The following is a 55,262-nucleotide window of genomic DNA, read 5'->3' as shown; positions in this document are numbered from 1 at the left end:
GCAAGTCCACCCTGGTCAAGGTCATGGCCGGCAACTTCCCGCCGACCTCCGGCGAGATGCTGCTGGACGGCAAGCCGGTTCATTTCCACAAGCCGGTCGATGCCCGCGAGGCCGGGATCGAGGTGGTCTACCAGGACCTGGCCCTGGCCGACAACCTGACCGCTGCCGCCAATGTCTTCCTCGGCCGCGAGCTGAAGACCGGCGTCTGGCCGGTGCGGCGCCTCGACCACGGCGCCATGAACCGCAAGGCCCAGGCCCTGTTTGCCGAGCTGAAGTCGGAGACCCGCGCCGGCGACCTGGTGCGGCTGATGTCGGGCGGCCAGCGCCAGGCCGTGGCCATCGCCCGCACCCGCCTGTCCAACGCCAAGCTGATCCTGATGGACGAGCCGACCGCGGCGATCAGCGTGCGCCAGGTGCATGAGGTGCTGGAGCTGATCCGCCGCCTGCGCGACAGCGGCATCGCCGTGATCCTGATCAGCCACCGCATGCCCGACGTGTTCGAGGTGTGCGACCGGGTGATCGTGATGCGCCGCGGCCGCAAGGTCGCCGACAAGCGCATCGCCCAGAGCTCGCCCGAGGAGGTGACGGGCCTCATCACCGGCGCGCTGGAGGCGGCGTGATGGCGACCCAGGCGACCGATACGATGACCTTCGACAATGTCCGCCGGCAGGGCGCGCTGCACCGGGTCCTGTCGTCCCAGATCACCTATGTCCTGGCGGCGCTGGTGATCCTGATGGTGATCATGACCATCGCCTCGGACAAGTTCCTGACCGAGCGCAACCTGCAGAATGTCGCCCAGAACTTCTCCTACATCGCCATCGCGGCCTTGGGGCAGACGCTGGTGATCATCCTGGCCGGCATCGACCTGTCGGTCGGCTCGGTCATGGCGCTCGGCGCCGTCGCCACCAGCCTGGCGATGGACGCGACCGCCGATTGGGGCCTGTTCATCGACTGGCCGGGCCTGGCCCTGCTGGTCGCCGTGCTGGCCGGCGTGGCCGCGGGCGGCGTGGTCGGGCTGATCAACGGCGTGCTGATCGCCCGGCTGGGCCTGTCGCCCTTCGTCACCACGCTGGGCATGCTCAGCGTCTGCCGCAGCCTGGTCTATGTCGTGACGCAAGGCCGCGGCTCGCCCACCGCCGGGCCGGCCAAGGACCTGTTCCGGTCGCTGGGCAACGACCCGCTCTTCGGCCTGCTGCCGCCGTCGCTGATCTACATGGCGGTGCTGGCGGTGATGATCTGGTACCTGCTGCGGCACATGCAGTGGGGCCGGCACGTCTTCGCCATCGGCGGCAACGAGAAGGCGGCGGCGCTGACCGGCGTGCCGGTCGAGCGGGTCAAGATCTCGGTCTATGTCTTCTGCAGCGCGCTGGCCGGCTTCACCGGCGTGCTGCTGCTGGCCTGGCTCGGCTCCGCCCCCGCCAACACCGCGGTCGGCTACGAGCTGCGGGTGATCGCCGCCTCGGTGATCGGCGGCGCCAACCTGACCGGCGGCCTGGGCGGCCCGCTCGGCGCCGTCACCGGCGCGGCGCTGATCGAGGTCATCCGCAACGGGCTGATCCTGGGCGGGGTGCAGCCCTACTGGCAGGATTTCTTCGTCGGCGTGTTCATCATCCTGGCCGTGCTGCTGGACCGCATCCGGTCCAAGCGCGCGGCCTGAGCCGCCGGACGGCAACGAGTTCAACAAGGGGAGGACTGATTATGAGGAAGCTTCTTCTGGCCGCGGTGGCGCTGGGCGCCGTCATGACCATGGCGAGCGGCGCGAACGCGCAGGACAAGCTGCGCTTCGCCCTGGTGCCGAAGGCCATGAACAACCCATATTTCGACCTGTCGCGCGACGGCTGCATGGACGCCGCCAAGAAGCTGGGCGTCGAATGCGTCTATATCGGCCCGGTGGAGCATGAGCCGGCCAGCGAGGCGCAGATCGTCCAGGACCTGATCACCCAGGGCATCGACGGGCTGGCGATCTCGGTCGCCGATGTCGACGCGCTGACCAACGTGATCGACCAGGCGGTGGCCGCCGGCATCCCGACCATCACCTTCGACGCCGACGCGCCGGGGTCGAAGCGCCAGGCCTTCGTCGGCACCGACAACTACGCCATGGGCAAGGCCATCGGCGAGATGGCGGCCAAGCTGCACCCGAAGGGCGGCACCTTCGCGCTCGTCTCCGGCGGCCCGGCCGCGGCCAACCTGAACGACCGGGTGCGCGGCACCATCGACGGGCTGGGCGCCGGCTGGACCCAGGTCGCCGGCTCGCCGCTGTACTGCAACGACGACGCCGCCCTGGCGGTGCAGCAGCTGCAGGACACGCTGACCGCGCATCCCGACATCGACGCGCTGCTGCCGGTCGGCGGCTGGCCGCTGTTCGTGCCCGACGCCTTCCGCAACTTCGCCGAGCCGATCAAGGCCAAGCTGGCCTCGAAGGAGGTCGTGCTGGTCTCGGCCGACACGCTGAAGTCGGAGCTGGAGCTGCTGCGCGACGGCTATGCCAACGGCCTGATCGGCCAGCAACCCTATGAGATGGGCGCGCTGGCGATGGAGATGCTGCAGAAGCTGAAGAAGGGCGAGAAGGTGCAGGAGATCACCTATGTCGGCCTCGACACGGTGACGCCGGACAACGTCAAGGAGTTCCTGGCCAAGGCGAAGTAAGCGCTTCACAATGGGCCAGGCCGGGGGGAAATCGCCACCCAGGCCTGGCCTGTCGGCGCCGCGGTTGCGTCACGGTTGTGACGCGGCCGGTCCCTTGTTATGAGGACGGTCATGGTCAATCCGGTCCTGATCGCCCCCTCCATCCTGTCCGCCGATTTCGCCCGCCTGGGCGAGGAGGCCCGCGCCATGACCGAGGCGGGGGCCGACTGGCTCCATCTCGACATCATGGACGGGCACTTCGTGCCCAACATCACCTTCGGCCCGACGGTGGTGAAGGCGCTGCGGCCCTGGTCCACCCTGCCCTTCGACACCCATCTGATGATCGGCCCGGCCGACCCGTACATCCCGGCCTTCGCCGAGGCGGGGGCCGACCGCATCAGCTTCCACCCGGAGGCCGGGCCGCACCCGCACCGCACCGTCCAGCTGATCCGCTCGCTCGGCAAGGCGCCGGGCGTGGTGCTGAGCCCCGGCACGCCGATCGCCATGGTCGAGGAGCTCTTGGGCGACGTCGACCTGGTGCTGGTGATGACGGTCAACCCCGGCTTCGGCGGGCAGAGCTTCATCGAGAGCCAGCTCGACAAGATCGCCCGGCTGCGCGCCCTGATCGACAAGAGCGGCCGCGACGTGCGGCTGGAGATCGATGGCGGCGTGACGTCGGAGACGGCGCCGCGCGTGATCGCCGCCGGCGCCGACACGCTGGTGGCCGGCACCGCGGCCTTCCGCGGCGGCCCCGGCGCCTATGCCGGCAACATCGCCGCGATTCGCGGCAAACGCTGAGACATGCGGACCCCGCGCAGCCTCACCCGCAACGTCCACGACCAGATCGCGCGGTTCGCCTATTCGAACCCGCTCTACTCCGTGGCGCTGGGGCGCAAGGGGCCGCGCGACCTGTTGATGGTGCCGCCCGACCCCTGGCCGGGCGACGCCGAGCGCGGCACGGCGCTGATCGCCGGCACCTACCGGCTGGGCGGCCAGACCTATGAGGCGGCGGCGGCCGCGCCCTGGGAGCCGTTCGGCGCCGCGCCCGAGTTCATCGAGGCGCTGCACGGCTTCGAATGGCTGCGCGACCTGCGCGCGGCCGGCGGCGACCAGGCCCGGCGCGCGGCGCGGCGGCTGATCGACCACTGGATCGAGCGCTACGACCGCTGGCATCCGCTGACCTGGCGGCCGGACATCCTGGGCCAGCGCGTCGCCAGCTGGCTCGGCGCCCACGACTTCTTCTGCGCCAGCGCCGACGACGATTTCCGCACCCGCGTCTTCGCCAGCCTGTCGCGGCAGCTGCGCCATTTGGCCCGCGTCGCCGATGGCGACCCGGTCGACCCGCGCCAGATCCAGACCGTGCGCGGCCTGGTCTACGGCGCCGTGGCCCTGCCCCAGGGCCGGCCGCGGCTGGACCAGGCCCAGCGCATCCTCGGCAAGTGCCTGCCGCGCCAGATCCTGCCCGATGGCGGCCACATCCAGCGCAACCCGGCGGTGCACCTGACCGTGCTGCGCCAGCTGATCGACATCCGCGCCGCCTTCCGCGCCGCCCAGTCGCATGTGCCGGACGCGCTGCACCTGGCGATCGACCGGATGGCCCCGGCGCTGCGCCTGCTGCGCCACGGCGACGGCGGCTTCGCCCTGTTCAACGACGCGCAGGAGGGCGAGCCGGTGCTGATCGACGCCGTCCTGTCCCAGGCCGATTCCAAGGCCCGGGCGCCGAAGAGCGCGCGGCACAGCGGCTTCGAGCGGGCGATGGCCGGCCGCACCCTGCTGCTGCTCGATGTCGGCGCGCCGCCGCCGGCCGGCGCCGATGACGGCGCCCATGCCGGCCTCCTCAGCTTCGAGCTGTCGGTCGGGCGCGAGCGCATGATCGTCAATTGCGGCGCCTGGCCCGGCCGCGGCAGCGCCGAGGACAGCGCCTGGCACACTGCCCTGCGCGGCACCCCGGCCCATTCCACCCTCAGCGTCGCCGGCCGCGATTCGGCCGAGGTGCTGCGCGATGCCGGCATCGGCAAGCGGCCGCACGGCATCGAGGTCGACCGGCAGGAGACGCCGCAATCGGTGCTGATCGACGCCTGGCACGACGGCTATCGCGAGGCGCTGGGCCTGATCCACCGGCGGCGGCTGGAGCTGTCGGCCAATGGCGACGAGCTGCGCGGCGAGGACATCCTGTTCGCCGAGACCGACACGGCGCGCGGCCTGCCCTTCGCCATCCGCTTCCATCTGCACCCGGCCTTGCAGCTGTCGCCGGTGCAGGGCGGCAGCTCGGTGATCATCCGCCTGCCCGGCGGCGACGGCTGGCGCCTGCGCGGCTATGGCGGCCAGGTGGCGCTGGAGGAAGGCATCTATGCCGGCCGCGGCGCCGACCGCCGCAAGACCACGCAGGTCGTGATCTGGGGCGAGGTCGGGGCCGAGAGCACCGGCGTGCAGTGGATCCTGCGCCGGGAACGGCGGCTGGCCTGAGTTAACTTGGGCTCTTGGAGCCTATATCGACATCTTCTATGCTACATAAATTCACAATTTTACTAAAAGAGGATTAACATGAATAAAGATTTTGACGAACTCAAAAAAGATATCGAAATTGAATTGAATAGACAATACCTCAAAGACGAAGAGCGCGTTCGAAAACTACGCGCATCCAGATATGAACTTATGATCTATATGATTTTGTTCGTTTTTTCCACTTTTTCAAAAGCACTGTTTTCTCTTGGATATTTGCGCGATCTGGTATTGGAACAGTTCAGCCTCCCGGTCGCCGTCATAGCCGGGGGTCTGATGTTCATCTCATATTTCACATTTATATTAAATGGAGAGACCTTGTTGGTCTCTATTATATCTAACAATAAATTTAAGTTTTCATTTAGTACACCCTTGGGTAGCATAAAGATCGAAGATAAGGATGACTCATGGTCTCAAAATAGCGCTATCAATCGATTAAAACCCGATCAGGATGAAGCATTCGAGGATTATTTCTTATCGTACGTTTCAAGATCTCAGGAGACAGCAAAAATTGCCCAAAGGAGGCCCAACGCCCTCCTGTTTGCCGGAGCGACAATTGCTGCTCTTGGCTTGATATTCTTTATAGTAACCCTTCCGGGTAGCAGATTTGGCATATTAATTTCCGAAAACAATCCGGAAATAACTACAGCAGATTATTGGAAATCTCTAATTCTTCTATTCCCGAGATTGTTGATGCTTATATTTATTCAAGTATTAGCGGGATTTTTCCTTCGGCAATATCGAGTTTCTATGGAAGAATTTCGATACTATGAAGCACTTTTGCGCATACGAGAAGCTCAATTCATGAGCTACAAAATTATAGCACGCTCCCAAGATAAAAGGGCACTCACAGCGTTCACAGCAGAGTTGCTTCGCTACAAGGACATCGCGGAGATACGAAACGGAAAGAAAACTACAATTGCAGATGCCCAGGAAAGAGAAGGCAACGAAATTTTGACCGCCATACAAAGTTTGACATCGACAGTCGAGGCCGTACTTAAGCCAAAGCCAAAAGTGCCCGAAGCACCCTAGTCGGCGCCGCGCGGCGCTTGATGGTCGACAACCCGCCCGTCCGGGTCTAAAGACGGGCCGATTCCTGGCCCCCGGAGCCCCGCCGATGATGACCGAAGCCGCCCTGCCGATCCGCCGCGCGTTGATCTCCGTCTCCGACAAGACCGGCATCGTCGACTTCGCCCGGTTCCTGACCGAGCGCGGGGTCGAGATCCTGTCGACCGGCGGCTCCTTCAAGGCCCTGGCCGATGCCGGCATCCCGGTCAAGGAGGTGTCGGCCCATACCGGCTTCCCGGAGATCATGGACGGCCGGGTCAAGACCCTGCATCCGAAGATCCATGGCGGCCTCTTGGCCCGGCGCGACAGCGACGAGCATGTCGAGGCGATGACCGATTACGGCATCGCCCCGATCGACCTGCTGGTCTCGAACCTGTACCCGTTCGAGGCGACGATCGCGCGCGGCGCCAGCTTCGACGACGCGATCGAGAACATCGATATCGGCGGCCCGGCCATGACCCGCGCCGCGGCCAAGAACCATGCCTTCGTCGCCGTCGTCACCTCGCCGGTCGACTACGAGCCGCTGCGGCTGGAGATCGCGGCCAATGGCGGCACGCTGGGCGCCACCCGCCGCCGCCTGGCCGCCGCCGCCTTCGCCCGCACCGCCGCCTATGACGCCGCCATCGCCGGCTGGTTCGCCGAGGTCGGGGGCGAGACCTTCCCGCCGCGCCTGTCGCTGTCCGGCAAGCTGGCGGAGACGCTGCGCTACGGCGAGAACCCGCACCAGGCCGCCGCCCTCTATCTGAGCGGCCCCACCGTGCCGGGCCCGGCCACGGCCGACCAGGTGCAGGGCAAGGAGCTGAGCTACAACAACATCCTCGACGCCGACGCGGCGTTCGAGGCGGTGTCGGAGTTCACCGAGCCGGCGGTGGTCATCGTCAAGCATGCCAATCCCTGCGGCGTCGCCGTCGCCGCCACGCTGGGCGAGGCCTATGCCAGGGCGCTGGCCTGCGACCCGATCAGCGCCTTCGGCGGCATCATCGCCGCCAACCGGCCGATCGACGCCGCCACGGCCCAGGCGATCACCGCGCTGTTCGCCGAGGTGGTGATCGCGCCGGACGTCGAGCCGGCGGCCGCCGCCGTGTTCGCCGCCAAGGCCAACCTCCGCGTCCTGAAGACCGGCGGGGTGCAGGACCCGACGCAGCGCCGCCGCGTGCTGCGCAGCGTCGCCGGCGGCTTCCTGACCCAGACCCGCGACGATGCGGCGCCGGAGGCGTCGGAGCTGAAGCTGGTGACCCGCAAGGCGCCGACCCCGGCGCAGGTCGAGGACCTGCTGTTCGCCACCCAGGTGGCCAAGCATGTCCGCTCCAACGCCATCGTCTTCGCCAAGGGCCGCGCCACGGTCGGCATCGGCGCCGGGCAGATGAGCCGGGTGGACAGCGCCAAGATCGCCGTGGCCAAGGCGGCGGAGGCGGCCGCGGCCGCGGGCGAGACCGGCTCGCGCATCGCCGGGTCGGTGGCGGCGTCGGAGGCCTTCTTCCCCTTCGCCGACGGCCTGCTGGCGCTGGTCGAGGCCGGCGCCACCGCGGTGATCCAGCCCGGCGGCTCGATGCGCGACCGCGAGGTGATCGAGGCCGCCGACCAGGCCGGCATCGCCATGGTGTTCACCGGCCGCCGGCACTTCAGGCACTGAGGGTCGGGCTCAGCCCTTCGCCGGCTCCCGCACCGTCGCGACGATCAGCCCGCCGAGGGCGAAGAGCGCGATCACCGTCGCCATGCCGGCGCGCTGGCTGGCGAAGGCGGCGGTGACGGCGGCGAACAGCCAGGGACCGAGGAAGCCGGTGGCCCGGCCGGTCAGGCCGTAGAGGCCATAGGCCTCGCCCTCACCGCCCACCGGCGCCAGGCGGCCCATCAGGGTGCGGCTGGCGGCCTGGGCCGGCCCGAGGAACAGGCCCAGCGCCAGCGCCAGGCCGATGAACCAGACCGGGTCGGTGACCAGGATGATCGGGATGCCGATGGCGACCAGCGCCACGATCGAGACCAGGATCGTCGGCTTCGACCCGAGCGCGTCATCCGCCCAGGCGGCCAGGATGGCGCCGATGCCGGAGGTGACGTTGAGGCCGATCGCGAACAGCACGAGCTGGCCGAAATCGAGCCCCAGCGTGCCCGCGGCATAGATGCCGCCGAAGGCGAACAGCAGGTTGAAGCCCTCGCGGTAGACCGCGCTGCCGACCAGGAACCGCACCAGGTTGCCCCGGCCCGGCAGCGATCTGAGCGTGCGCCACAGGTCGGCCAGGCCGCGGCGGATCGCGGCGCCGATCGGGGCGCCGCCCGGCGCCTCGCGGACGAACAGGAGCAGCGGCAGCGCGAACACGGCCCACCACAGCGCCACCAGGGGGCCGGTGGCGCGCGGCCCGGCGGAGTCCACCCCCGGCAGCGGCAGCAGCGGCGCGGCGCCGCCGAAGCCGATCAGCCCGAACAGGGCGATCACCAGGCACGCCAGCCCGCCGAAATAGCCCAGGCCCCAGCCCCAGCCGGAGACCCGGCCCAGCATGCCCGGCGGCGCCACGTCGATCAGCAGCGCATTGTAGAAGACGTAGGACAGCTCGAAGGCGACGGTGGCGACGCCGACCAGCAGCAGCGCCGGGACGATCCAGGACGGGTCGGGCGCCATGAACCAGAGCAGCGCGGTCGGCACCACCGCCACCGCGACGCAGCCGGCCAGCCAGGCCTTGCGCCGCCCGCCATGGTCGGCCACGGCGCCCAGCACCGGGCTGAGCAGGGCGATGGCGATGCCCGCCACGCCGATGGAAACGCCCCACAGCGCCGCGCCCCGGTCGGGGTCGCCGACGATGCCCTTGGTGAAATAGACCGAGAAGACGAAGGTGCCGATGACCGTGTTGAAGGCGCTCATCGCCCAGTCGTAGAGGCACCAGCCGAAGATCGCGGCCCGCCCGTTCGCGCGGGGGGCGGGGGCGGCCTCGGCGGTCATCGGACACCTGCTCCGGCGGTGATAGCCCCCTCACCCTCCCGGCCTTCGGCCGGGCCCCTCCCTCTCCCCGAGGAGAGGGGAATAATCACCTCTCCCCCGGGGAGAGGTCGAAATCGCGCAGCGATTTCGGGTGAGGGGGCGGCTCCGGCCCAGCCGGCGTTCAGCCCCGCCTCACCCCCACGGCCCGCGCGCCTGGGCCGGGGCCATGCCGGCCAGGCGCTGCAGCGCGGCGACGCGGTTCGCGGTCTTCGGGTGAGTCGAGAACAGGCTGTCGACCGCATGGGCGTGCAGGGGATTGATGATGAACATGTGGGCGGTGGCGGGGTTCCGCTCCGCCGCACCGTAGTCGATCCGCTGCGAGAACGCCTCGATCTTTTCCAGGGCCGAGGCCAGCCACAGCGGCCGGCCGCAGATCTCGGCGCCGACCCGGTCGGCCTCGTATTCGCGGCTCCGGCTGATCGCCATCTGCACCAGCATGGCGGCCAGCGGCGCCAGGATCACGGTCAGGATCACGCCGATGAAGCCGAGCGGGTTGTTGCGGTTGTCGCCGCCGCCGAAGAACAGGCCGAAATTCGCCAGCATCGACAGCGCGCCGGCGATGGTCGCCGTGATCGTCATGATCAGCGTGTCGCGGTTGCGGACATGCGCCAGCTCATGCGCCATCACGCCCGCCACCTCCTCCGCCGACAGCCGGCGCAACAGGCCGGTGGTGGCGGCCACCGCGGCGTTCTGCGGGTTGCGGCCGGTGGCGAAGGCGTTCGGCTGGTCGGTGTCGATGATGTAGACCCGCGGCATCGGCAGCTGCGCCTGCTCGGCCAGCCGGGCCACGAGGTTGTAGAAGTCGGGCGCGGTGCGGGCATCGACCTCGCGCGCATTGTGCATGCGCAGCACCATCTTGTCCGCGTTCCAGTAGGCGAACAGGTTCATGCCCACCGCCACCAGCAGCGCGATCATCATTCCGCCCTGCCCGCCCAGCAGCCAGCCCGCCGCCATGAACAGCGCGGTGAGGGCCGCCAGCAGCATCGCCGTGCGGATATAGCCCGACATCAATTCCTCCGTCCGTCTCGTCCCGGATCAGATGGCCCCGGCCCGCTTCCGATCAAGCCTGGACACGGTGGCGAGGCAGGGCCATATCCAGGAAATGAGCGAGACCGAGACCCCCAAGCCGCTGTCGCCCCAGGACCTGGCCGAGCGCATCGATCCGCGCACCGGCGCACCGGTCGAGATCGTGCCGCAGATGCCCGGCGAGATCGGCGGCCCCAAGGGCCCCGAGCCGACCCGCTACGGCGACTGGGATGTGAACGGCCGCTGCTCGGATTTCTGAGCGCCCAGGCCGCCGGCAGCGTCCGCGCCGGGGTCAAACCCGGTCGTCCGGACCCGCGACCTCCCGCACCGCCTCGACCACCTGCCGGCGCAGCCAGGCATGGGCCGGGTCGTCCTGCCGCCGCTCGTGCCAGATCATCGACATCGGCAGCGGGTCGAGGTCCAGCGGCAGTTCCAGCACCGTCAGCGGCACCATCGTTGCGGCCTGCCGGGCCAGGCGGCGCGGCAGCGACAGGATCATGTCGCTGCGCGCCACCAGCATCGGCGCCACCAGGAAATGCGGCAGCCGCATCGCCACCCGCCGGGCCAGGCCGAGCCGCGCCAGGGCGACGTCGACCGGCGCCTCGCCGCGGCCGGTGACGATGATGGTGACGTGCGACAGCGCCACGAAGCGTTCCAGCGTCAGTCCCTGCCCGGCCACCGGATGGCCCTGCCGCACCACGCAGACCATGTCCTCGTCGTAGAGCCGCCGGCGGAAGAACCCGGCCGGCAGGTCGTCATAGACGCCGAGCGCGAGGTCGGCGGCATCCCGCGCGATCAGCTCGACATGGCTCCCGACCAGGGGCGGCACCTCCACATCCAGCCCGGGCGCCAGCCGCGACAGCCGCGACGCCAGCGCCGGCATCAGCAGCAGGGTCGTGTAGTCGACGCTGCCGATCACGACCTTGCCGCGCGCGGTGGCCGGGTCGAACGCCGCCGGCGCGACGATCGCCCGCGCCCCGTCCAGCAGCCGGGCCACCGGCTCGGCCAGGGCGGCGGCGCGCGGCGTCGGCTCCAGCCCGTGCGGTGTCCGCACCACCAGCCGGTCGGCCAGCAGCCGCCGCAGCCGGCCCAAGCCGCGGCTGGCCGCCGGCTGGCTGAGGCCGAGCCGCTGCCCGGCGCGGGTGACGCTGCGGTCGCGCAGCAGCGCGTCGAGCAGCTTCAGCAGATTCAGGTCGACGGATCTCAGATCCACTTCACGCATGTGGATGATCATAACCATGCATTTGAGATATGGCGATGCCGGCCGCATCTCTTGGGCACCGGCCCCCGATGCGGGGGCCGCATCCAGCCAGGAGAGAAGCGATGTATGTCGTCACCGGCGTGACCGGGCGGACGGGCGCTGTCGCCGCCCGGACCCTGATCGAGGCGGGCGAGCGTGTGCGCGTGGTCGTCCGCGACGCGGCGAAGGGCGAGGCCTGGGCCCGGCAGGGCGCGGAGGTGGCGGTCGCCGACCTGGCCGATGTCCCGGCCCTGAGCGATGCCCTGTCCGGCGCGACGGGCGCCTATCTGCTGGTCCCGCCCTCCTACACCGAGCCGGCGCCGATCGCCCGCGGCCAGGCGATGGCCGCCGCGATCGCCGAGGCCGTGGCGGCCGCCAGGCTGCCGAAACTGGTGGCCCTGTCCTCGGTCGGCGCCGACCGGCCGGACGGCACCGGGCTGATCCTGGTCAACCGCGCGGTCGAGCAGCGCCTGGCCGCGACCGGCGCGCCGGCGACCTTCCTGCGCGCCGCCTATTTCATGGAGAACTGGGCCGGGGTGGCCGGCGTCGCCGCAGCGCAGGGCGTGCTGCCCAGCTTCCTGGCGCCGCTCGACCGCGCGATCCCGATGGTGGCGACCGCCGATATCGGCCGCGCCGCCGCCAGGGCCTTGCGAGAGGATTGGACCGGGACCCGGACGATCGGGCTGGAGGGGCCGGCCGCGGTTTCGCCCAACGACGTCGCCGCCGCCTTCGCCCAGGCGCTCGGCCGGCCGGTGCAGTCCGTCGCCGTGCCCGAGGCGGGCTGGGCCGGGGCGCTGTCGCAGGCCGGCTTCTCACCCGGCGCCGTCGACGGCTTCGTCGAGCTGAACCGCGCCATCAACAGCGGCCATGTCGACTTCGCCACCGATCCGGCCGCCGGGCACCGCCGCGGGACGACGCCGATCGACGCTGTGATCGCCGGACTGATCAAGACCGCAGTCTGAGAGACCGTTTGGAAATGCGCTGGCGTGAGTCGGCTGGCGGCGGTTTCGAGAACCGGAGCGCAGCGCACGTCTGGTGCGTGAGCACCGGAAGCGGAGAAACCGCCGTCAGACGGCCGCGCCGGCGCATTTACAGGCGGTCTCTCGGGCGAGGGGCCGAAGCCCCTCGCCCGCCGCTCACTTCAGCTTCGCCAGGTCGACGGCTTCGGCATATTTCTGCTTCGCCTCCGCCGGCGCGTCGCCGGTGACGGTGACCAGGACGCGGCTGTCGACCAGCATCTGGATCTCGCCCTGCTCGTTCACCACGGCCTGCTGGCCGCCGATCTTGACCAGCTTGCCCATCATCGCCGCCATCGCCGGGTTGGCGTAGAGCCCGGCCATCTGCGCCACCAGCGGCGAATCCACCATCACCTGGATGCGGACCTGCTGGCCGTCGGCATTGGTGTAGCCGCGCTCGGTCTGGACGCCGCCGCCGAACATCGCCGCGGCGGACGAATCGCCCGATGCCTCCTCCGCCGTCCAGCCGTCGAGCGGCGTCGGCAGGGCCTTGGCCAGCTGCTCCGCCGCCAGCTGGCCCAGCAGCGTCGCCGCCAGGTCGGCCGCCTTCTTGGCCCGGCCGTAATCGCCGCTGCTATAGGCCGATTCCGCCTGGCCGAGCGCGTCGTGGATGTCGTCGGCCAAAGCCGGCCGGATGGCCCAGCCGGCGAGCGCCACCAGGACCGGCACGATGATGTACTTCATGTCTTACCCCTCGGATGCCGCCGCCGGACGATCCGGCCGCGCCCCTGCATCCAGGCCGAGATCCTAGCGTCCCGCGCGGGCCCGCCAGTGACCGCGCGCACAGACGGAAATGTCGCGAGCCCCGCGCCGGACGAATTCCTGTGTCCAATTGTCCGGTCTTTTCGTGGCGACGTTGCCGGCGCAGGCTGAAATCCTGCCGCCCAAAGAAGAACGCCCGCCGGAAGCCCGACCCATGTTCCGCTTTTTCGAAGCCCGCGTGCTGCCGACCGCCACGGGCATGCCTGGCCAGCCGCCGGGCAGTCTGCTGCGGTTCTACTGGTTCTTCCTGAGGCAGGTGCGCGGCTACTACGTCGCCCTGCTCGGCGCCGGGCTGACCGTCGCGCTGCTGGACGCGCTGATCCCGGTCTTCATCGGCCGGGTCGTCACGCTGCTGAGCACCGTGACGCCCGAGGCCCTGTTCGCCGACCACTGGCACCTGCTGGCCGGCATGGCCGCGGTGCTGCTGATCTGCCGCCCCGCCGCGCTGTTCCTGCAGGCGCTGATCACCAACCAGATCATCGCCTCGGGCTTCACCAACCTGATCCGGTGGCAGAGCCACTGGCATGTGGTGCGGCAGAGCTGGACCTTCTTCCAGAACGATTTCGCCGGCCGCATCGCCAACCGGGTGATGCAGACCGGGGTGGCCCTGCGCGACAGCACGGTGATGTCGATCCAGGCGGTCTGGTACCTGACCGTCTACGGCACCAGCGCCCTGGTGCTGCTGGCCAGCGCCGATCTGTGGCTGGCGCTGCCGACCGTGGGCTGGTTCGCCGTCTACATCGTCCTCCTCACCTATTTCGTGCCGCGGCTGAAGCAGCGCTCGGTCGAGATGTCGGAGGCGCGGTCGCTGCTGACCGGCCGGATCGTCGACAGCTACACCAACATCCTGACCGTGAAGCTGTTCGCCCGGGCGAAGGAGGAGGACGACTACGTCCGCGAGGCGGTGGACGGCCACACCGTGATCTTCCGCAGCCAGCTGCGGCTGATCACCCTGTTCAACCTGTGCCTGTCGACCACCAACGCCCTGCTGGTGGTGTCGACCGCGACCATCGCCATCCTGCTGTGGCGCCAGGGGCTGGTGGCGCTGGGCGCCGTCGCCATGGTGCTGCCGCTGACCTGGCAGATCGTCAACATGGCCGGCTGGGTGGCGCAGCAGGTGACCACGATCTTCGAGAATATCGGCGTGGTGCAGGAGGGCATGATCTCGATCGCCAACCCGCTGCGCCTGGTCGACAAGCCGGGCGCCAAGCGGCTGAAGGTGACCGAGGGCGGCATCCGCTTCGACCAGGTCAGCTTCAACTACGGCCGGCCGGGCGGGGTGATCGAGGCCCTGACCCTCGACATCCGGCCGGGCGAGAAGATCGGCCTGGTCGGCCGCTCCGGCGCCGGCAAGTCGACCCTGGTCAACCTGCTGCTGCGCTTCTTCGACGTCGAGCGCGGCCGCATCCTGATCGACGGCCAGGACATCGCCGGGGTGACGCAGGAGAGCCTGCGCGAGCAGATCTCGGTGGTCACCCAGGACACCTCGCTGCTGCACCGCTCGATCTTCGAGAACCTGAACTACGGCCGCCCGAGCGCCAGCGAGGCCGAGGTGGTGGCCGCCGCCAAGCAGGCCCATGCCCATGACTTCATCCTGGATGTCGAGGATTGGCGCGGCCGGCGCGGCTACGAGGCCCATGTCGGCGAGCGCGGCGTGAAGCTGTCCGGCGGCCAGCGCCAGCGCGTGGCGATCGCCCGGGTGGTGCTGAAGAACGCGCCGATCCTGATCCTGGACGAGGCGACCTCGGCGCTCGATTCCGAGGTCGAGGCGGCGATCCAGGAGCAGCTCGAGGATCTGATGGAGGGCAAGACGGTGATCGCCATCGCCCACCGCCTGTCGACCATCGCCCGGATGGACCGACTGGTGATCCTGGAGCGCGGCCGCATCGTCGAGATCGGCAGCCATGAGGAGCTGCTGCAGGCCAACGGCCACTACGCCTCGCTGTGGCGCCGCCAGTCCGGCGGCTTCCTCGGCGAGGAGGAGCAGGCGGCGGAGTAGGAGACCGTCTGTAAATGCTACTGGCGCGGCCGTCTGGCGGTGGTTTCTCCGCTTCCGGTGCTCACGCACCAAATGTGCGCTGCGCTCCGGTTCTCGAAACCACCGCCAGCCGACTCACGCCAGCGCATTTCCAAACGGTCTCTAAGAGTGCCGCTGATCAGGCCGCCTCGGTGATGTCGAGGCGGACCGTCAGCCCGGCCCGGCCCGCCAGATTGATCAGCGCGTCGAGGCTGAAGTTGCCGATCCGGCCGCGCAGCAGGTCGTTCAAGCGGGGCTGTGTGATCTGGAGTCGCCGAGCGGCTTCGGCCTGGGTGACGTCCCAGCCCTGCACCTGCTGGCGGAGCGCGATCAACAGATCCGACCGCATCGTCATGTTCGCAGCCTCGGCCGGCGTGTCCTCCAGCGCATCCCAGACATTGTCGAAGCTCTGGCGTTCCATGGCAGCCTCTCAGATCTGCCGCAATCGCGCGGCAGCCAGGTCCAAATCCTTCTTCGCGGTCTGCTGCGTCTTCTTCTGAAACGCGTGAAGCACGTAGACCGCGTCGCCACGCCTGACGACATAGATCACCCGGAATGCTCCGGCCTTGTCGCGAATGCGGATCTCGCGAACGCCGGGCCCGATTGTCTTCATCGGCTTCCAGTCCGACGGATCCAGCCCAAGCTGCACCTGACGCAACTCGATACCGGCCTCGCGCCGCGCCGTGTCCGGAAACTCCCGAAGGCGATCGAGCGAATCCCCCAGGAAGACAATCGGCGCCGTCATGCTTCGTCCGCTTATATCAAAATCAGTATAGATATAACAGGGACAACTTGCCGCCCTACTTCGCCGCTCCCTCCGCCTTCGGCAACACCTCGACCGTCGCGGTCATGCCCGAGGCCAGCAGCACGCCGTCGGGCACCTTGTCGAGCGCGATCCGCACCGGGATGCGCTGGGCCAGCCGGACCCAGCTGAAGGTCGGGTTCACGTCGACGATCTGGTAGTAGGAGTTCAGCGACACCTCGCGGTCCGAGATCGCCCGGTCGATGCTGGCGACATGGCCCTGCAGCGGCGTCGACACGCCCATCAGCCGGATCTCGACCTTGTCGTCCGGGTGGATGCGCGGGATCTTCGTCTCCTCGAAATATCCCCGGACATGGAAGCTGTCGGCGTCGACGATCGCCATCACCTGCTTGCCCGCCGTGGCATAGGCCCCCTGGCGCAGGATCAGGGTCGAGACATAGCCGTTGACCGGCGAGCGGATCGTCGTCCGCTCCAGGTCCAGCTTCGCCGTGTCCAGCGCCGCCTGGTCCTGCTCCACCGCCGCGCGGGCCGCGCGGGCCGCCGATTCCGCCTGCTGCTGGGCCTCGATCGAGATGGCGTTGCTGCCGAGCTTGGCGCGGCGGGCGGCATCCGCCTCCAGCTGCTCGGTCTGCGCCTGCTGGCTGTCGAGCGCCGCCTGCGCCCGCTGCACCGCCAGGGTGTAGCGGTCGGGGTCGATCACCAGCAGCACGTCGCCCTTCTTCACCGCCTGGTTGTTGACCACCGGCAGGCTGACGATGATGCCGGAGACGTCGGGTGCCACCTGCACGATCTCCGCCGCCACCCGGGCGTCCCGGGTCCAGGGGCTGTCGATGTAGTACTGCCACAGCAGGATGCCGGCGACGACGGCGCCGGCCGCCATGACCAGGGTGATGATGACGCGGAGGGCGAGGGCTGCGTATTTCATGGTCTTCTCTCCCTCACATCGTCAGCGCGACGAGGGCGGTCAGGATGATCAGGAGCAGGGACAGGTCGAACAGCGCCGGATGCCAGATCCAGCGATAGGCGCCGACGCGGCCGAGCACGAAGCGCAGCACGCCGGTGAGGAGCAGCGCCACCACCAGGTAGCCGAGCATCGGCGACAGGTAGACGCCGGCGAGGTCGATTTCCTTGATCAGCGGGTTCATGGCGTCGGCACGATCAGGTCGCGGATGAGGGCCGGGCCATCGGCCTGCGGCATGGCGAAGAACTCCGACTGGTAGGACAGCGTCACCCAGATCGCGGTGACCGAGACCAGGGCGGCGACCGTGTTGCGGTCGGTGTCGAGGCCCTGCAGCACCTCGCCGGCGCGGGCCAAGGCGGCCATCGCGTCGGGCCCGCTGCCGCCGCGGTGGCGCCAGGCCAGGCCGAAATGGCGCTCCAGCGCCGCCAGCGCCGTCTCCACCGCCCGCGTCCCGGGCGGCGGCAGCCGGCCGGACAGCCGGCGCAGGATCATGATGTTGTGGCCGACGCGCAGGCTGGCCAGGGCGCCGTGCAGGATCGGCCGGTCGCCGGGCGAGGCGTGGTCGAGCCGCGAGAACAGGCCGTTGATGCGGTCGAACATCCGGCTCTCGAACTCGGCCTGCGACAGGCCGCCGCCCGACGCCATGCGCGCCAGGTCGGCCATGATGCCGGTGACGAAGCGCTGCGCCATCCAGCGCACGCCGAGCGGCCGGATCAGCCGGAACAGCAGCACGGCGAGCGCGATGCCGGCCAGGGTGGCGAGGGCGTTGTTGACCGCCCCGGCAAAGTCGAGCGAGGCGCGGTCGGACAGCCCCAGCAGGGTCAGGAAGTTGATGCAGAGCAGCAGCCCGGACGGCCCGATCCGCGGCGCCGGCATCAGCATGCCGGCCGGCACCAGCACCGCGCCCAGCACCAGGGCCAGCATCGGGAAGCCGTCGACCCGGGGCAGCACCAGCGCAAAGTAGAGCAGGTAGATGACGGACGCGACCGCCGCCATGCGCAGGAATTCCTTGGCCGGCATCGCCGGCTCGTCCGCGCCGGAGAAGAAGCCGAAGACGACGACCAGGATGGTGGCGGCCGCGGCGCCGTTGGGCCAGGCGGTCAGGATCCAGAAGCCGCAGGCGACCACCAGCGCGGTGAAGGCGGTGATCCCGGCCATGATGGCGGCGGCCTGGTCGCGATGCCGGCTGATCGACGGCGCCGACCGCATGGTGCGCGGCCGGGTGCCGGCGGCGACATGGTCGCGCAGCCGCCGGCAGTCGTCGCGCAGGGTCAGCAGGTCCTGCAGCCGGTCCAGCAGGATGCGCACGATCATGGCCGTCTGGCTCTGCCGCAGCTCCTCCAGCGACGGCTGCATCGTGTCGATCAGGCGCCGGGCGGCGCCGACGCTGTCGTCATCGTCCGGCTGGTCCGGGCCCAGCGAGCGGTCCATGATCCGCGCCACCGCCTCGAAGGCCGGGCGGATCGCCTGCCACCGCGCCGGGTCGCGGAAGCGCAGCAGCCGCCCGCGCTCCTGCATCGAGACCAGCACGGCCAGGAAGGTGAACAGCCGCCCCTGCAGCTGGCGGATGACGTCGTTGGCCAGGCGGATGGCCCGCGTGTCGAACACGGCATGGGCGCGCAGCGTCTCCAGCGCCACCGCGTCGCCGATCAGCCGGGCACGGTCCGTCTGCGGCGCCTCCTCCGTGCCTTCGGTGCGCAGGATGCCGACCGCCCATTGGGCCGTGGCCGCCAGCAGCGCCTCGATCCGGCCCAGCAGGACCGGGCCGACCGGGCGCGGCAGGATGATGGCGCTGAGCACGCCGGCGCAGGAGATCGCCAGCAGGATCTCGACGCAGCGGTTGGTGGCGATGTCGAACACCGTGTCCGGCGCGGTGATCGCCGGAAAGCCGATGATCGCGGCGGTGTAGCCCGCCAGCAGCGGCGCATAGGCGCCGGGCGCGTCGCGCAGCATGACCGAGACGTAGATGCAGCAGCCGAACCACAGCGCGCTGGCCAGCACGAACAGCTCGCGCTCCTGCGCGAACAGGGCGATGAAGGTGACGCTGGCCAGCACGCCCACGGCGGTGCCGAGCACGCGGTAGACGCTCTTCGACAGCATCATGCCGGTCAGTGGCTGCGACACGATGTAGACCGTCAGCATCGCCGTGCCGGGCGAGGACAGGTTGATGCGCAGCGAGATCCAGGCGGCCAGGATCGCGGCGCAGAAGGTGCGCAGCGAGAACACGCCGTCACGCCAGGTCGGCCAGTCCATTCGTTCCCCCGACGAGCCTAGCGGCCACCCTCAGCTGCGGGCCGGCCGGCGGCGATGTTGCGCTCGATCCGGTCCAGCACGCCGAGACAGAGCACCATATCCTCGTCGGAGACGCCAGCGAGCAGGCGCTCGCGCACCTCGGCTGCGACACCGCGGATGCCCTCGACCAGGGTGCGGCCGTCCTCGGTCAGATGCACCGCCTTGGCCCGGCGGTCGCCCTCGTCCTCGCGCCGCTCGATCAGCCCCTGGCTTTCGAGCGTATCGAGCAGGCGGACCAGCGACGGCCCTTCGATGCCGAGCGAATCGGCGAGGTCGCGCTGCCGCAGCCCCTCGCCGATCCGGAACAGGTGGAGCAGCGGCTGCCAGGTCGCGTCGCTGAGGCCGTAGCGGCCCAGCATCTCGTCGACCTCGCGCCGCCACAGCCGCCCGATCAGGTAGATGCGGAAGCCGAAATCGTCGCGGGTGGGGGAGACATTCGACATGCGCTATTTATTAGGATGCTAATTATTAGCTCCGAAACGCGATTGCCGCATGGCAGGTCCCGCCGAAAATCGCGGCGACTCAGTGGCTGCGGCCGTCGATCGGGATCGCGGTCACGGTGGTGAGGTCGAGGCCGTCGAGGCAGCGGACATTGATCGCGACCATCTCGGTGCCGTCCGGCTTGCGGCCGCGGGCGAAGGATTCGATGCCGCAGCCCGGGCAGAACAGGTGGTGGATCACCTTCCTGTTGAACTGGTAGTCGGCCAGCCCGTCGCCGCCCGACAGGAGGGTGAAGTGGTCGGGCGTGACGAAGGTCAGCATCAGGCCGCGCTTCTGGCAGTGCGAGCAGTTGCAGCTCATCACCCGCGCCAGGTCGGTCTCGGCCCGGTAGCGCACGGCGCCGCAATGGCAGCCGCCCTCATAGGTCTTCATCTCGGGCATGGGCGTTCCTCCGGCCTTTGGATCGCCGTGAATCACGACGGCGTTCGGGCGGCAGAGTCGCCTGGGAGGGGCAGCCTGTCCACCGGGATCAGGGCCCTGCCGGGCCGCCGCCTATGCCGGCTCCCCGCCCATGAGCTCGGCGTGAAGCGCTTCGGTCGCCTCATCCGCCGGGAACATCGACTCGATGCGGAGCTCCTGGGCCGCGACCGTCCGCGGCGTGCCGACGGTCGTGACCATGGAGAAGTAGTTGAGCACCCTGCCGTCCCTGATCAGGCCGATCGGGATGACCGGCGCCGGGCCCTGGATGTCTGCCGCGGCGAGGGATGCCCAGGCGGGCTCGACATCCGGATAGGCCATCAGCGCCGCCAGCAGCTCCTTGATCCTGTCGTCGACGACGCGCCCCACGGCCTCGCGATGGACGCGCTGGACCAGGCTTTCCGCGACCGCCGGCCAGTCGGCGATGTGGGGCCGCAGGCCGTCCGGGTCGAACACCAAGTGCAGCAGGTTGCGCGGCGCCTTGCGGGCGGACAGGTCGGTGAAGCGGCCGAAGAAGCGCGGGGCGGACCGGTTGGTCATCAGCACGGTCCAGTAGCGGTCCATGACCAGGGCCGGGAACGGTTCGTGCTGGCGGAGCATGCGCTCCAGGGCCTTGGTGATGCCGCGCATCTCCGGGCCGTCCCAGGCGCCGTCGGGGTAGATCGGCGCATAGCCACCGGCCAGGAGCAGCGTGTTCCGGTCGCGCAGCGGCATGTCCAGAGCGGTGGCGATGTCGATCAGCATCTGGCGGCTGGGCGCGCTGCGCCCGACCTCGATGAAGCTGAGATGCCGCTGCGACACGCCGGTGTCGAAGGACAGCTCCAGCTGGCTCTTGCGGCGCAGATCGCGCCAGTGGCGCAGCAGGGCGCCGACCTGGCCGCCCCGCGGCCCGGCGATCGGATCCTGCATCGGCATGGCCGGCCTCCCTCGAAGCTGCGCGACGTCCTTCGACACCAGGGTGCCATGCCCCGGAGGGCATGGCATGCGCCCGGTCAGTCCCGCCAGGCATGCGGCCGCAGGACATCCTCGAGCGGCGGCCGGGTCATGCTGCCGGCATAGTTGGTGATGGTCGAGGCCGCGGTCACGGCCAGGATCTCCAGCGCCTGCTCCCGGCGGAACCCGGCCGCGACGAAGGCCTCACGATCATCGCCGCTGACATAGCCGCGGGTCTCGATCAGCGTCCGGGCCAGGCCGGACAGGGCGGCCAGCCGGCGGTCGGCCGGGACGCCGCGCCCGCGGATCGCCTCGACATCGGCGGGCGCGAGCCCCTCCTTCAAGGCCAGCAAGGTGTGGAACGCCACCGCCCAGTCGCAGGCATTGGCGACCGCATTGGTCAGCAGCAGGGTCTGGATCTCCGCCTCGGTGAAGGTGCCGGAATGGACCTGCTGGAACAGGCCGGCGAAGGCCTTGATCAGCTCCGGCGAATTCGCCATGACCCCGGCGAGGTTGGGGACCATGCCGAAGGTCTTCTCGAGCTGATCGAGCACCGGCCGCGCCGCCTCGGGCGCGGTGGCGATGCTGTGGATCGGATAGGACGGCATGCTTCTCTCCATCTCGGGCGGACGGGATCGTCCGCGTCGAGGGAGAGCAAAGCCGATCGGCGGAGGCGGCCCAACTACTTCCGAGGTCGTCGAAACCAGAGCATCGGGCTAAACCCCAACCGTCATTGCGAGGAGGCGGAGCCGACGAAGCAATCCAGGGCCGGTGCGCACCGGCCCCTGGATTGCTTCGCTGCGCTCGCAATGACGTATTGGGAGGCTTAACCGATGGCGCCGGCCGGCTGTCCTCAGCCCTCGCCCACCCCGTATTCCAGCGCGCCGTCGGCCAGCCAGTCCCAGAGATACTGGGCGAAGGAGCGGCGGACATAGACCCGCAGCCGCGGCGCGCCGTCGGCGTCGTCGGTGCGGTGCAGGACGACGTCGGCCTGGCCGACCATGCTCTGCGCCACCGACCCCGCCGGGAAGGAGCGCGGATGCAGGTCCAGCGGGCAGCCCTTGGCCAGCACGTCCAGCGCCTTCGGCCCGGCCAGCGCGATCACCGTCCAGTTGTCGGTGACGTTGGTGACGGCGGCATGGCGGCCGGCCAGCGCTCCCTGCAGCCGGGCGGCGAGGTCGGCCTCGCGGTCGACGCCGCCGACCACCAGCCATTCGGTGGGCCCGAGCCACAGCGCCGCGACGCCATCGCCCGCGGCAACGCCGGGCCGCGCCGGCAGGTCGAGCCCGAGCGCGCCGGACACCGCCGCGCCGAAGCCGGGATCGGCCAGCTCGCCGCGCAGGTTCAGCTTGGCCTCATGCGCGATCTCGGCGAGGCGGACGCCCGGATTGGCCGACGTCCCCAGCGGCCGGACCAGCCCGGCGGTCGCCGAGCGCCGGGCCGAGGCGTCGCCCGGGGCGGTCATGGTGTCAGGCATGCAGGCGCCCTCCCTCGGGGTCGACGAAGACCGGCTTCACCACGCGGGCCGGGATGGTGCGGTCGGGCATGGCGATGTGGACCGTGCCGTCGAGCCGGCCCGACCCGCCCTTGACCAAAGCGAGGGCGATCGACCGGTCCAGGTTCGGGCTCCAGTAGCTGGAGGTGACATGGCCCAGCATCGGCACCGGCGGGGCGCCCGGCGTCGCCGTGTCGATGATGTGCGCCCCCTCCTCCAGCATCAGCTTCGGGTCGTCGGTCAGCAGGCCGACCAGCTGCTTGCGGTCGGCCCGCGCCGTGTCGGCGCGGTCGAGCGAGCGCTTGCCGATGAAGTCCGGCTTCTTCTTGCCGACGATCCAGTCCATGCCCAGGTCGCCCGGCGTGGTGGTGCCATCCGTCTCCTGGCCGACGATGATGAAGCCCTTCTCGGCGCGCAGCACATGCATCGCCTCGGTGCCATAGGGCACCAAGTCCAGCCCCTGCCCCGCCCGCTCGATCGCCTCCATCAGCGCCAGGCCATGGCTCGCGGGCACGTTGATCTCGTAGGACAGCTCGCCGGTGAAGGAGATGCGGAACACCCGCGCCGGCAGCCCGGCGACCGTGCCCTCGCGCATGGTCAGATGCGGGAAGGCCTCGTTCGACAGGTCGATGTCGGTCAGGCGCGACAGCAGCTCGCGGCATTTCGGGCCGGAGATGGTGGCAACGGCCCATTGCTCGGTGGCCGAGGTCAGGAACACCTTCAGGTCCGGCCATTCGGTCTGCAGCCATTCCTCGAGCCAGGCGAGGATGGTGGCGGCGCCGCCGGTGGTGGTGGTCATGTGGAAATGGTCGTCGGCCAGGCGCGTGGTGACGCCGTCATCCTTGACCATGCCGTCCTCGCCCAGCATCAGGCCGTAGCGGCAGCCGCCGATCGCCAGCTTGGCCCAGGCATTGGTGTAGACGCGGTTCAGGAACTCCGCCGCGTCCGGCCCCCGGACGTCGATCTTGCCGAGGGTGGTGGCGTCCATCACGCCGACCGACGTCCGGGCGGCCTTGACCTCGCGGTTCACCGCCGCATGCATGTCCTCGCCCGGCTTCGGGAAATACCAGGCGCGCTTCCAGCCGCCGCCGACATTCTCGAACACCGCGCCGTGCCGCTCGGCCCAGCCATGCATCGGGGTGCGGCGGATCGGGGCGTACAGCGCCTTGACCCCGCGCCCGGCGATGGCGCCGAAGGTGACCGGGGTGTAGGGCGGACGGAAGGTGGTGACACCGATCTCCGGGATCGTCTTGCCCATGGTCTGGGCGACGATGCCGAGCGCGTTGACGTTGCCGGTCTTGCCCTGGTCGGTGGCCATGCCGGTGGTGGTGTAGCGCTTGACGTGCTCGACCGAGACCATGCCCTCGCGCAACGCCAGCCGGATGTCCTTGGCGGTGACGTCGTTCTGGAAGTCGACGAAGGCGCGCACGGCATTCGCCGGCCGGTCCGACGGCACATACCACAGCGGCCGGTCGTCGCCGGCCCCCGGCTCCTCCTGCGTGGTCTCGACCGGCGGCACCGGCACCGCCACCGGGGTCAGCCCGGCGGCCGAGGCCGCGGCGGCGCCGGCCACCAGGCCCTCCTGCAGCGCGTCGGCGAAGCGCAGCGTGCCGGCGCAGCCGCCGGCCGAGCGCTCGGCCTGGAAGGACTGGCCGGGCATGAAGGTCGCCCGCGCCTCGTCCCAGCGCAGCCGGCCGCGCGACTGCGACTGCAGGTTCAGCACCGGGTTCCAGCCGCCGGACATGGCGACCGCGTCGCAGGCGATGGTGGTCTCGGCGCCGCGCCGCACCGACTGGCCGTCGGGGGACAGCGGCATCAGCCGCACCTCGTTCACCCGCAGGCGGCCGGAGGTGCCGACCACGGCATGGCCGGCATAGACCGGCAGGCCGGCGGCCCGCGCCGCCCGCACCAGCGGCCCGTCCGGATCCGGCCTTGTGTCGACGATCGCCGGCACGGCGACGCCGGCGGCGGCGAGGTCGAGGGCGGTGGCATAGGCGCTGTCGTCGCCGGTGGCGACCACGACCTTCTCGCCGACCTTGACGCCCCAGCGGTTCAGATAGGCGCGGGCGGCGCCGGCCAGCAGGATGCCGGGGCGGTCGTTCTCGGCGAAGACCAGGCTGCGCTCGATCGAGCCGGTGGCGAGCACCACCTGCTTCGCCCGCACCTTCCACAGCCGCTGCCGCGGCGTGCCGGCCGGCACGGCGTGCGGCGCGATATGGTCGCTGGCGCGCTCCAGCAGGCCCAGCCAGTTGTGGCCGTAATAGCCGAAGGCGGTGGTGCGCGGCAGCACCCGGACATCGGGCATCGAGGCCAGCTCGGCCACCGTCGCCGCGACCCAGTCGAGCGCGCCGGCGTCGCCGATCGACGCCGTCGGCTCCGACCGCAGCCAGCCGCCGAAGCGGGGCTGGTCCTCGGCCAGGATCACCCGGGCGCCGGCGCGGGCCGCCGCCAGGGCGGCGCCGAGGCCGGCGAGGCCGCCGCCGACCACCAGCACGTCGCAATGCGCGTTGACATGGTCGTAGCGGTCGGGGTCGGGCTGGCGCGGCGAGACGCCGAGGCCGGCGGCGCGGCGGATGAAGCGCTCATAGACCATCCAGGCCTTGGGCGAGCGCGGCCACATGAAGGTCTTGTAGTAGAAGCCGGCCGGGATCAGCGGCGCGAACAGGTCGTTGACCGCCTGCAGGTCGAAGCGCAGCGACGGCCAGCGATTCTGGCTGCGCGCGACGAGGCCGTCGAACAGCTCGACCTGGGTGGCGCGGCTGTTCGGGTCGGTCCGCGCCGCGTCGGGCCCGAGCTGGACCAGGGCGTTCGGCTCCTCCGGCCCGGCGGAGATCACGCCGCGCGGCCGGTGGTACTTGAAGCTGCGGCCCAGCAGGTGGACGCCGTTGGCCAGCAGGGCCGAGGCCAGGGTGTCGCCCTCATAGCCGCGATAGGAGGTGCCGTCGAAGGCGAAGGCGACGCTCTGGCTGCGGTCGATATCGGCGCCGCGGCCGACCAGGCGATAGCGTTGGGTCATGGGATCTTACGAGCCGGAAGCGCTGGCGGGATCGACCAGCGGCGCGTTGGCGGTGCCCCGCGCCGGCTCGCCGGACGGGGTGGGGATGGACTGGCCGTCGATCGCCGGCGGCGGGTCGCCCGGGCCGTAGACCGCCAGGATCTCGTCGGTCGCCGTGTTGCGGGCGATGTTGAACCAGCGCCGGCAGCCATGGATGTGGACCCAGCGCTCGTAATGCAGCCCCTTGGGGCTGGAGCGCATGAAGACGTAGTCGGCCCACTCCGCGTCGCTCAGCTCGGCCGGGTTGGCCGGACGGCGGATATGGGCCTCGCCGCCGCAGCGGAACTCGCGCTGGTCCCGCGGGCCGCACCGGGGGCAGTCGATCAGGAACATGCTCTCCCCTTCCCTCAGGCGGCCGTGCCGTAAGGCGGCTTGGTGTGGCCGGCGGGCGACAGGGTGAAGATCTCGACCCCGTCCTCGGTGACGCCGACGCTGTGCTCGAACTGGGCCGACAGCGACCGGTCGCGGGTGACCGCGGTCCAGCCATCGGCCAGCACCTTCACCTCGGGCCGGCCGGCGTTCAGCATCGGCTCGACCGTGAAGATCATGCCCGGCCGCAGGATCAGGCCGCGCCCCGGCCGGCCGACATGGTGGACGTCCGGCGCGTCGTGGAAGACCCGGCCGATGCCGTGCCCGACGAAGTCGCGGACGACGCTGAACCGCGCCGCCTCGGCCACGGTCTGGACAGCATGGCCGACATCGCCGAGATGGGCGCCCGGCCGGATCGCAGCGATCCCGGCCATCATCGCCTCCCAGGTCACGTCGACCAGACGCCGCGCCTTCACCCCGGCCTCGCCGGCCACATACATCCGGCTGGAATCGCCGTGCCAGCCATCGACGATCACGGTCACGTCGATGTTGAGGATGTCGCCGTCCTGCAGCCGCTTGGCCGCGTCCGGGATGCCGTGGGTGACGACGTGGTTGACCGAGATGCAGCTGGCGTGGCGGTAGCCCTTGTAGCCGATCGTCGCCGACCGGGCGCCGAGCTCGGCGATATGGCCGGTGATGATGGCGTCGAGATCGAGCGTCGACACGCCGGGCCGCACCTCCGGCGTGATCCGGTCCAGCACCTCGGCCACCACATGGCCGGCCCGGCGCATGCCGGCGAAGCCCTCCGGCCCGTGCAGCGGCACCCGCCTGCCGTCGGTGTCGATCTCGAACGCGCCCGAATGGATCTTCATGGCCGCGCCCTCAATGCGCCACGGCGGCGGCGCCGTGCTCGGCCACCAGCGCGCCGGAGGCGAAGCGGTCCAGCGCGAAGGGCGCGGCGATGGCGTTCGGCTCGCCGCGGGCGACGGTATGGGCGAAGACATGGCCCGAGCCCGGCGTCGCCTTGAAACCGCCGGTGCCCCAGCCGCAATTGATGAACAGGTTCTCGACAGGGGTCTTGCCGATGATCGGGCTGGCGTCCGGCGCCACGTCGACGATGCCGCCCCATTGCCGCAGCATGCGCATGCGGCTGAAGATCGGGAACATCTCGACGATCGCGGCCAGCGTCTCCTCGATCACCGCGAAGCCGCCGCGCTGGGAGTAGGAGACGTAGCCGTCGATGCCGGCGCCGATCACCAGCTCGCCCTTGTCGGACTGGCTGACATAGGCGTGCACCGCGTTCGACATGACGACGCAGTCGATCACCGGCTTGATCGGCTCGGAGACCAGCGCCTGCAGCGGATGGCTTTCCAGCGGCAGGCGGAAGCCGGCGAGGTTGGCCAGCACCGAGCTGTGGCCGGCCGCCACCACCCCGACCTTGCCGGCGCCGATATATCCCCGCGTGGTCTCGACCCCGACGACGCGCCCCTGCTCGGTGCGGAAGCCGGTGACCTCGCAGTTCTGGATGATGTCGACGCCGCGGCTGTCGGCGCCGCGGGCATAGCCCCAGGCAACGGCGTCATGCCGCGCCGTGCCGGCCCGGCGCTGCACCGTGCCGCCATAGACCGGGAAGCGGATGGTCGGGTCCGGGTTCAGCGCCGGGCAGAACTCCAGCACCTGCTCGCGGGTCAGCCAGTCGCTGTCGATGCCGTTCAGCCGGTTGGCGTGCAGCCGGCGCATCAGCTCGCGCGCCTCATGCGGGTCGTGGCAGATGTTCATCACGCCGCGCTGGCTGAACATCACGTTGTAGTTGAGGTCGGCCGACAGGCCCTCCCACAGCTTCAGCGCGTGCTCGTAGATGAAGGCCGAGGCGTCGTAGAGGTAGTTGGAGCGGACGATGGTGGTGTTGCGGCCGGTGTTGCCGCCGCCGATCCAGCCCTTCTCCAGCACCGCGACATTGGTGATGCCATGCTCCTTCGCCAGGTAGTAGGCGGTGGCCAGGCCGTGGCCGCCGCCGCCGACGATGATCACGTCATAGGCCGGCTTGGGATCGGGCGAGCGCCAGGCCTTCTGCCAGCCTTCGTGGTGCGACAGCGCTTGGCGCGCGAGGGAGAAGATGGAATAGCGCGACATCGATCCGATGGCCGGTCCAGGGTGAGCGTGGGGCATGGTGCAAAGCCGCCCGCCCCGCCGCGCGCTCAGGCGCGACACGCAGGCGTCGCCCTGCGCCAAGGGCGGAGTGAGAACAGGCTGACCGGTTTGCGTTGCCTCTCCCGCCTGGCGGGAGAGGTCGGGCGTCCGCGGGACGACCGGGTGAGGGCTGGCCCAGGCCTCGACAAAATCCCCTCACCCGGAGCCGCTTCGCGTCTCCGACCTCTCCCGCAAGCGGGAGAGGCAACGCATTGGTTCGGCTTGCTTAATCGACCGGGATCTCGCGCCCGCGGCCGACGCGGCGCAGCATGGCGATCAGCTCCGGCTGCTCGTCCCGCACCCGGCGGTATTGCGGGCGCAGCGCGTCGCGCAGCCGGCCCTGGGTGCCCAGCGCCGCCTCGGCATAGTCGATCATCACCGTGTTCGGCCAGGCCTGCGGCCGGATCGCCGCCAGCCGCGCCACCGACGCCTCCTCCTCGCCCGGATGGCGCTGGGCGATCAGCATCAGCATCGAGGCGGAGGAGCGCGAGATGCCCATATGGCAATGCACCAGCAGGTGGCGCAGGCTCTCGCCCTCCGCCGCCATGTCCTCGCCGAACTCCAGGATCGAGGCGACATGGTCCGGGGTCGGGAAGACCTGGCCCGGCATCTCGTCGATGATGTCGTGGAAGCGCAGGTCGAGGCGGCGATGCGGCGCGAAGCCGTCGAAATAGGTCTCGGCCGGGGTCCCGGGATCGGCGATCGACAGCACATGGGTGACGCCGGCGGCACGGAAGCCGGCGATCTCCTCCAGGCCGCAGACAGTGAGATGGCGGTCGGGGTGCAGCAGCATCGGATCGTCCTCGGAAGCGGGGCTGCACTGTCCCGTCCCGCCGCCGCCCGGTCAAACGCCGATGCCGGGCCTCAGCCATGAGCGCATCGGCAGGGCCGGAGCCACCCCCTCACCCGAAATCGCGATGCGATTTCGACCTCTCCCCAAGGAGAGGTGAAACAAGCCGGCCCATTCCCCTCTCCTCGGGGAGAGGGAGGGGCCCGGCGCCATAGGCGACGGGAGGGTGAGGGGGAGAGCCGGCTTCGATCGGCTAGAAAAGCCCCTCGATCTGCCCGCTTTCGTTCAGCCGGATGCTGTTCGCCGCGGGCGTCCGGGGCAGGCCCGGCATGGTCATGATGTCGCCGCAGATCGCCACCAGGAACTCCGCCCCCGCCGACAGGCGCAGCTCGCGCACCGGCACGATGTGGTGCGACGGCGCGCCCTTCACCGCCGGGTCGGTGGAGAAGCTGTACTGGGTCTTGGCGACGCAGATCGGGAAATGGCCGTATCCGCCCTTCTGGTACTGGGCGAACTGGTCGCGCACCCGCTTGTCGGCGATGACGTCGTCGGCGCCGTAGATCGCCGTCGCGATGGTCCGCATCTTCTCCCACAGCGGCAGGTCGTCATCGTAGAGGGTGCGGAACTGGGAATGGTCCTCCGCCAGCGCCGCGACCTTGTGCGCCAGCTCCACCGTGCCGGCACTGCCGTCCGACCAGTGGCTGCAGACCTGCGCCTCGACCCCGTGCTCGGCGCAGTAGTCCCGCACCGCCTGCAGCTCGGCCTCGGTGTCGGCGACGAAGCGGTTGACCGCGACGATCGCCGGCACGCCGTACTGGCCGACATTGCGGATGTGGCGGCCGAGATTGGCCAGGCCCTTCTTCAGCGCCGCCACATTCTCCTGGCCGAGATCCTCCTTGGCCACGCCGCCATGCATCTTCAGCGCCCGCACGGTGGCGACGATCACCACCGCGGCCGGCTTCAGCCCGGCCTTGCGGCACTTGATGTCGAAGAATTTTTCCGCCCCGAGATCGGCGCCGAAGCCGGCCTCGGTAACGACGTAGTCGGCCAGCTTCAGCGCCGTCTTCGTCGCCATCACCGAGTTGCAGCCATGGGCGATGTTGGCGAAGGGCCCGCCATGGACGAAGGCCGGGTTGTTCTCCAGCGTCTGCACCAAATTGGGCATGAAGGCGTCCTTCAGCAGCACGGTCATCGGCCCGTCCGCCTTCAGCTCCTTCGCCGTCACCGGCCGGCGGTCGAGCGACTGGCCGACGATGATGCGGCCCAGCCGCTGCTCCAGGTCCTCCAGGCTCTTGGCCAGGCAGAAGATCGCCATCACCTCCGACGCCACGGTGATGTCGAAGCCGTCCTCGCGCGGGAAGCCGTTCGGGGCGCCGCCCAGGCTGGTGACGATCGAGCGCAGCGCCCGGTCGTTCATGTCCATCACCCGGCGCCAGGTCACCCGGCGGGTGTCGAGGCCGAGCGCATTGCCCCAGTAGATGTGGTTGTCCAGCAGCGCCGCCAGCAGGTTGTGGGCGCTGCTGATGGCGTGGAAGTCGCCGGTGAAGTGCAGGTTGATCTGCTCCATCGGCACCACCTGGGCATGGCCGCCGCCGGCGGCGCCGCCCTTGATGCCGAAGCAGGGGCCCAGCGACGGCTCGCGCAGGCAGATCGCCGCCTTCTTGCCGATCCGGTTCAGCCCGTCGCCGAGGCCGACGGTGGTGGTGGTCTTGCCCTCGCCCGCCGGGGTCGGGGTGATCGCCGTGACCAGGATGAGCTTGCCGTCCGGCCGCCCCTCCAGCCCGTCGATGAAGCCGGGCGTCAGCTTGGCGATGTGCGGGCCGTAGGGGTAGAGCGCGTCGGAGGGGATGCCGAGCTTCGCGCCGACCTCGGCGATCGGCCGCAGCGTCGCGGCCCGGGCGATCTCGATATCCGACGGTGCCCCCATGTCCCCAGGTCCCAGAATTGTTTTGGCGGAAACCGTCCCATAGCAGAGGCGATGCCGCCGCGTCTGCGGCGACGTCGTCCGTTCCGGCTGCGACGCGCGTCCGGACCCGGCCGTCAGCCATGCGTCCACCGGGCGGCACGGCCGTCAGCCCGTCGCAACTGGCCTCTTTGTCGAGTTTGCGACCCGTGCTACCGATTCGTCGGATGCGGCGCCAACGTTGCGCCGCCGGGAGGCATAGAAGTGATGGGCCAGGATCCAGCCTTCGACACCGAGACCATCGGGTTCCTGCTGATTCCGCAGTTCTCGATGATCGCCTTCACCTCCGCGGTCGAGCCGCTGCGCATCGCCAACCGCATGGCCGGCAAGCCGCTGTACCGCTGGACCGTGCTGTCGAAGGACGGCCAGGCGGTAAAGGCCAGCAACGGCATCAGCGTCGGCGTCGACACCTCGCTGGCCGAGCTCAGCCGCCAGTCCGGCGTGTCCAAGCCGCTGGACATGATCTTCGCCTGCTCCGGCCTCGGCATCGAGCGCTACCGCGACGACGAGGTCTTCGCCTGGCTGCGCCGGGCGGAGCGGCAGGGGGTGGGCATCGGCGCGCTGTGCACCGGCTCGCACCTGCTGGCCCGGGCCGGGCTGCTCGGCGGCTATCGCTGCGCCATTCATTGGGAGAACCTGCCGGGCTTCGCCGAGACCTTCCCCGAGATCCCGGTGTCGAGCGACCTGTTCGAGGTCGACCGCAACCGCTTCACCTGCTCCGGCGGTACGGCGGCGATCGACATGATGATGCACCTGATCGCGCTGCGGCAGGGCCGCGACCTGGCGACCAAGGTGTCCGAGCAATGCCTGGTCGACCGCATCCGCAGCCCGCATGACCGCCAGCGCCTGCCGCTGCGGGCCCGGCTGGGCGTGCACAACCCGAAGCTGGTCTCGGCGATCGAGCTGATGGAGGCGAACATCGCCGAGCCGCTGCCGCAGGAGGAGCTGGCGGCCCATGTCGGCCTGTCGCGCCGGCAGCTGGAGCGGCTGTTCCGCAAGCAGCTGGGCCACAGCCCGGCGCATTACTATCTGGAGCTGCGGCTGGAGCGGGCGCAGCACCTGATCAACCAGAGCGACCTGCCGATCGTCGACCTGGCCCTGGCCTGCGGCTTCGTCTCGGCCTCGCATTTCTCGAAATGCTACCGCCAGATCTACGGCCGCTCGCCGCGGGAGGAGCGGGCGAACGCCATCCTGCGCGGCGTGCCGATGCCCGAACGGCCGGTGCGCCAGAAGGTCCCTGCTTAAGGTCCCACTTGACGGACGCATCCCAGCTTTGCTGCGCTGCGGTATCTGGGGACTCGCTTCGGAGGACCGATCTGTGCATAGTCCGCGACTTCGCGTAACGGCATCCCGGACCCGAATGCCCGTAGACCGGACCTGGCAGCCCGCTTCGGCCGCCGACCGCCTCGCCGCTGAGACCCCTAGCACCCCATGACCCGATTCTATGTGACCGGCACCGACACCGGTGTCGGCAAGACCCTCGCCTGCGCCTGCCTGGCCACCGCCTGGGACGCCGACTATTGGAAGCCGGTGCAGACCGGCCTGGCCGAGAAGCCGGCGGACACCGCGACCATCGCCGCCCTGACCGGCCTGCCGGCCGAGCGGCTGCAGAAGCCGACCTACGCCTTCCAGGCGCCGCTGGCCCCCGTGGCCGCCGCGGCGCTGGAGGAGAGCGAGATCGACCCGGCGACGCTGACCCCGGCCTATTCGCCGCGGCCGCTGCTGATCGAAGGCCCCGGCGGCGGCCTGATGGTGCCGCTGGACTGCTCGACCCTGGCGATCGACCTCTTGGGGGTGTGGCGCTTCCCGACCATCGTGGTGGCCCGCAGCGGCCGCGGCACGATCAACCACACGCTGCTGACGATCGAGGCGCTGCGCAGCCGCAAGATCCCGATCGCCGGCGTGGTGATGAACGGTCCGCTGAACGCCGGCAACCGCGCCGCGATCGAGAAGCATGGCGGCGTGCCGGTGATCCTGGAGATCCCGGAGCTGCCGAAGGTCACCCGCGCGGTGATCGAGGAGCTGTCGCACGCCGTCCCGCCGCTGGGCGAGATCGTGTCGGAGGCGGTGGCCGCGGCCTGAGACCGCCATCGCTCCCAACACCGTCATTGCGAGCGTAGCGAAGCAATCCAGGGGCCAGTGCGAACCGGCCCCTGGATTGCTTCGTCGGCTCCGCCTCCTCGCAATGACGGCGAGGAGGTTGGGAAATGCAACGGGCGCCCCGAAGGCGCCCGTTTTCGTTGCGGCCGAGCGAAAACCTCAGTCCAGCGACTCGTCCATGGCGAAGCCACCGCGGCCGTCGAGGGTGAAGCGGCCCTCCTGCATAGCCTTGACCCAGCGGGCCGAGCGCTCGAGCCCGCCGAAGGCGAACAGGTGCAGCTGGGCCAGGCCGCAGCCCGGCTCCTTGGCGCGGTAGTCGGCCAGCTCGGTCAGCAGCTTGTCGGGCACCGACACCGAGGCCAGCTTGGCGATGTTCATCGCCTGCCGGGTCAGGAACCGCATCGACGGGCCGACGCCGCACATCGCGGCATAATGGATCAGGCTCTTCAGCTTGGCCGGGCCGGCCAGGCCGAGATGGATCGGCAGCGCGTTGCCGGCGCGGCGCAGCGCGCGGTCCCAGGCGATGATCGCCTCGGCGTCGAAGCAGAACTGCGTGGCGATGTAGAGGTCGGTGCCGGTCGCCTTGGCATAGGCGTTCTTCTCGGCGACGGCGCGGGCGATTTCCTCCGCCGGGATGTCCTTGCTGCCCTCGGGGTGGCCGGCGACGCCGATGGTCCGGACGCCGTGCCGCTGCAGCAGGCCGGTCTCCAGCACCTGCATCGACCGGTCGAACGGGCCGACGGGCGACGACACGCCGCCGCCGATCACCAGCACCTGGTCGACCCCGGCCTCGCCGGCGAGGCGGCGGAGGTAGTCGTCGAGCTGGGCCCGGCTCTCCAGGCTGCGGGCGGCGATATGCGGCACCGGCACCAGGCCCTCGCCGCGCAGCCGCGCCGCGGTCTGCACGATCTCGCCGAGATCGGCGCCCGGCAGCATGGTGATGTAGACGCGGGTGCCGGCCGGCAGATGCGCGCTGAAGCTGGCGGTCTTGGCGGCGATGGCGGGCGCGGTCTCGATCGAGAGGTCGCGGAACAGGTCGACCACCGCCGTCTTCGGCGTCGGCAGCGAGACAACCTTGGCGCCCGACCGATTGAACCCCAGCATTCACCGTCCTCCGTGAGCACGGCGCCATCACCGGCGCTTGGGTGACAACATGGTGATGCCGGGGGCTTCGCGCTGCGTCGCGGACGACCGGAACTGTCCGGAAGGCGACACCGCGGCGTGATTGCGACAGGCTGCGGCGGCCATGGTATCCCCATGTCCGAAATGGTCGGCTGGTGACCTGGGCCAGCGATGATGGAGAACCGGATGCGCGCCCCGCTGCTGCTGATCCCCGCTGTGCTGCTGGCCGGCGTCGCCTCGCCCGCTTTGGCCTTCGACTGCGCCAAGGCACGGACGCCGCTGGAGAAGACGATCTGCGCCGACCCCGCCGCGAGGCAGGCCGACGACGCCATGGGCGCCGCCTACATCGCGGTGCAGGCTGCGTCGGGCAAGGCCGAGAGCCAGGCGCTGCTGCGCAACCAGCGCGCCTGGCTGCAGCGGCGCCAGAGCGTCTGCCGCGACTGGAGCCAGACCGAGCCGGTCTTCGACGGCGCCTGCCTGGCGCGCGAGACCCGGGCCCGCGGCCGCCTGCTGGCCGGCTATGCGGAGCATGAGGGCCCGGGCGCCCTGCGCTTCCGCCCGACCTTCAGCGAGCGGATCGACCCGAAGCGCAAGGTCGAGGTGTCGATCGCCGTGCCGCAGCTCGCCGCCGGGGCCGAACCGGCGCCGGGGCTTGACGCGCTGCTGGGGGCGACGGCGGGGGCCGCGGACGACCCGGCCGACGACGATCCGCGCTACAGCTACGACGCCGGCTATGCGATCACCTACAACAGCGGCGAGCTGGTGTCGGTGGTGTTCGACATTTATGTCGACCACGGCGGCGCGCATGGCCAGGGCGTGCAGGCCGCCGCCAATTACAGCCCGGCACTGGGGCGGGCGCTCAAGGTCGACGACCTAGGGCATCGCCGCCCTGACCGGGCGCTGCCGCGCCCTGCTGCGGCAGGAGAAGCTGAAGCGCGGCGCCACACCCGACATGGTCGACGGCGACCTGACCGAGCAGGCGGTGGCCGACGGCATCCGTTCGATCGAGGCCTGGCAGTTCCGCGGCGACGCCGTCGCCATCCACTACGACGCCTATGCCATCGGCGCCTATGCCGAGGGGCCGTATGACTGCGTCCTGCCCTGGGCCGAGATCCGCCGGGCGGCCAAGCCGGGGGCGCCGCTGCCGAAGGGTTAGCGCCGGGCTCGCCCGCGGGTGCCAGGACGCCAGTCCTTTGGCATAGTGGGCGGCGGAAGCGGATCCGCGCATGAGGTCCGCCCGCACCGAAGGGGGACCCCATGCCCAAGACAGCGCCGCGCGCCTGCCTGGCCGCGCTCCTGACCGCCCTGCTGCTTCCCGGTGGCGGGGCCTCCGCCGAGGACCCGGCGGCCTGGCCGACCCGGCCGGTCACCGTCATCGTGCCCTTCGCGCCCGGCGGCAACACCGACCTGTTCGGCCGGCTGCTGGCCGACGAGATGACCAAGACCTTCGGCCAGCCCTTCGTGGTCGAGAACAAGCCCGGCGCCGGCGGCGGCATCGGCACCGAGGCGCTGGCCCAGGCCGAGCCGGACGGCTACACGCTGGGCATGGGCACGGTCGGCACCCATGCGATCAATCCGTGGGTGTTCAAGGATCTGGGCTATGACGCCGAGGCCGATTTCGCGCCGGTCTCCCTGGCCGCGACGCTGCCGAACCTGCTGGTGGTCAACCCGTCCTTCCCGGCCAGGTCGGTGCCGGAGCTGATCGCGCTGCTGCAGGCCGAGCCGGACAGCCACAGCTACGCCTCCTCCGGCTTCGGCACCTCGATCCACCTCGCCGCAGCGGCCTTCGAGATCCATGTCGGCTCGCACATGACGCATGTGCCCTACAAGGGCAGCGCCCAGGCGCTGGGCGACGTCGTCGCCGGCCATGTCGACATGATCTTCGACAACATCCCGACGGCGATGGAGCAGGCCCGCGCCGGCACCGTGCGGCCGCTGGCGGTGACCGGGCTGGAGCGCACGGCGGTCCTGCCGGACGTGCCGGCGATGGCGGAGTTCATCCCCGGCTTCGACATCACCTCCTGGCAGGGTCTGCTGGCGCCGGCCGGGACGCCGCCGGCGATCGTCGAGAAGCTGAGCGCCGAGACGCAGCGGATCATGCGCCTGCCCGAGATCCGGGCCCGGATCGAGCCGCTGGGCGCCAGGCCGATCGGCAGCACCGCCGCGGAGTTCACCGCCTACATCAAGAGCGAGAAGGCCCGGTACAAGCCGATCGTCGAGGCCTCCGGCGCCACCGCGCAGTAGCCGTCAGCGCTGCTCCGCCGCGATGCGCAGCCCCAGCGCGATCAGCAGGATTCCGGTGACGCCCTCGATGGCGCGGCGGATGCGCGGCCGGCGCAGCACGTCGCCGGCCCTGGCCACCGCCACGGCATAGGCGGCGAGCCAGAGGAAGGTCATCAGGCTGAAGACCAGGCCGAGGGCCAGGAAGGCGGTGAAGGCCGGCTGGCCCGCCGGCACGAATTGCGGCAGCAGGCTGGCGAAGAACACCGCCATCTTCGGGTTGCCGAGGTCGCTGACCAGCCCCTGGCGGAAGGCGGCGCCGCGGCCCAGGCGCCGCGCCGGACGGGCGGTGATGGCGGCAGATCCCAGTTCCGGCCGCCAGGCGGCGCGCAGCGCGTGCAGGCCGAGCCAGACGAGATAGGCGGCGCCGGCATATTTCACCGCCAGGAACAGCGGCTCGGACGCCACCAGCAGCGCGACGATGCCGAGGCTGGTGGCGAAGGCCCAGACCGCCTGCCCGACCGAGACGCCGAGGGCGGTGACGATGCCTCCGGCGCGGCCGCCGAGCAGGGCGTTGCGCACGGTCACCGCGGTGTCGGGGCCGGGCGTGACGATGACCAGCGCCGACACGCCGAGAAACGCCAGGACCGAACTCGCCAGCATCGCCGTCCTCCTGTTCCGCCGATCGGTCGACGGTAGCGGCGGGAGCCGAGGAGAGTCGAGTCGGCCATTCCCCAACCGTCATTGCGAGGAGGCGAAGCCGACGAAGCAATCCAGGGGCCGATGCGCAGCGGCCCCTGGATTGCTTCGCTGCGCTCGCAATGACGATATTGGGAGTTGCGAAGCCCCCTCACCGTCCCCCAGGCCGCACCCCGAAGCTCGCCAGGAACCCCAGCGTCCCCAGCAGCGCGGCGATGCCGAAGACCCAGGTGGCGGCGTGGATGATCGCGGCCGGGGTCAGCGCCGCGGCCATGCCGGCCTCGTTGGCAACCAGCCCCGCCATCGCCGCGCCGATGGCATAGCCGCCGGATTGCAGCGTCGGCAGCAGGGCCGAGGCGGAGTCGCGCTCGCCGGGCCGCGCCGCCTCCATCACCGCCTGGCTGAGGAAGGCCCAGGAGATGCCGAAGCCGGTCCCGATCAGCACCTGGCACAGCATCAGCAGCCAGGGCTGGCCGGTGACCAGCGCCGCCATCACCCCGAGCAGGCCGAGGGCCAGCAGGGCCGGCCCGAGGCGGATCAGCCGGCGCTGCGCCTGCGGCCGGACGATGCCGGCGACCAGCACGGCCGAGCCGCTCCAGGACAGCGCCATCAGGGCGCTGACATAGCCGGCCATGGTCGGGCCGTAGCCCCAAAGATGCTGGATGGTGATGTTGAGATAGACGGTGGTGGCGGCCTGGGCCACCGGCATCAGCAGCACCACCCACAGGCCGGCGCCGACCGTGGACCCGAAGGTGAAGGCGTCGGACGGGAACAGCCGGTCGCGGCTGCGCCGGTCGGCCAGCACCACGGCGGCCAGCAGCAGCAGCGCCCCGGCGACGCAGGCCGCCGCCTGCCAGCTGTGCGGCACGATGCCGGCGACCGAGACCAGCATGATGCCGGCGGCGCAGCCGGAGAGGCGCAGCACCGGCACAGTGCCGCCGCCGCGCCGGTCGTCCTCGGCCGGCACCACCAGCCCGACCAGGGCGATGAAGATCGCGATCAGCGGCACATTGACCAGGAAGGCGGCGCGCCAGGACACATGCTCGGTCAGCACGCCCGACAGCAGCGGCCCGCCGAAGGCGGCGGCGGCCCAGACGATCGCCTCCGCCCCGAACACCTTGGGCATCAGCCGCGACGGGAACATCTCCGGGATCAGAGCGTAGCAGACGGCGGCGACCACCCCCTCCCCCGCGCCCTGGAACAGCCGGCCGACCAGCACCACCGGCATCGACGGGGCGAAGCCGCAGACCAGCGTGCCGGCCAGGAAGGCCAGCGCCGCCAGCAGCAGCGCCGGCCGGGTGCCGAGGCGCTGCTTCAGCATCGCCGCGGCGGCGCCGCCGACGATGGCGGCGACCAGATAGACGGTGAAGGCCCAGCTGATCAGCCCGACGCCGCCGAGCTCGGTCACCGCGGTGGGCAGGGAGGTCGAGACCAGGAAGGTGTTGAGCGCGTAGAGCGCCACGCCCAGGCACAGCGTGGCGACGGTCGCGGCATAGCGCCGGGTCAGCAGCTCGCCCCACCGGCCGTCGATCGTCTCCTCCATGACCCGCTCTTTTTTGCAAGTTTATTCTTGTTATATCCAACCGGTCGAAAGAGCAACCGCTTTGCGGCTCCGCGGCCGGCGGCACCAACGGGCCGACGGAGATGAGGTCGAACGCCATCAACCCCGTCGGCTATGGCGACGGATCATGCCGGTGATCGGCTGCTGCGCGAGCGCGTGGGGCGGGACGTGCGCGAGTTCCAGGCCGGCCTGCGCCGTCTCCTCCTCTCCTGGAGGCCCGTGCCCCTACCCCGGCCGGGCGATCCGGTACAGCACATGCGGCCGCAGCGTGTCGCCCGGCGGCACGGTGACGTCCTCGAAATCGCCGCCGGCGACATGGGCCAGGCCCAGCCGCTCCATGGCGCGGCGCGACGGGGTGTTGATGGCGGAGGTGTAGCCGATCACCGCCGGCAGGCCGAACCGGGTCCAGGCGGCGTCGAGGCAGGCCAGCCCGATCTCGGTGGCATAGCCCTGGCGCCAGAAGGCGCGGCCCAGGATCCAGCCGATCTCGGCCGGATGATGCCCCGGCACCTCGGGGCCCGGGCGCGACAGCCCGGCGCCGCCGACCAGCGCGCCGTCTTCCTTGCGCTCGACCGCGACGAAGCCGAAGCCGTCCTGTGCCAGCGCGGCCGCCGCCTCGTCGATCACGGCGCCGGTCTCGGCCGGCGTCAGCACGCTCGGATAGTAGTAGCGGCGGACCTCCGGATCGGCGTTGATCGCGGCGAAGCCCGCGCGGTCGCGGTCCTCCCAGGGACGCAGGATCAGCCGGGGAGTCTCGAGTCGCATGATCGATGCTCCGCCCGGCCGGAGACCGGAGGGGTCTCTTATTCCAGCATCCCGAGGGCCTGCTTGTAGAGGTCGAGCAGCTCTTCCTGCTCGCGCCGGTCATCCTGCTCCATCTTCCGCAGGCGGATGATCTGGCGGATGATCTTGGCGTCGAAGCCGGTGCCCTTGGCCTCGGCATAGACATCCTTGATGTCGCCCGCGATCCCCGCCTTCTCCTCCTCGAGCCGCTCGATGCGCTCGATGAACGACTTCAGGCGATCCGCGGCGATACCACCGACATCCGACATGGCAGGTCCTCAACAGGGTCTTTCAGGGCGCGGGACCATAAAGCGGCCGGGCCGGCCCGGCAAGCGGCCTGTCCCGGCCCAGCGCCGGCGCGGGGGTCCGGGTGATGGGAGTCACGTTTGGTCGGCCCGATTCGCCTTCCCCAATCGTCATGGCGAGCCCCGAAGGGGCGTGGCCATCCAGGGCCGCTCGCACCGGCCCCTGGATGGCCACGTCGCTACGCTCCTCGCCATGACGAGGTGGTGGGACCGCCGACGAGAGACGCCGCCCCTCAGTGCTTGTTCGCCGCGTCGAACGCCTGCTTCTGGCCGGCCGAGGCGTCCTTCTGGTGCCTGGCCTTCCAGCTCTCATACGGCTCGCCATAGACGATCTCGCGTGCCTCGGCGTCCGGCAACGGAATGCCCCGCTGCTCCGCCGCCTCGCGGTACCAGCGCGACAGGCAGTTGCGGCAGAAGCCGGCCAGGTTCATCAGGTCGATGTTCTGCACGTCGGTGCGCTGGCGCAGATGCTCGACCAGGGTGCGGAAGGCGGCGGCCTCCAGCTCGGTGCGGGTCTTAGCGTCGATCTCGGTCATGACTGTGTCCACGGGTTCCGGAATTCAGATGTAGGGCGTCAGGCCGCTGCCTCCAGCCCCTCCTTGGTCTCCAGGATCAGCCGGTCGACCACGCGGCGCAGCGCCTCGGCCTCGTCAGCGCCGCCGGCCAGGGCCTCGTAATAGGCCGCGAGCTGGCGGTGGGCGGAGGTGCCGCGGGCCAGGATGGTGCGCGCGTTGGCGATCTCGGCCTCGCAGCCCAGCGCCGCCGCATCCTCCGCCACCATCACCAGCACCTCCTCCAGCAGCTCGGCATAGGGCACCAGCTTGCCCTTGCCCCAGTCGATCAGCCCTTCCTCGAAGCCGTAGCGCATGGCGCGCCAGCGATTCTCCTCGATCAGCACGCTGCGGTAGCGGCGCCAGGCGATGTTCTGGGCGCGCAGGCGCCACAGCATGCGCAGCAGGCACTGGTAGAGGGCGGCGACCGTCAGCCCGTCCTCGACCCGGGTGCAGACATCGGTGACCCGCATCTCCAGCGTCGGGAAGCGGGCGGAGGGGCGGATGTCCCACCAGATCTTGCTGCCGTCCTCGATCACCCCGGCCTGGACCAGCGCCGCCAGCGCCGCCTCGTATTCGCCATAGCTCTGGAACTCCTCCGGCATGCCGGTGCGCGGCAGCTCCGAGAACACGGCCAGGCGGTAGGATTTCAGCTTGGTGTCGGTGCCCTGCCAGAATGGCGAGGAGGTGGTCAGCGACAGCAGATGCGGCAGGAAGTACCGGATCTGCCGCATCAGGTCGATGCGCAGATTCGGGTCCTCGATCCCGGCATGGACATGGGTGCCGCAGATCAGCAGGCGCCGCACCGGCACGCCGAGGTCGCGCGCCAGCTGGTCGTAGCGGCTGCGGTCGGTGTGCTTCTGCGGCCGCCAGGTGCCGAAGGGGTGGGTCGAGGCCGCGATCAGCGCCAGGCCGTGCCGCTCCGCCTCCTCCACCACCGAGCGGCGCAGCCGGGTCAGCTCGGTCCGCGCCTCGGCGATGCTGCGGCACACCGGGGTGCCGACCTCGACCTGGCAGCGGAAGAATTCGCGGGCGACGGCGCCCTCGTGCCGGTTCTCCAGCGCCTCCACCAGCTCCGGCGGCGGGTCGGGCACCAGGTCGCGGCTGACCGGGTCGACCAGCAGGTACTCCTCCTCGATGCCGAGGGTGAGGGCGGGTTCGGTCATGCGACGGCCTGCAGGGGCTGGTACAGGGCCGGGTCGGCCAGGATCGGGGCGAAGATCTCGGCCATCCGGTCGGCCCAGGCCGCGGCCGCCGCATCGGCGGCGATCAAATCCTGCCGCATCTCGATCAGCACATGCGGCAGGCCGCGCGGCTCGGCGTGGTGATGGATGGTGTAGCCGTGCTCGTTGCGGCCGGAATAGGGCTGGTTGTCGCCGACCGTGATCTCCGGGTCGCGGCGCAGTGCCTCCATCAGCGGCAGCGGGATGCGGCCGTCGTCGCGCCACAGCACCCCGACCTGCCAGGGCCGGGCGAAGCCGCGCATCACCGGCGTGAAGCTGTGCAGCGACAAGAGGGCCGGGGCCGGGCAGCGCGCGGCGATCCGGTCCAGCTGCGCGGCGATGGCGTCGTGATAGGGGAGGAAGAAGGCGTCGGCCCGCGCCGCCTCGTCCTCGGGCGTCAACCTGGCGTTGCCGGGCACGATCGCGCCGTCGCTGATGGCGCAGATCGAGGTCGGGTCGTCGAGCTGCCGGTTGGGGTCGAGGATCAGCCGCGAATAGCGGTGCAGCAGCAGCGTCGCGTCCAGCCGCTCGGCCAGCCGGCGGGAGAACGCCTCGATGCCGATATCGTAGGCGACATGGCGGTCGAGCGCCCCGGGATCGACGCCGAGCGTGCCGAGGGATTTCGGGAAGGCGCGGCCGGCATGGTCGGCGACCAGCAGGGCGCAGGCCTTGCCGTCGGGGTTCACCAGCTCGAAGGGCGGCGGGTCGTCGGGTCCGAGGAGCATCATCGCCGAGACCCTAGCAGGGCGCCGCGAGGCTGTGGAGAGCGCGACGCAACGCCAGGGTGCGCTCGCCAGAATTGTCAGACATGATATGACTGAGGCGACCAACCCGTCACGCCAGCCGAGGTGACATCATGACCACCCTTTCCGCCCTGCCCGTCTTCCCGGATCTCGCCGGCAAGGCCGTCCTGATCACCGGTGCCAGCACCGGCATCGGCGCCGCCGCCGCACGCGCCTTCGGCCAGAACAAGGCCAGGGTGGCGGTGAACTACAATTCCAGCCGCGAGGCGGCGGAGGCGGTGGTCGCCGATATCAAGGCCGCCGGCGGCGAGGCGATCCTGGCCCCGGGCGACGTGACCAAGCCCGAGACGGCGCAGCTTCTGATCGAGCAGACCGTCGCCGCCTTCGGCCGGCTGGACGTGCTGGTCAACAATGCCGGCGCGCTGGTCAAGCGCACCCCGGTCGCGGAATACACCGACGAGTTCGTCGACGCGGTGCTGGACGTCAATGTCCGCCACGTCGTCCGCTTCATGCGCGAGGGCGCGGTGCAGATGCGCAAGCAGGGCGGCGGCGGATCGATCATCAATCTCAGCTCGATCGCGGCGCGCCACGGTGGTGGCCCGGGCTCGGTGATCTACGCCGCGGCCAAGGGCTTCGTCGCCGTCGCCACCCGCGGCTGGGCCAAGGAGCTGGCGAAGGACAGCATCCGGGTCAACGCGATCTCCCCCGGCGTCATCACCACCCCGTTCCACGAGCGCTTCTCGACCGCGGAGCAGCTGGCGGCGATGCAGGCGACCATCCCGATGAACCGGCTGGGGACCTCCGAGGAGTGCGCCGCCGCCTTCCTCTACCTCGCCTCCGAGGCCGCCGGCGGCTACGTCACCGGCCAGATGATCGAGATCAACGGCGGCCAGTACATGCCGTGAGGCCTGAGCCAGGACACTCGCACACCATCCCTCACCGTCATTGCGAGGCGGCGAAGCCGACGAAGCAATCCATCGGTCCGCAAGAGCGGCTGCATGGATTGCTTCGCTACGCTCGCAATGACGGTTCCGGGAAGTCTGAAAAGGTCTCGCAAGCGGGAGAGGCAACGCTCCCGTCACTTCCAGTCGGTGCTGCTGCTCTCGCCATTCAGGAAGGGCATCACCGTCGCCGGCAGCTGCGGCGACAGGAAGATGTCGTAATGGGTGACGCCGGGCAGGATCGCCAGGCGGTTCTTCGACATGTGCTCGCGCTGCCAGCCGGCGTCGCGCAGCCCGCCGCCGAGCAGCTGGTAGAACTTCACCACATGCTCCGGCCGGTACATGTCGCTGTCGCCGAAGACCAGCATCACTGGCATGGTCAGCTTCGGCACATCCGCGGAGAAGTCATAGGGCTTGCGCATCAGCGCGCCCATGGCGTCGAGCAGCCGCGGGAAGTCCTCCGGCTTCGGCGCCACCGCGACATAGGAGGTGTACATCGGCGTGTTCTTCATCATCTCGGCCATGCCGGCGCCGACCGCGGCCTGCTGCGGCAGCATCTCCGGATAGAAGCCGTCCTGGGCGTAGCCGGCCGAGACCAGGGCCAGGCGGCGCACCATCTCCGGATGCTGCACCGCCAGCTGGAAGGCGACGCCGCCGCCCAGCGAGTAGCCCAGCACGTCGGCCTTCCCGATGCCGATCTGCCGCAGCACCGACGCCATGTCTGCGCCCATCGCCACCAGGTCGATCGGCCGGTCGCCCAGCGGCGTGCGGCCATGGCCCTGCAGGTCGACGGCGATGACCTGGCGCTTCGCCGCCAGCGCCGGCAGCAGCGGCCGGAACATGTCGATCGAGCCGAGGCCGCCATGCAGCAGCAGCAGCGGCTCTCCCTGGCCCTGGACCTCGTAGTAGTAGCTGATGCCGCCGGCCTCGGCATGGCCGCTGCGGATGGCCGCGTCCTGGGCGCGGGCGGCGGGCGCGGCGGCCAGCGCCGCCATCGCGAGAACACCGGACAGGATCGTCTTCAGCATGTCGGGCTCCATCCCTGGCTGGCGGATCGCTGTCCGCCGTGATGCGATGGCCCAAGGACGCCGCCGCCCGGGCGGCCCCGACATCGGCCCTGAAAAAAGTTCAGAGACCGTTTGGAAATGCGCTGGCGTGAGTCGGCCGGCGGCGGCTTCGAGAACCGGAGCGCAGCGGACGTTATAGTCCGTGAGCACCGGAAGCGCAGAAGCCGCCGTCAGACGGCCGCGCCAGTAGCATTTACGGACGGTCTCAGGGCGTTTCGTAGACGAAGATCCGCGATTGGCCGTCCTCCGGCATCGCGGTCAGCCGCAGCCCCTCCTGCGTCGCCTCGACCAGCACCGGGTTGCGGGTCATGGCAGTGCCGTCCTCGGTCCACAGCAGCACCGGCACCTGGAAGGTCGGCCGGCCGGCGGCGAGGTCGACGATCTCGATCCCGCCCAGGCCGAAGACCGGCGCATCCGGCGTGCGGCGGAACTCGGTGATGCCGGTGCAGATGGCGCGGCCGACCGGCAGATAGGCGCAGTCCTGGTAATCGAGATAATGCTCGGGGTTCAGCGTGACGGTCGGCGGCGTCGAGGCGTCGACCTTGCCCTCGGCGTCCAGGCGCCAGGTGTAGAAGCGGCGCGAGCCCCAGCTGACGCCGTGCAGCGTGTTGTGATCGGTGTCGTGCACCAGCCCGCCGATGTGGTCGTCGGCGCGGCCGACCTCCACCGCCTCCAGGGTCTTCGGGTCGACCCGGTACAGGATCGAATGGCTGTTCGGCCGGTATTCGGCGACCGGCACCCACAGCCAGCGCCCGTCATAATCGACGCCGCCGGGATGGTAGATCGAGCCTTCGCCGATCGTGGCATGGCCGACCTGCCGGCCCTGGGCGTCGAGCTTGAACAGATGCCCGGTGCCCTGGCCGGCATCGCGGTCCATGCCGTCCCTGGGCTGGTCGTAGCGCTTGGTCGGCACGGTGATCTCGACCGAGGAGAAGACCAGCGCGTCGCCGGTGCGGGCGAAGCCCTGCGGATGATAGGTCTGGAACGGCACCGGGATGGTCTCGACCAGCCGCCAAGGGGTCGAGCGCGACAGCCCCTCGATCCGCTGGCCCAGCATGTCGGGACCGGCCGCGAGAGCGGTGGCTGCGGTGGCGGCGGCCAGGAGGATCCCGGCGGCCGGGGCGGCGAAGCGATGCATGGCGAATCCCCCATTGTGCGGCGGGCGCATCCTGCCGCCGCGCCGTGACGGTTTGATGATGGCATGCCATCGCCCGGCCGGCCCGCGCGGCGCGCCGGTCTCCCCTGCGCGCCCCGCCATGGCCGGTGAAGGGCCAGGCGGACTAAGCCGCCGCATCATGAGCGAGGCCGTCCTGTCCCCCTCCCCCGCCCAGCGCTTGGCGCTGCCCGCCCTGCTTCTGGGCGGGCTGGCGATCGGCAGCTCGCCGATCTTCGTGCGGTTGTCGGAGGTCGGGCCGGTGACGACGGCGGTGTGGCGCACCGCCCTGGCGCTGCCGATCCTGTTCCTGTGGTACCGGGCGGAGCGGGCGCGCGGCGAGGCGGCGCGGCCGGGGAGCCTGGCCGACTGCATCGCCCTGGTCCTGCCCGGCCTGTTCATCGCCGCCGACCTGGTGGCCTGGCACTGGGCGCTGACCATCACCTCGGTCGCCAACGCCACTCTCTTGGCCAATCTGGCGCCGATCTTCGTCACCCTGGGCGCCTTCGCCCTGTTCGGCACGCCGATCCGCCCGATCTTCGCCGCCGGCCTGGCCGTGGCCATCGCCGGCGTGGTGGTACTGAAGGGCGGCGGCTTCGGCGACGGCCACCTGGCCGGCGACGGCCTGGCCGCGCTGGCCGCCGTGTTCTACGGCGGCTACATCCTGGCGGTCGGCCGGCTGCGCGACCGCTTCTCCGTCGCCACCATCATGCTGTGGACCAGCGCCGTCGCCGCCGCGGCGACGCTGCCGCTGGCGCTGCTGATGGAGCCGGTGTTCCTGCCCTCGACCCTGTATGGCTGGGCCGTGCTGCTGGGCCTGTCCTGGGTCTCGCAGGTCGCCGGGCAGAGCCTGATCACCTACGCCCTGGCCTGGCTGCCGCCGGCCTTCTCCTCCCTCACCCTGCTGATCCAGCCGGTCGCGGCCGCCGCCCTGGCCTGGATCGTCCTTGCCGAGCCGCTGGGCCCGCTGCAGGGGCTGGGCGGCGCCCTGGTGCTGGCCGGCATCCTGCTGGCGCGGAAGGCCTGACCGATGACCGAGGCCCGCCTCACCCTCAGCCTGCTGCCGGAGACGCTGGCCGTGGCCCGGCTGCCGGCCGGCGCGGCGCTGCCCGGCTGGGTCGACTGGTCCGACCCCTTCGTCACCGTCAGCCGCACCCGCGACGAGCTGTCGGTCGTCTGCCCCGAGGCGCGGGTGCCGGCGGAGACGCGGGCCGAGCGCGGCTGGCGCGGCTTCAAGGTCGAGGGGCCGCTGGACTTCGCCCTGACCGGCATCCTGGCCCGACTCGCGGCGCCGCTGGCCGAGGCCGGCATCAGCATCTTCGCGATCTCGACCTACGACACCGACTACCTGCTGGTCCGGACGGGCGACCTGGAGGCCGCGACGTCGGTGCTGCAGCGGGAAAACACGGTGCGTGTCTGAGCCGCAACACCGGCCGCGAAGACCGGGATTTCCGCGGAGAACCGGGCCGCGACGAAATATTAAGTCCGCGTAATATCCGAATCTCCGCGCACTTTCGACGTTGGCGAAGGGCCGCGGATATGGTTTCTTCCCGGCGGTCGGCGCGGCCGGGCCGAGGGACGGATCAACCGTGCCCGGGCCTGGCGACGCCGGCCCGTGATCCGGGAGTTCAGCCATGCCCAAGAAGCGCCCGTCGTTCCGCCGCACGCGCCAGACCAAGATCGTCGCCACGCTGGGGCCCGCCACCAGCTCGGCCGAGGCGATCCGCAAGCTGTTCGAGGCGGGCGTCGACGTCTTCCGGCTGAACTTCAGCCATGGCAAGCAGGAGGACCACGCCGCCCGGCTGGCCCTGATCCGCGAGGTCGAGCGCGACTTCGACCACCCGATCGCGGTGATGGCCGACCTGCAGGGCCCGAAGCTGCGCCTCGGCACCTTCGCCGACGGCCCGGTCAAGCTGACCGAGGGCCAGAGCTTCCGCCTGACGCTGCAGCAACGCGCGGGCGACGCCACCGGCGTGACCCTGCCGCATCCCGAGATCTTCGCCGCGCTGGAGCCCGGGCAGGCCCTGCTGCTGGACGACGGCAAGGTGCGCCTCAAGGTCGTCGATTGCGGCCCGGACTTCGCCGACACCGTGGTCGAGGCCGGCTCCCGCCTGTCCGACCGCAAGGGCGTCAACGTGCCGAACGCGGTGCTGCCGCTGTCGCCGCTGACCGAGAAGGACCGCGAGGATCTGCGCTTCGCCCTCGACATCGATGTCGACTGGGTGGCGCTGTCCTTCGTGCAGCGGCCGGAGGACATCGCCGAGGCGCGCAAGCTGATCGCCGGCCGCGCCCAGGTGATCGTGAAGCTGGAGAAGCCGGCCGCGATCCAGCATCTGGACGAGCTGGTCGAGCTGACCGACGCGGTGATGGTCGCCCGCGGCGACCTGGGTGTCGAGATGCCGGCCGAGGACGTGCCGTCGCTGCAGAAGCGGATCATCCGCGCCTCGCGCCAGGCCGGCAAGCCGGTGATCGTGGCGACCCAGATGCTGGAAAGCATGATCATGTCCCCGACACCGACCCGGGCCGAGGCCTCCGACGTCGCCACCGCGGTGTTCGACGGCGCCGACGCGGTGATGCTGTCGGCCGAGACCGCCTCGGGCGAATACCCGGTCGACGCGGTGATGATGATGGACCGCATCGCCCGGCGGGTGGAGACGGACCCGATCTACCGCACCATCCTCGACGCGGTGCATTACGACCCGGAGAACACGGCCGCCGACGCCATCACCGCCGCGGCGCGGCAGGTGGCGCACACCATCGGCGCGGTGGCGATCGCGACCTACACCACCTCGGGCTCGACCACGCTGCGCGCGGCGCGCGAGCGGCCGGAGGTGCCGATCCTGTGCCTGACCTCGAACCTGCAGACCGCCCGCCGCATGGGCCTGTGCTGGGGCGTGCATTCGGTGCACACCGAGGATGTCAGCAGCTTCACCGAGATGGTCGGCAAGGCCTGCCGCCTGGCCAAGCATGACGGCATCGGCACCGCCGGGCAGCGCATCGTGGTGACCGCCGGCGTGCCCTTCGGCACCCCCGGCAACACCAATGTGCTGCGCATCGCCTGGATCGAGGACTGAGCCCCATCGATAATGCACCTGGCGTGGCCGTCTGCTGGCGATTTTTCCGCTTCCGGTGCTCACGGGCCTTCATGCCCGCTGCGCTCCGGTTCTCAAAATCGCCACCAGCCAACTCACGCCAGCGCATTCTCGAAGGGGCTCAGATTTAGATGACCGACACCCCGCTCGCCGCCAACCAGGCCTTCTACGCCGCCCTCGCCCAGGGCGATGCCGCCGCGATGGAGGCGCTGTGGTCACGGCGGCAGCCGGTGGCCTGCATCCATCCGGGCTGGCCGGTGCTGGCGGGGCGCGAGGCGGTGATGAAGAGCTGGGCGTCGATCCTGCGCGACCCGCCGCGCATCGCGGCCGAGACGGCGCGGGTGCTGGATTACGGCGACAGCGCCGTGGTGCTGTGCATCGAGAAGATCGGCGACAACCGCCTGGCCGCCACCAATGTGTTCATCCGCGAGCCCGACGGCTGGCGGATGGTGCACCACCAGGCCGGCCCGACCCGCGAGGCCGCCACCCCGGCCAAGCCGTCCGGCACCATCCACTGAGCGGCGGGTCGTCGCGGGCGCCGCATACCGACGCCCGGCCTATAAGCCCGTCATGGCGAGCCCCGCAGGGGCGTGGCCATCCAGGGCAGCTCGCAACGGCCCCTGGATGGCCACGTCGGCTTCGCCTCCTCGCCATGACGGGAAGAAAGTCGGAAGGGTCGATCTCGCAAACCGGCCGGCCTCAGATCGGGTCGCCGGCCTGGAGCTTCCTGAGCTGCTCAAGCTGCTCTCGGGCCGTGGCCATCTGCGGGTCGATCGCCAGCACGCGCTGATAGGCGTCGATCGCGCCGGGGATGTCGCCGAGCTTGATCCGGCACAGGCCGAGCCCCGACAGCGCGCCGAAATGGCGGGGCTCGCGCGCCAGCACCTGGTCGATATCGGCGACCGAGCCGCGGATGTCGCCGCGCAGATAGCGCGCCGTCGCCCGGCGGTTCCAGCCCTCGGCATAGGCGGGGTCGCGCTGGATCACCGCGCTGAAGGCGGCCTCGGCCACGGCGTAGTCCTGATCCCCCATCGCGGTGTTGCCGCGCTCCAGCAGCCCCGGCACGTCCGGATCGCTGCCGTCATAGGCCAGCCAGACCTGCCAGATCTGGATCTGCAGCGCCGGCTCCTCCTCCGGCGCCGCCGACTTCAGCTGGGCGAACAGCGCATCCAGCCGGGCGGCGCGGTCCTGGGCCAGGGCCGGCACGGCGATGGCGAGCAGGAAAGCCGACAGCAGCAGGGCGAGACGGCGCATTGGAAAGAGATCGGTCCGATCCGGCCGCCCGGCAAGAGGCGAAGCCGGCCCGAACCGGTGCTTAAAGCGGGTAGCCGGCGAGATATTTGCGCATCCGCGCCGCCTGGCTCTGCGCCGGGGCGTAATGCGGGTCCAGCGCCAGCACCCGCTCGAAGGCGTCGAGCGCGGCCCGGTGGTCGCCCTGCACCGTCCGGCACAGGCCCCGGCCGAACAACGCCCCGAAATGCCGCGGCTCCAGCGCCAGGACGCGGTCGATGTCGCGCAGCGCGCCGTCGCAGTCGCCGCGCAGGAAGCGCGCCACCGCGCGGCGGTCCCAGCCCTCGATGAAGTCCGGTGCCCGCTCCACCACCCCGGTGAAGGCGGCCTCCGCCACCGGGTAGTCGCGCTGCTGCAGGGCGGCGTTGCCGCGCCGCATCAGGTCCGGCACCAGTGGATCGGCCCCCTCATAGTCCAGCCACAGGATCCAGATCTGCCGCTCCAGCCGCTGCGCCTCCGCCCCGTCGGCGGCGGTCCGCAGCTGGTCGAGAAGAGAATCGAGACGAGTCGGCGTGTCCGCCGCCGAGAGGGTCCCGCACGGCGCCGCAAGGATGGCCACAGCCAGGGCCAGGATGCGCAGCGCCTTCATAAACAGAAGATTGAGCCCCGTTGCTGAGAAGACAATCTCAAAAAATGCAGCAAGAGATGCAGCGGGCGGTGCATTGTCCTGCGTCCGGCGCAGGGGTCGCGATCGGCATCGCCGCCCGCTATAATCGCCCGGTCGATCGGATCGCTTCCGCCGGCCACGCAGGACTCCTCGCTCGAAGCTCGCCTGCGTTCTCGTGCCCAGCTTCGGGCGATCGCTTCCGACACGGCCTGCCATGTCCTCCCTGCCCGGCCGGCGCCTGCTGCCGCTGATGCTCGTGATGTTCCTGATCGGCGGCGCCGAGGTGGTGGCCGGCCCGATGATGGCGCCGATGGGCGACAGCTTCGCCGTGCCCGCGGCGCGGATCGCCTGGCTGCCCGCCAGCTATGCCCTGGTCTACGCCGCGATGGCGCCGCTGCTGGGCCCGCTGTCCGACCGGCTGGGGCGCAAGGCGCTGCTGCTGCCCGCTTTGGTCGGCTTCGGCATCGCCAATGCCGGGATCGCGCTGGCGCCGGTCTTCGCCATGGCGCTGCCCTGCGCCGCTTTGGCAGGGCTGAGCGCCGCGGCGATGGCGCCCAACGCCGTGGCCATCGTCGCCGATACCGTCGACGCGCCGCGCCAGCCCGCCGCCATGGGCCGGATCCTGGCCGGCCTGACCGTCAGCTTCGTCCTGACCCCGGCCGGCGCCGCCCTGGTCGCGGCGCGGCTGGACTGGCGCGTCGCCTATGCCGCGATGGCCGTGGGCGCCCTGCTGGCCGCCGCCGCCGTCGCCGCCATGCCCTTGCCGCGGCCGGAGGCGCGGCCGCATGCCGGCGTCGCCGTCAGCATCGGCGCGGCGTTCCGCCAGGCCGGGGCCGCGCCGCGACTGGCCGCCACCTTCCTGTGGCTCGGGGTCTCGATCGGCGTGATCACGGTGATGGCCGAGATCCTGCGCCGCCGCTACGGCCTGCCGATCGAGGCGCTGGGCCTGGCGCTCGGCCTGTTCGGCCTGGTCACCATCGCCGGCAACCTGCTGATCCCGGTGGCGGTGCGCCGCCTGGGCAGCCCGTCGCGGGCGGTGCTGGCGGGCATCGCCGGCACCCTGGCCGGCATCCTGGCGCTCGGCGTGCTGCCGCCCCTGCCGGCGCCGCTGGCCGTGGCGGCCGCGGCGCTGTGGGCACTGGGCTACGGCGTCGCCGGGCCGACGCATCAGGCCGTGCTGGCGGGGATGGCGGCATCGCTGCGCGGCACCACCGTCGCCCTGACCGCCAGCCTGGTCAATCTGGGCATTGTCGTCGTCGCCTTTGGCGCCGGGCGATTCTTCGATACGCTGGGGATCGAGGCGACCATCGGCGTCGCCGCGGCCGGGGTGGCGGCGGGCTTCGCCGTGCTGCTGGCGGCGGAGCGACGGCGCCCGGTCGCGACATAGGGTCTTTCGGCCGCGCCGGCGGAACCAAGCCGGCCTTCATTCCTTCCCTGGGCTGTGACCACACAGCGGAGACCGAGATGGTGTCACTGACAGGGCATCCCGATGCCGTTCCCACCCCGGACGCCGACGGCGCCGAGGGACGCGCCGCCGGCAAGCAGCCGCGGGCGCACGCCGAGGGACGCTTCAAGGGCCCCGCCGGGCGGATCGAGGATTACGCGATCATCGGCAATTGCCGCACCACGGCGCTGGTCGGCCGCGACGGGTCGATCGACTGGCTGTGCCTGCCGCGCTTCGATTCCGACGCCGTCTTCGCCCGCCTCTTGGGCGACACCGAGAACGGCCACTGGCAGATCGCGCCGGAGGGGGCCACCGCCGCCCGGACCCGCCGGCACTACCACGAGAACACGCTGGTGCTGGAGACCGAGTTCGAGACCGAGGCGGGCACGGTCGCGCTGATCGACTTCATGCCCTTCCCGCACCGCGAGGACGAGATCTCGATCGTCCGGCTGGTCGAGGGCCGCGGCGGCAGCGTGCCGATGCGGATGGAGGCAGCGTTCCGCTTCGACTACGGCCGCATCGTGCCGTGGGTGCGGCACCGGCCGGACGGCATCGTCGCCATCGCCGGCCCGGACGCGCTGCGCTTCCGCTCGCCGATCCCGCTGCATGGCGAGGCGATGAAGACGGTCGGCGACTTCACGGTCGAGGCCGGCGACCGGCTGCCCTTCATCCTGACCTGGTACCCGTCGCATCTGCCCGAGCCGGGCGGCATCGACCCGTTCCGGTCGCTGACCGACACCGAGACCTGGTGGCAGGGCTGGGCCCATCACTGCACCTATGACGGGCCCTATCGCGAGGCGGTGCTGCGCTCGGCCCTCACCCTCAAGGCCCTGACCTATGCGCCGACCGGCGGCATCGTCGCAGCCGCCACCACCTCGCTGCCCGAGGAGCTGGGCGGCGAGCGCAACTGGGACTACCGCTTCTGCTGGATCCGCGACGCGACCCTGACACTGTACGCCCTGCTCGGCGCCGGCTTCACCGAGGAGGCGGCGTCCTGGCGCGACTGGCTGCGCCGGGCCGCGGCCGGGCGGCCGGAGCAGCTGCAGATCATGTACGGCCTCGGCGGCGAGCGCCGGCTGACCGAGCTGGAGATCCCGTGGCTGGCCGGCTATGAGGGCAGCAAACCGGTGCGCATCGGCAACGGCGCCCACGCCCAGCTGCAGCTCGACGTCTATGGCGAGCTCTTGGACGCCATCCATGTCGCCCGCAAGAAGCACCTGACCCATCCGCACGACGCCTGGCGGGTGCAGCGGGTGCTGCTCGGCTATCTCGAGAAGATGTGGGACAAGCCGGATGAGGGGCTGTGGGAGATCCGCGGGCCCCGGCGGCATTTCGTGCACAGCAAGGTGATGGCCTGGGTCGCCTTCGACCGCTCGATCAAGGCGGTCGAGCAGTTCGGGCTGGAGGGGCCGGTCAAGGCCTGGCGGGCGTTGCGCGGCCGGATCCATGCCGAGATCTGCGCCAAGGGCTTCTCCGAGCACCGCAACAGCTTCACCCAGTCCTACGGGTCGGAGCTCCTGGACGCGGCGCTGCTGCAGATCCCGATGGTCGGCTTCCTGCCGCCGGACGACCCGCGGGTGATCGGCACGGTCGAGGCGATCGAGCGCGAGCTGACCATCGACGGCCTGGCCCGGCGCTACGAGACCGAGCACGGCGTCGACGGGCTGGCCGGCGAGGAAGGTACCTTCCTGGTCTGCAGCTTCTGGCTGGCCGACGCGCTGGCCATGATCGGCGCCACCGACCGGGCCACCGCACTCTACGAACGACTGCTCAGCCTGACCAACGATGTCGGGCTGCTGGCGGAGGAGTACGACCCGATCGTGCGGCGCCAGCTCGGCAACTTCCCGCAGGCCTTCAGCCATATCGGGGTGATCAACACCGCCCTGAACCTGGCCGAGCTCCGCGGGCCGGCCGAGGATCGCAGCCACAACGGGCATGGCACCGGCGAGCATGGCGCCCCTGCGGCCGAAGCGCAGTGAAACCGGCGGAAAGCTGCGCTAGGCTGCCGCGTCGTGTTTGAGAGACTTCCCGATGACCGCCCTGCTGGACGACACCGAGAGCACCGCCGAGCTGATGCGCCGCCTGGGCGCCGCCGCGCGCAGCGCCGCCGCCGCGCTGGCCCTGGCGCCGCGACCGCAGAAGGACGCGGCCCTCCTGGCGGCGGCGGCGGCGATCCGCGACGACCGCGACCTGATCCTGGCGGCCAATGCCGAGGACATGGAAGAGGCGCGGCGCAACGGCGTCGCCGGCTCCTTCCTCGACCGGCTGGCGCTGGACGAGAAGCGGATCGAGGCGATCGCCCAGGGGCTGGAGGCCGTGGCCGAGCTGCCGGACCCGATCGGCGACGTCCTGGCCGACTGGATCCGGCCGAACGGGCTGCGCATCCAGCGGGTGCGGGTGCCGCTCGGCGTCGTCGGCGTGATCTTCGAGAGCCGCCCCAACGTCACCGCCGACGCCGCGGCGCTGTGCCTGAAGGCCGGCAATGCCTGCATCCTGCGCTGCGGGTCGGAGAGCTTCCGCAGCTCCACCGCCATCGCCGCCGCGGTCGGCCACGGGCTGAAGAAGGCAGGGCTGCCGCGCAGCGCGGTGCAGCTGGTGCCGACCCGCGACCGCGCCGCGGTCGGCGAGCTCCTGGGCCTGACCGAGTTCGTCGACGTGGTGATCCCGCGCGGCGGCAAGTCGCTGACCGCCCGGGTCGCGGCCGACAGCCGGATCCCGGTGCTGTGGCACCTGGACGGCATCAACCACACCTATGTGCACGAGGCGGCCGACCCGGAGATGGCGCGGCGCGTCGTCTATAACGCCAAGATGCGGCGCACCGGCGTGTGCGGCGCCACCGAGACGCTGCTGATCGACCGCAGCGTCGCCGGGACGATGCTGCGGCCGATCCTGGACGATTTGATCGAGGCGGGCTGCGAGATCCGCGGCGACACCGCGGTGCAGGCGATCGACCCGCGCGTCCTCGCCGCCTCCGACGACGACTGGGACACCGAATATCTCGACGCCATCCTGTCGGTGAAGACGGTGGACGGGCTGGACGCCGCGATCGAGCACGTCAACCTGCACGGCAGCCACCACACCGACAGCATCGTCACCGCCGACGCGGCGGCGACCGAGGCGTTCCTGGCCCGGGTCGACAGCGCCATCGTGCTGGTCAACGCCTCGACCCAGTTCGCCGATGGCGGCGAGTTCGGCATGGGCGCCGAGATCGGCATCGCCACCGGCCGACTGCACGCCCGCGGTCCGGTCGGCACGGAGCAGCTGACGAGCACCAAATACCTCGTCCGCGGCACCGGCCAGACCCGGCCCTGAGCCCACGGACCGGCCTCGATTGCCCCTGCCCGCAATCCCCTTGCCTTCCACTCTCCCCCTCCCCTTGCGGGAGGGGGTAGGGGTTTGGCGCCGCATGAGCCGGCGGTCACACATCGCCTCTTTTGAGTCCCCCCTCCCCTTGCGGGAGGGGGG

54 protein-coding genes and 1 pseudogene (1 of these 55 only partly in view) are annotated in these 55,262 nt (G+C 70.6%); 23 read left to right on the top strand and 32 right to left on the bottom strand.

Going from position 1 to position 55,262, the window contains the following annotated elements; all coding sequences use genetic code 11:
• The 7 genes from BWR60_RS18040 to purH form a co-directional block, all read left to right on the top strand.
• A protein-coding gene (locus BWR60_RS18040) for an ATP-binding cassette domain-containing protein (RefSeq protein WP_088152413.1) crosses the window boundary here: on the top strand, positions 1-620 show its 3' portion. The gene continues 121 nt to the left of window position 1, outside the view; only the last 620 of its 741 coding nucleotides appear in the window; the start codon falls outside the window, past its left edge; it ends in the stop codon at positions 618-620.
• Entirely contained in the window at positions 620-1,657 is a 1,038-nt protein-coding gene (locus BWR60_RS18035) for an ABC transporter permease (RefSeq protein ID WP_088152412.1), read from the top strand. The genes BWR60_RS18040 and BWR60_RS18035 overlap by 1 nt, the downstream gene beginning before the upstream one ends.
• A 41-nt stretch (positions 1,658-1,698) precedes the next feature.
• Positions 1,699-2,646, top strand: a complete 948-nt coding sequence (locus BWR60_RS18030) for a sugar-binding protein (protein WP_088152411.1) — start codon at positions 1,699-1,701, stop codon at positions 2,644-2,646.
• Between the two features lie 111 nt (positions 2,647-2,757).
• Positions 2,758-3,423 (top strand): ribulose-phosphate 3-epimerase, encoded by a 666-nt coding sequence (gene rpe, locus BWR60_RS18025; protein ID WP_088152410.1) that lies wholly within the window; start codon positions 2,758-2,760, stop codon positions 3,421-3,423.
• Between the two features lie 3 nt (positions 3,424-3,426).
• Positions 3,427-5,091, top strand: coding sequence for a heparinase II/III family protein (locus BWR60_RS18020; RefSeq protein WP_088152409.1), 1,665 nt, complete (start codon positions 3,427-3,429; stop codon positions 5,089-5,091).
• 78 nt (positions 5,092-5,169) lie between these two features.
• Positions 5,170-6,159 carry a hypothetical protein gene (locus tag BWR60_RS36405; RefSeq protein WP_144445657.1) on the top strand — a complete coding sequence of 330 codons (990 nt, stop codon included), beginning with the start codon at positions 5,170-5,172 and terminating at the stop codon, positions 6,157-6,159.
• A gap of 88 nt (positions 6,160-6,247) precedes the next feature.
• Entirely contained in the window at positions 6,248-7,828 is a 1,581-nt protein-coding gene (gene purH / locus BWR60_RS18015; protein WP_088152437.1) for a bifunctional phosphoribosylaminoimidazolecarboxamide formyltransferase/IMP cyclohydrolase, read from the top strand.
• 9 nt (positions 7,829-7,837) lie between these two features.
• Here purH and BWR60_RS18010 read toward each other — a convergent pair whose 3' ends face one another.
• Positions 7,838-9,127 (bottom strand): MFS transporter, encoded by a 1,290-nt coding sequence (locus tag BWR60_RS18010; RefSeq protein WP_088152408.1) that lies wholly within the window; start codon positions 9,125-9,127, stop codon positions 7,838-7,840.
• Between the two features lie 171 nt (positions 9,128-9,298).
• Complete coding sequence (gene htpX, locus BWR60_RS18005; RefSeq protein WP_088152407.1) at positions 9,299-10,174, bottom strand: zinc metalloprotease HtpX; 876 nt, start codon at positions 10,172-10,174, stop codon at positions 9,299-9,301.
• Positions 10,175-10,268: 94 nt separating this feature from the next.
• Between htpX and BWR60_RS18000 the strand changes: the two genes are divergently transcribed.
• A complete protein-coding gene (locus tag BWR60_RS18000; protein ID WP_088152436.1) occupies positions 10,269-10,451 on the top strand; it encodes a DUF1674 domain-containing protein in 183 nt (60 codons plus the stop codon).
• Positions 10,452-10,484: 33 nt separating this feature from the next.
• On the opposite strand, the gene BWR60_RS17995 is transcribed toward BWR60_RS18000, so the two are convergent.
• Positions 10,485-11,414 carry a LysR substrate-binding domain-containing protein gene (locus BWR60_RS17995; RefSeq protein WP_088152406.1) on the bottom strand — a complete coding sequence of 310 codons (930 nt, stop codon included), beginning with the start codon at positions 11,412-11,414 and terminating at the stop codon, positions 10,485-10,487.
• Between the two features lie 101 nt (positions 11,415-11,515).
• Here BWR60_RS17995 and BWR60_RS17990 point away from each other — a divergent pair, with 101 nt between their 5' ends.
• A complete protein-coding gene (locus BWR60_RS17990) occupies positions 11,516-12,394 on the top strand; it encodes an NmrA family NAD(P)-binding protein (protein ID WP_088152405.1) in 879 nt (292 codons plus the stop codon).
• A 174-nt stretch (positions 12,395-12,568) separates the two neighbouring features.
• Here BWR60_RS17990 and BWR60_RS17985 read toward each other — a convergent pair whose 3' ends face one another.
• Entirely contained in the window at positions 12,569-13,132 is a 564-nt protein-coding gene (locus BWR60_RS17985; protein WP_088152404.1) for a hypothetical protein, read from the bottom strand.
• A 232-nt stretch (positions 13,133-13,364) separates the two neighbouring features.
• Between BWR60_RS17985 and BWR60_RS17980 the strand changes: the two genes are divergently transcribed.
• Positions 13,365-15,209, top strand: coding sequence for an ABC transporter ATP-binding protein (locus BWR60_RS17980; RefSeq protein WP_088152403.1), 1,845 nt, complete (start codon positions 13,365-13,367; stop codon positions 15,207-15,209).
• Between the two features lie 157 nt (positions 15,210-15,366).
• Here BWR60_RS17980 and BWR60_RS17975 read toward each other — a convergent pair whose 3' ends face one another.
• The 16 genes from BWR60_RS17975 to BWR60_RS17900 form a co-directional block, all read right to left on the bottom strand.
• Positions 15,367-15,648, bottom strand: a complete 282-nt coding sequence (locus BWR60_RS17975; RefSeq protein WP_088152402.1) for a helix-turn-helix domain-containing protein — start codon at positions 15,646-15,648, stop codon at positions 15,367-15,369.
• Positions 15,649-15,657: 9 nt separating this feature from the next.
• Positions 15,658-15,972 carry a type II toxin-antitoxin system RelE/ParE family toxin gene (locus BWR60_RS17970; protein ID WP_088152401.1) on the bottom strand — a complete coding sequence of 105 codons (315 nt, stop codon included), beginning with the start codon at positions 15,970-15,972 and terminating at the stop codon, positions 15,658-15,660.
• Positions 15,973-16,027: 55 nt separating this feature from the next.
• Positions 16,028-16,915, bottom strand: coding sequence for an efflux RND transporter periplasmic adaptor subunit (locus tag BWR60_RS17965; protein ID WP_088152400.1), 888 nt, complete (start codon positions 16,913-16,915; stop codon positions 16,028-16,030).
• A gap of 13 nt (positions 16,916-16,928) precedes the next feature.
• Entirely contained in the window at positions 16,929-17,135 is a 207-nt protein-coding gene (locus tag BWR60_RS17960; RefSeq protein WP_088152399.1) for a DUF1656 domain-containing protein, read from the bottom strand.
• A complete protein-coding gene (locus tag BWR60_RS17955; RefSeq protein WP_088152398.1) occupies positions 17,132-19,204 on the bottom strand; it encodes an FUSC family protein in 2,073 nt (690 codons plus the stop codon). Before BWR60_RS17955 ends, BWR60_RS17960 begins: the two co-directional genes overlap by 4 nt.
• A 17-nt stretch (positions 19,205-19,221) precedes the next feature.
• The gene (locus BWR60_RS17950) at positions 19,222-19,686 is read right to left on the bottom strand and encodes a MarR family winged helix-turn-helix transcriptional regulator (protein WP_088152397.1); all 465 of its coding nucleotides are present in this window, start codon (positions 19,684-19,686) and stop codon (positions 19,222-19,224) included.
• Between the two features lie 79 nt (positions 19,687-19,765).
• Positions 19,766-20,125 (bottom strand): GFA family protein, encoded by a 360-nt coding sequence (locus BWR60_RS17945; RefSeq protein ID WP_088152396.1) that lies wholly within the window; start codon positions 20,123-20,125, stop codon positions 19,766-19,768.
• 111 nt (positions 20,126-20,236) lie between these two features.
• On the bottom strand, positions 20,237-21,076 hold the full coding sequence (locus tag BWR60_RS17940; protein WP_088152395.1) for a helix-turn-helix domain-containing protein: 840 nt from the start codon (positions 21,074-21,076) through the stop codon (positions 20,237-20,239).
• Between the two features lie 77 nt (positions 21,077-21,153).
• A complete protein-coding gene (locus BWR60_RS17935) occupies positions 21,154-21,702 on the bottom strand; it encodes a carboxymuconolactone decarboxylase family protein (protein WP_088152394.1) in 549 nt (182 codons plus the stop codon).
• Positions 21,703-21,947: 245 nt separating this feature from the next.
• The gene (locus BWR60_RS17930) at positions 21,948-22,571 is read right to left on the bottom strand and encodes a sarcosine oxidase subunit gamma (protein WP_088152393.1); all 624 of its coding nucleotides are present in this window, start codon (positions 22,569-22,571) and stop codon (positions 21,948-21,950) included.
• Complete coding sequence (locus BWR60_RS17925; RefSeq protein WP_088152392.1) at positions 22,564-25,605, bottom strand: sarcosine oxidase subunit alpha family protein; 3,042 nt, start codon at positions 25,603-25,605, stop codon at positions 22,564-22,566. The genes BWR60_RS17930 and BWR60_RS17925 overlap by 8 nt, the downstream gene beginning before the upstream one ends.
• Before the next feature lie 6 nt (positions 25,606-25,611).
• Complete coding sequence (locus tag BWR60_RS17920; RefSeq protein WP_088152391.1) at positions 25,612-25,977, bottom strand: sarcosine oxidase subunit delta; 366 nt, start codon at positions 25,975-25,977, stop codon at positions 25,612-25,614.
• 14 nt (positions 25,978-25,991) lie between these two features.
• The gene (map, locus tag BWR60_RS17915; RefSeq protein ID WP_088152390.1) at positions 25,992-26,825 is read right to left on the bottom strand and encodes a type I methionyl aminopeptidase; all 834 of its coding nucleotides are present in this window, start codon (positions 26,823-26,825) and stop codon (positions 25,992-25,994) included.
• A gap of 10 nt (positions 26,826-26,835) precedes the next feature.
• Positions 26,836-28,086 (bottom strand): sarcosine oxidase subunit beta family protein, encoded by a 1,251-nt coding sequence (locus BWR60_RS17910; RefSeq protein ID WP_088152389.1) that lies wholly within the window; start codon positions 28,084-28,086, stop codon positions 26,836-26,838.
• 283 nt (positions 28,087-28,369) lie between these two features.
• Positions 28,370-28,936 (bottom strand): tyrosine phosphatase family protein, encoded by a 567-nt coding sequence (locus BWR60_RS17905; RefSeq protein WP_088152388.1) that lies wholly within the window; start codon positions 28,934-28,936, stop codon positions 28,370-28,372.
• Positions 28,937-29,186: 250 nt separating this feature from the next.
• The gene (locus tag BWR60_RS17900; protein WP_088152387.1) at positions 29,187-30,860 is read right to left on the bottom strand and encodes a formate--tetrahydrofolate ligase; all 1,674 of its coding nucleotides are present in this window, start codon (positions 30,858-30,860) and stop codon (positions 29,187-29,189) included.
• A 243-nt stretch (positions 30,861-31,103) separates the two neighbouring features.
• Here BWR60_RS17900 and BWR60_RS17895 point away from each other — a divergent pair, with 243 nt between their 5' ends.
• Both BWR60_RS17895 and bioD read left to right on the top strand, forming a co-directional pair.
• Entirely contained in the window at positions 31,104-32,141 is a 1,038-nt protein-coding gene (locus BWR60_RS17895; protein WP_088152386.1) for a GlxA family transcriptional regulator, read from the top strand.
• A gap of 186 nt (positions 32,142-32,327) precedes the next feature.
• A complete protein-coding gene (bioD, locus tag BWR60_RS17890) occupies positions 32,328-32,978 on the top strand; it encodes a dethiobiotin synthase (RefSeq protein WP_088152385.1) in 651 nt (216 codons plus the stop codon).
• Between the two features lie 177 nt (positions 32,979-33,155).
• Here the strand turns inward: bioD and BWR60_RS17885 are convergent, their stop codons facing one another.
• Positions 33,156-34,100: a metFprotein gene (locus BWR60_RS17885; protein WP_088152384.1), complete on the bottom strand. Its 945-nt coding sequence runs from the start codon at positions 34,098-34,100 to the stop codon at positions 33,156-33,158.
• A gap of 189 nt (positions 34,101-34,289) precedes the next feature.
• Between BWR60_RS17885 and BWR60_RS38995 the strand changes: the two are divergent.
• The 3 genes and pseudogenes from BWR60_RS38995 to BWR60_RS17875 form a co-directional block, all read left to right on the top strand.
• A pseudogene (locus BWR60_RS38995) lies at positions 34,290-34,607 on the top strand (lysozyme inhibitor LprI family protein); the annotation flags it as partial.
• 463 nt (positions 34,608-35,070) lie between these two features.
• Positions 35,071-35,274 carry an RsiV family protein gene (locus BWR60_RS38990; protein WP_144445656.1) on the top strand — a complete coding sequence of 68 codons (204 nt, stop codon included), beginning with the start codon at positions 35,071-35,073 and terminating at the stop codon, positions 35,272-35,274.
• 101 nt (positions 35,275-35,375) lie between these two features.
• Positions 35,376-36,362: a Bug family tripartite tricarboxylate transporter substrate binding protein gene (locus tag BWR60_RS17875; RefSeq protein ID WP_088152382.1), complete on the top strand. Its 987-nt coding sequence runs from the start codon at positions 35,376-35,378 to the stop codon at positions 36,360-36,362.
• 3 nt (positions 36,363-36,365) lie between these two features.
• Here the strand turns inward: BWR60_RS17875 and BWR60_RS17870 are convergent, their stop codons facing one another.
• From BWR60_RS17870 to BWR60_RS17840, 7 genes are all read right to left on the bottom strand, one after another.
• Complete coding sequence (locus BWR60_RS17870) at positions 36,366-37,001, bottom strand: LysE family translocator (RefSeq protein ID WP_088152381.1); 636 nt, start codon at positions 36,999-37,001, stop codon at positions 36,366-36,368.
• A gap of 187 nt (positions 37,002-37,188) precedes the next feature.
• Positions 37,189-38,580: an MFS transporter gene (locus BWR60_RS17865; protein ID WP_088152380.1), complete on the bottom strand. Its 1,392-nt coding sequence runs from the start codon at positions 38,578-38,580 to the stop codon at positions 37,189-37,191.
• Between the two features lie 243 nt (positions 38,581-38,823).
• A complete protein-coding gene (locus BWR60_RS17860) occupies positions 38,824-39,363 on the bottom strand; it encodes a GNAT family N-acetyltransferase (RefSeq protein ID WP_218823568.1) in 540 nt (179 codons plus the stop codon).
• A 38-nt stretch (positions 39,364-39,401) separates the two neighbouring features.
• A complete protein-coding gene (locus tag BWR60_RS17855) occupies positions 39,402-39,650 on the bottom strand; it encodes a DUF2312 domain-containing protein (protein ID WP_034834984.1) in 249 nt (82 codons plus the stop codon).
• A 269-nt stretch (positions 39,651-39,919) separates the two neighbouring features.
• A complete protein-coding gene (locus BWR60_RS17850) occupies positions 39,920-40,222 on the bottom strand; it encodes a DUF1244 domain-containing protein (protein WP_088152378.1) in 303 nt (100 codons plus the stop codon).
• 38 nt (positions 40,223-40,260) lie between these two features.
• Positions 40,261-41,403, bottom strand: a complete 1,143-nt coding sequence (locus tag BWR60_RS17845; RefSeq protein ID WP_088152377.1) for a carboxylate-amine ligase — start codon at positions 41,401-41,403, stop codon at positions 40,261-40,263.
• Entirely contained in the window at positions 41,400-42,188 is a 789-nt protein-coding gene (locus BWR60_RS17840; RefSeq protein WP_088152376.1) for an N-formylglutamate amidohydrolase, read from the bottom strand. The genes BWR60_RS17845 and BWR60_RS17840 overlap by 4 nt, the downstream gene beginning before the upstream one ends.
• Positions 42,189-42,316: 128 nt before the next feature.
• Between BWR60_RS17840 and BWR60_RS17835 the strand changes: the two genes are divergently transcribed.
• On the top strand, positions 42,317-43,108 hold the full coding sequence (locus BWR60_RS17835; RefSeq protein ID WP_088152375.1) for an SDR family NAD(P)-dependent oxidoreductase: 792 nt from the start codon (positions 42,317-42,319) through the stop codon (positions 43,106-43,108).
• Between the two features lie 173 nt (positions 43,109-43,281).
• Here BWR60_RS17835 and BWR60_RS17830 read toward each other — a convergent pair whose 3' ends face one another.
• Together BWR60_RS17830 and BWR60_RS17825 are read right to left on the bottom strand one after the other, a co-directional pair.
• Positions 43,282-44,172, bottom strand: coding sequence for an alpha/beta fold hydrolase (locus BWR60_RS17830; RefSeq protein WP_088152435.1), 891 nt, complete (start codon positions 44,170-44,172; stop codon positions 43,282-43,284).
• A 244-nt stretch (positions 44,173-44,416) separates the two neighbouring features.
• On the bottom strand, positions 44,417-45,349 hold the full coding sequence (locus BWR60_RS17825; RefSeq protein WP_088152374.1) for a DUF6454 family protein: 933 nt from the start codon (positions 45,347-45,349) through the stop codon (positions 44,417-44,419).
• Between the two features lie 157 nt (positions 45,350-45,506).
• Here BWR60_RS17825 and BWR60_RS17820 point away from each other — a divergent pair, with 157 nt between their 5' ends.
• From BWR60_RS17820 to BWR60_RS17805, 4 genes are all read left to right on the top strand, one after another.
• A complete protein-coding gene (locus tag BWR60_RS17820; RefSeq protein ID WP_179221825.1) occupies positions 45,507-46,391 on the top strand; it encodes a DMT family transporter in 885 nt (294 codons plus the stop codon).
• Between the two features lie 3 nt (positions 46,392-46,394).
• Positions 46,395-46,784, top strand: coding sequence for an ACT domain-containing protein (locus BWR60_RS17815; RefSeq protein WP_088152373.1), 390 nt, complete (start codon positions 46,395-46,397; stop codon positions 46,782-46,784).
• Positions 46,785-46,998: 214 nt separating this feature from the next.
• Entirely contained in the window at positions 46,999-48,438 is a 1,440-nt protein-coding gene (gene pyk, locus BWR60_RS17810; protein WP_088152372.1) for a pyruvate kinase, read from the top strand.
• Between the two features lie 149 nt (positions 48,439-48,587).
• Positions 48,588-48,974, top strand: a complete 387-nt coding sequence (locus tag BWR60_RS17805; protein ID WP_088152371.1) for a nuclear transport factor 2 family protein — start codon at positions 48,588-48,590, stop codon at positions 48,972-48,974.
• Between the two features lie 181 nt (positions 48,975-49,155).
• Here the strand turns inward: BWR60_RS17805 and BWR60_RS17800 are convergent, their stop codons facing one another.
• Positions 49,156-49,710 carry a tetratricopeptide repeat protein gene (locus BWR60_RS17800; protein ID WP_088152370.1) on the bottom strand — a complete coding sequence of 185 codons (555 nt, stop codon included), beginning with the start codon at positions 49,708-49,710 and terminating at the stop codon, positions 49,156-49,158.
• A 61-nt stretch (positions 49,711-49,771) separates the two neighbouring features.
• Positions 49,772-50,335 (bottom strand): tetratricopeptide repeat protein, encoded by a 564-nt coding sequence (locus BWR60_RS17795; protein WP_179221824.1) that lies wholly within the window; start codon positions 50,333-50,335, stop codon positions 49,772-49,774.
• 232 nt (positions 50,336-50,567) lie between these two features.
• Between BWR60_RS17795 and BWR60_RS17790 the strand changes: the two genes are divergently transcribed.
• The 3 genes from BWR60_RS17790 (at position 50,568) to BWR60_RS17780 (ending at position 55,109) form a co-directional block, all read left to right on the top strand.
• A complete protein-coding gene (locus tag BWR60_RS17790) occupies positions 50,568-51,740 on the top strand; it encodes an MFS transporter (RefSeq protein WP_088152368.1) in 1,173 nt (390 codons plus the stop codon).
• Between the two features lie 77 nt (positions 51,741-51,817).
• Positions 51,818-53,776: a glycoside hydrolase family 15 protein gene (locus tag BWR60_RS17785; protein WP_088152367.1), complete on the top strand. Its 1,959-nt coding sequence runs from the start codon at positions 51,818-51,820 to the stop codon at positions 53,774-53,776.
• Between the two features lie 52 nt (positions 53,777-53,828).
• Positions 53,829-55,109, top strand: a complete 1,281-nt coding sequence (locus tag BWR60_RS17780) for a glutamate-5-semialdehyde dehydrogenase (RefSeq protein WP_088152366.1) — start codon at positions 53,829-53,831, stop codon at positions 55,107-55,109.
• Positions 55,110-55,262: the final 153 nt, after the last annotated feature.

The sequence above is a fragment of the Inquilinus limosus genome (assembly GCF_002195995.1).
In the GTDB taxonomy this organism is placed as follows: Bacteria; Pseudomonadota; Alphaproteobacteria; order DSM-16000; family Inquilinaceae; genus Inquilinus; species Inquilinus limosus_C.
Note: the sequence above shows the minus strand (reverse complement) of the source record. Positions and strands in the feature narration are given on the sequence as shown.

Bases quoted from the DNA above. Each gene is read 5' to 3' on its own strand.
- BWR60_RS18035 (WP_088152412.1), top strand. From the start codon at position 620: ATGGCGACCCAGGCGACCGATACGATGACCTTCGACAATGTCCGCCGG.
- BWR60_RS18030 (WP_088152411.1), top strand. From the start codon at position 1,699: ATGAGGAAGCTTCTTCTGGCCGCGGTGGCGCTGGGCGCCGTCATGACC.
- rpe (WP_088152410.1), top strand. From the start codon at position 2,758: ATGGTCAATCCGGTCCTGATCGCCCCCTCCATCCTGTCCGCCGATTTC.
- BWR60_RS18020 (WP_088152409.1), top strand. From the start codon at position 3,427: ATGCGGACCCCGCGCAGCCTCACCCGCAACGTCCACGACCAGATCGCG.
- BWR60_RS36405 (WP_144445657.1), top strand. From the start codon at position 5,170: ATGAATAAAGATTTTGACGAACTCAAAAAAGATATCGAAATTGAATTG.
- purH (WP_088152437.1), top strand. From the start codon at position 6,248: ATGACCGAAGCCGCCCTGCCGATCCGCCGCGCGTTGATCTCCGTCTCC.
- BWR60_RS18010 (WP_088152408.1), bottom strand. From the start codon at position 9,127: ATGACCGCCGAGGCCGCCCCCGCCCCCCGCGCGAACGGGCGGGCCGCG.
- htpX (WP_088152407.1), bottom strand. From the start codon at position 10,174: ATGTCGGGCTATATCCGCACGGCGATGCTGCTGGCGGCCCTCACCGCG.
- BWR60_RS18000 (WP_088152436.1), top strand. From the start codon at position 10,269: ATGAGCGAGACCGAGACCCCCAAGCCGCTGTCGCCCCAGGACCTGGCC.
- BWR60_RS17995 (WP_088152406.1), bottom strand. From the start codon at position 11,414: ATGCGTGAAGTGGATCTGAGATCCGTCGACCTGAATCTGCTGAAGCTG.
- BWR60_RS17990 (WP_088152405.1), top strand. From the start codon at position 11,516: ATGTATGTCGTCACCGGCGTGACCGGGCGGACGGGCGCTGTCGCCGCC.
- BWR60_RS17985 (WP_088152404.1), bottom strand. From the start codon at position 13,132: ATGAAGTACATCATCGTGCCGGTCCTGGTGGCGCTCGCCGGCTGGGCC.
- BWR60_RS17980 (WP_088152403.1), top strand. From the start codon at position 13,365: ATGTTCCGCTTTTTCGAAGCCCGCGTGCTGCCGACCGCCACGGGCATG.
- BWR60_RS17975 (WP_088152402.1), bottom strand. From the start codon at position 15,648: ATGGAACGCCAGAGCTTCGACAATGTCTGGGATGCGCTGGAGGACACG.
- BWR60_RS17970 (WP_088152401.1), bottom strand. From the start codon at position 15,972: ATGACGGCGCCGATTGTCTTCCTGGGGGATTCGCTCGATCGCCTTCGG.
- BWR60_RS17965 (WP_088152400.1), bottom strand. From the start codon at position 16,915: ATGAAATACGCAGCCCTCGCCCTCCGCGTCATCATCACCCTGGTCATG.
- BWR60_RS17960 (WP_088152399.1), bottom strand. From the start codon at position 17,135: ATGAACCCGCTGATCAAGGAAATCGACCTCGCCGGCGTCTACCTGTCG.
- BWR60_RS17955 (WP_088152398.1), bottom strand. From the start codon at position 19,204: ATGGACTGGCCGACCTGGCGTGACGGCGTGTTCTCGCTGCGCACCTTC.
- BWR60_RS17950 (WP_088152397.1), bottom strand. From the start codon at position 19,686: ATGTCGAATGTCTCCCCCACCCGCGACGATTTCGGCTTCCGCATCTAC.
- BWR60_RS17945 (WP_088152396.1), bottom strand. From the start codon at position 20,125: ATGCCCGAGATGAAGACCTATGAGGGCGGCTGCCATTGCGGCGCCGTG.
- BWR60_RS17940 (WP_088152395.1), bottom strand. From the start codon at position 21,076: ATGCCGATGCAGGATCCGATCGCCGGGCCGCGGGGCGGCCAGGTCGGC.
- BWR60_RS17935 (WP_088152394.1), bottom strand. From the start codon at position 21,702: ATGCCGTCCTATCCGATCCACAGCATCGCCACCGCGCCCGAGGCGGCG.
- BWR60_RS17930 (WP_088152393.1), bottom strand. From the start codon at position 22,571: ATGCCTGACACCATGACCGCCCCGGGCGACGCCTCGGCCCGGCGCTCG.
- BWR60_RS17925 (WP_088152392.1), bottom strand. From the start codon at position 25,605: ATGACCCAACGCTATCGCCTGGTCGGCCGCGGCGCCGATATCGACCGC.
- BWR60_RS17920 (WP_088152391.1), bottom strand. From the start codon at position 25,977: ATGTTCCTGATCGACTGCCCCCGGTGCGGCCCGCGGGACCAGCGCGAG.
- map (WP_088152390.1), bottom strand. From the start codon at position 26,825: ATGAAGATCCATTCGGGCGCGTTCGAGATCGACACCGACGGCAGGCGG.
- BWR60_RS17910 (WP_088152389.1), bottom strand. From the start codon at position 28,086: ATGTCGCGCTATTCCATCTTCTCCCTCGCGCGCCAAGCGCTGTCGCAC.
- BWR60_RS17905 (WP_088152388.1), bottom strand. From the start codon at position 28,936: ATGCTGCTGCACCCCGACCGCCATCTCACTGTCTGCGGCCTGGAGGAG.
- BWR60_RS17900 (WP_088152387.1), bottom strand. From the start codon at position 30,860: ATGGGGGCACCGTCGGATATCGAGATCGCCCGGGCCGCGACGCTGCGG.
- BWR60_RS17895 (WP_088152386.1), top strand. From the start codon at position 31,104: ATGGGCCAGGATCCAGCCTTCGACACCGAGACCATCGGGTTCCTGCTG.
- bioD (WP_088152385.1), top strand. From the start codon at position 32,328: ATGACCCGATTCTATGTGACCGGCACCGACACCGGTGTCGGCAAGACC.
- BWR60_RS17885 (WP_088152384.1), bottom strand. From the start codon at position 34,100: ATGCTGGGGTTCAATCGGTCGGGCGCCAAGGTTGTCTCGCTGCCGACG.
- BWR60_RS38990 (WP_144445656.1), top strand. From the start codon at position 35,071: ATGGTCGACGGCGACCTGACCGAGCAGGCGGTGGCCGACGGCATCCGT.
- BWR60_RS17875 (WP_088152382.1), top strand. From the start codon at position 35,376: ATGCCCAAGACAGCGCCGCGCGCCTGCCTGGCCGCGCTCCTGACCGCC.
- BWR60_RS17870 (WP_088152381.1), bottom strand. From the start codon at position 37,001: ATGCTGGCGAGTTCGGTCCTGGCGTTTCTCGGCGTGTCGGCGCTGGTC.
- BWR60_RS17865 (WP_088152380.1), bottom strand. From the start codon at position 38,580: ATGGAGGAGACGATCGACGGCCGGTGGGGCGAGCTGCTGACCCGGCGC.
- BWR60_RS17860 (WP_218823568.1), bottom strand. From the start codon at position 39,363: ATGCGACTCGAGACTCCCCGGCTGATCCTGCGTCCCTGGGAGGACCGC.
- BWR60_RS17855 (WP_034834984.1), bottom strand. From the start codon at position 39,650: ATGTCGGATGTCGGTGGTATCGCCGCGGATCGCCTGAAGTCGTTCATC.
- BWR60_RS17850 (WP_088152378.1), bottom strand. From the start codon at position 40,222: ATGACCGAGATCGACGCTAAGACCCGCACCGAGCTGGAGGCCGCCGCC.
- BWR60_RS17845 (WP_088152377.1), bottom strand. From the start codon at position 41,403: ATGACCGAACCCGCCCTCACCCTCGGCATCGAGGAGGAGTACCTGCTG.
- BWR60_RS17840 (WP_088152376.1), bottom strand. From the start codon at position 42,188: ATGATGCTCCTCGGACCCGACGACCCGCCGCCCTTCGAGCTGGTGAAC.
- BWR60_RS17835 (WP_088152375.1), top strand. From the start codon at position 42,317: ATGACCACCCTTTCCGCCCTGCCCGTCTTCCCGGATCTCGCCGGCAAG.
- BWR60_RS17830 (WP_088152435.1), bottom strand. From the start codon at position 44,172: ATGCTGAAGACGATCCTGTCCGGTGTTCTCGCGATGGCGGCGCTGGCC.
- BWR60_RS17825 (WP_088152374.1), bottom strand. From the start codon at position 45,349: ATGCATCGCTTCGCCGCCCCGGCCGCCGGGATCCTCCTGGCCGCCGCC.
- BWR60_RS17820 (WP_179221825.1), top strand. From the start codon at position 45,507: ATGAGCGAGGCCGTCCTGTCCCCCTCCCCCGCCCAGCGCTTGGCGCTG.
- BWR60_RS17815 (WP_088152373.1), top strand. From the start codon at position 46,395: ATGACCGAGGCCCGCCTCACCCTCAGCCTGCTGCCGGAGACGCTGGCC.
- pyk (WP_088152372.1), top strand. From the start codon at position 46,999: ATGCCCAAGAAGCGCCCGTCGTTCCGCCGCACGCGCCAGACCAAGATC.
- BWR60_RS17805 (WP_088152371.1), top strand. From the start codon at position 48,588: ATGACCGACACCCCGCTCGCCGCCAACCAGGCCTTCTACGCCGCCCTC.
- BWR60_RS17800 (WP_088152370.1), bottom strand. From the start codon at position 49,710: ATGCGCCGTCTCGCCCTGCTGCTGTCGGCTTTCCTGCTCGCCATCGCC.
- BWR60_RS17795 (WP_179221824.1), bottom strand. From the start codon at position 50,335: ATGAAGGCGCTGCGCATCCTGGCCCTGGCTGTGGCCATCCTTGCGGCG.
- BWR60_RS17790 (WP_088152368.1), top strand. From the start codon at position 50,568: ATGTCCTCCCTGCCCGGCCGGCGCCTGCTGCCGCTGATGCTCGTGATG.
- BWR60_RS17785 (WP_088152367.1), top strand. From the start codon at position 51,818: ATGGTGTCACTGACAGGGCATCCCGATGCCGTTCCCACCCCGGACGCC.
- BWR60_RS17780 (WP_088152366.1), top strand. From the start codon at position 53,829: ATGACCGCCCTGCTGGACGACACCGAGAGCACCGCCGAGCTGATGCGC.